This window comes from Dactylosporangium sp. NPDC051485 (assembly GCF_040682015.1).
Classification (GTDB): Bacteria; Actinomycetota; Actinomycetes; order Mycobacteriales; family Micromonosporaceae; genus Dactylosporangium.
The window spans coordinates 1-57,381 of sequence record NZ_JBFAZW010000031.1; the positions used below are offsets into that span (position 1 = coordinate 1).

The following is a 57,381-nucleotide window of genomic DNA, read 5'->3' on the forward strand; positions in this document are numbered from 1 at the left end:
GCGGAGGCGGCCCGCCTGCTCGGCGTCGCCGCCGGACTTCGCGGGACCGCCGTGGCCGGGGACCCCGACGTCGCCCGGGCCGCCGCGGCCGCCCGCGAACTGGTGGGCCCGGACGCCTTCGCCGCCGCCTACTCGGCCGGACTGACAGGACTGTCAGCCGATCGGTCGTGAACTGTCAGCGGGCCCCGCGACGGTGTCGGCATGAAGAACACCACGGTCCTCATCTCCGGCGCGAGCATCGCCGGTCCCGCCCTCGCCTTCTGGCTGGCCCGGTACGGCTGCACCGTCACCGTCGTCGAGCGCGCGCCCGGGCTGCGCAGCGGCGGCCAGGCCGTCGACTTCAAGGGCGAGACCCACCGTACGGTGCTGGCCCACATGGGCATCCTCGACGACATCCGCGCGCTGCAGACCGGCGGGCAGGATCAGACGATCGTCGACGCGGCCGGGCGCCCGCTCGCCGTCATCCCCGGCGAGTTCACCGGCGGCGAGATCGAGATCCGGCGGGGCGAGCTGTCCCGGCTGCTGTACGAGCGGACCGCGGGCGACTGCGAGTACCGCTTCGGCGACACCGTCACGTCGCTGACCGACACCCCCGGCGGCGTGCACGTCACCTTCGCCAACGCCGCCCCGCGCACCTTCGACCTCGTCATCGGCGCCGACGGGATCCACTCCAACGTCCGGCGGCTCGCCTTCGGGCCGGAGGGCGACTTCGTGCGCCACCTCGGCCACTACTACGCCCTGGTCGAGCTCGGTGCCGACGGCGACCCGGTGATGTACAACGAGCCGGGCCGCATGGTCGCGCTCGGCGGCCCGAAGGCGCCCGCGTTCTTCGTCTTCGCCTCGCCCCAGCTGCAGTACGACCGCTACGACCCGCAGGCCCAGAAGGACATCCTCCGCAGGGCGTACCGCGGGGCGAAGTGGCGCGTGCCGGAGCTGCTGGCCCGCCTGGACGACGCCACCGACGTGTACCTCGACTCGATCAGCCGCGCCGAGGTCCCCGCCTACGCCAGGGGCCGCGTCGCCCTTCTCGGCGACGCGGCGTACGGCAACACCCTCGGCGGCTTCGGCACCGGCCTGGCCGTCGTCGGCGCGTACGTCCTCGCCGGCGAGCTGCGCGCGGCCGGCGGCGAGCACCGCACCGCGTTCGCCCGCTACGAGTCGCTCTTCCGCGGCTACGCGAGCATCTCCCGCAAGGGCAGCGCGGGGCCGTTCCTGGCCCCGGGCAACCGTGCGCGTATGGCGATGCGCAACTGGATGTTCCGCTCGCCGTGGATGCTGCGCCAGTTGCTCAAGGCGACCGACAAGTTCGCCACGAGCATCGATCTGCCGCAGTACCCCTGACCGGCGCTGCATGACCTCGGCTGGCAGGACGGTTTACAGCCCTTCTCCTACGCCCCGGGTGAGGAGGGGCGAAATCCCGGAAAGGACCGGCGCACTCGCGACCCGGTCGGCCGAGTGGGTAACGCAGCGCCAACACGCAGGCGCGGCATGAAGGGCTGGGGAGCGATGGGCATCATCACGGAGGACATGCGGAAGATCGTCGACAGTGCGAGGCTCGCGTTCGTGGCGACGGTCTGCGAGGACGGCTCCCCGAACCTCTCTCCGAAAGGTTCCCTGCGCGTCTACGACGATGACCATCTGGTGTTCATGAACATGGCCTCGCCGACGACGGTGGCGAACCTGCGGCGCGACCCTCGGCTCGAGGTGAATGTGATCGACTTTCTCCTCAGGCGTGGCTATCGCTTCAAGGGAAACGCCGAGCTGCGCGGCGAGGGCGACCCCGTGTACGCATGGTCCCGCCAGTGGGTACTGGACACCCACGGCCCCGGCTATCCGTGTCACGAGGCCGTGCTGATCGAGGTCGAACGGGCGCTGCCGGTGGACTCGCCCGCCTACACATTCGGACACTGGAGTGAGGACGACCTGAAACGGGCATGGTCCGACACGTACGGTCTGACGCATGCGCCATCGTGACACCGCCGGATAGGCCGCACCGTCGATCACGTTGAGAAGAAGTCCGGGGCGCAGCCCGGCTGCCGGTCCTCAGCGCCGTCGTGCTCGTCACGGCCCCTCGATCAGCGTGGCGTCGAGCCCGATCAGCGTGATGAGCTGCCGCAGGTGGGGCCCGGCGCCGGTGACGACGAGCCGCCGGCCGTGCACCCGCGCGGCGAGGTGCAGCCGGGCCAGGGCCTCGACCGTGACCGCGTCCGGGCGCGCGACGGCGGCCACGTCGCAGTGCACGAGGCCGGGGCCCGTGCCGCGCAGCAGCCGTGCGAGGTCACCGCACAGGACCGGGATGTCCGCGCGGGTGACCGCCGCGCCGAGCCTGAACCTCGTCTCGGTGCCCATCCCGGTAGGACCGCCCGCGGTCGTGGAACTCATCGGTGCGCGGCGCCCCCGCCACAGAGTTGAGGATCAAGCAAGCGCTTGGTAGATTGATCCATGCGATTCGGCATCATCAGTCCCGTCGTCCTCCGCCCGCCGGGCCAGCACAACGCCTGGGAGGCCGACGCCGGCACGGCCGAACTCGCCGCGGTCGCCGAGGCGGCGGACCGGCTCGGCTACCACCACCTCACCTGCAGTGAGCACGTCGGCGTGCCGGCCAGGATCGCCGCGCGGGCCGGCGGCACCTACTGGGACCCGCTGGCCACCCTGGGCTTCCTCGCGGCGCGCACGACGGGCATCCGGCTGGCCACCCACGTCCTCGTGCTCGGCTACCACCACCCGCTGGAGATCGCGAAGCGCTACGGAACCCTCGACCGGCTCAGCGGCGGCCGGGTGGTCCTCGGACTCGGGGTGGGCAGCCTGAAAGACGAGTTCGCCCTGCTCGGGGCCGACTTCGACGGCCGCGGCGCCGCCGCCGACGACGCGATCCGGGCACTTCGCGCCGCCTGGGGACAGCCGCTGCCCGAGTACGAGGGCACCCACTACCGGTTCCGGGACTTCCTCATCGACCCGCACGCGCCCCGGCAACACGTACCGCTGTGGATCGGCGGATACACCCGCCGCTCGCTGCGGCGGGCCGTCGAGCTGGGCGACGCCTGGGTCCCGTTCGGCCTGTCGCCCGAGCAGATCAGCACCATGCTCGCCGCGGTCGACCGGCCGGACGGCTTCGACGTGATCCTCACGCCGCCGCCGCTGGACCCGATCGCCGACCCGGACGGCACCCGCCACCACGTCGAGCGGATGCACGCGGCCGGGGCCACGATGATGAACATCGTCCTGCGCCATCACAGCGCGGAGCACTGCGTCGAACAGCTGACGGCCTTCCGGCAGCTCTTCGCGCAGGCGGACTGGCCGGCCGGTACCGCCTGATACCGGCACACCGGAACGCCGCGGCCTCACGTAACAAGCGCTTGGTACAGTTCGCCGGGCCTACCGCACCGCCGGTCCGTTCACGCCCATCGCACGGGGAGGAACACGTTGACGCGAGCGCTGAAAGACCGACGCGAGGCGATTCTCGACAGCGCCGCGGCGCTGTTCGCCAGGAAGGGCGTGGCGGCGACCACGGTGCGCCAGATCGCCGACGAGGTCGGCATCCTCTCCGGCAGCCTGTACCACCACTTCGACTCGAAGGAGGCGATGGTCGACGAGATCGTCTCGTCGTACCTGACGGACCTCCAGGCCAGGTACGAGGCCGTGCTGGCCCGCGAGGCCGGGTCCCGCGAGCGGCTGCACGACCTGGTCGTGGCGTCGCTCGAAGTCGTCGAGGAGCACCCCCACGCCACCGAGATCTACCAGAACGACCTCAACTACCTGCTGCAGTTCGCACGGTTCGGCTACCTGCGCGACGCCGGCCGCGCGGTCCAGGACGCCTGGCTGCGGGTGATCGAGGCAGGTATCGCCGAGGGCACGTTCCGCAACGACGTCGGCCCGAAGATCCTCTACCGGTTCATGCGGGACGCCGTGTGGCTGTCGGTGCGCTGGTTCAAGCCGAGCAAGGCATACCCGATCGCCGAACTGGCCGCGAACTGCACCTCGCTGTTCCTCGACGGTCTCACCGTCCGCGGCTGAGCGCGACGGATCTCGTCCGGCGCCGGTCACGGGACACCGGACGCGAGCATCGGATCAGGCGGGGTGGCTCCGCGCCTGCCGCGGCACGAAACTGTCCGCGTCCCCGCACCTGAGGTCGCCGTTTTCGATTGGGATCTCGACCGTCAGGGCGGTTCCCCGCCCGGGCGGGCTGAGCACGGTCAGGCGGCCGCCCAGCGCCTCGACCCGGTCCTGCAGTCCGACGAGCCCGGTGCCCCGGCTCCCGTCGGCGCCCCCGATCCCGTCGTCCCGGATCGACAACCGGATCCTCGTGGTGTCCGCCGTCGCGACGACGAGGACGACCGACGCGTGCGAATGCTTGACGGCGTTGGCCAGCGTCTCCGACACGACGAAGTACGAGGCCACCTCCACCCGCTCCGGCAGGCGCCGCCCGATGTCGAGGGTCAGCTCGACCGGCACGGTGCTGCGGCGGGCGAGCGTCTTGAGCGCCGGAGCCAGACCTCCCTGCGACGACAACGCCGGGTGAATGCCCCGGCCCAGCTCGCGGAGGCTCTTGTGCATCTCGTTCAGGCCCTGCACGCCCTGGGACAGCAGGCTCCTGACCGCCGGCAGCTCGGCCGGCACCGAGTCCGCGGCCATGCGCAGCTCCAGCGCCAGCGAGACGAGCCGCTGCTGCGCGCCGTCGTGCAGGTCCCGCTCGATCTTGCGGCGCACCTCGTCAGCGGTGGTGACCAGGCGGGCGCGGGACGCGATGAGCTGCGCCCGGTTGTCGGCGTTGGCGATGGCGGTGGCGAGGAGGTCGGTGAAGTCGACCAAGCGCTGCTCGGCGTCGGCCGGTATCGGTCCCGGCTGCCACGACATGATCATGGTGATGCCCCACAGCTTGCCCTCGACGACAACGGGCACGCCGATGCTGGCGCGGACGCCCAGAGCGCGCACGGCCACCGCGATCGGGCCGGTCGCCGCGTCGTAGTCGTCCACTCGGGCGCTCCGCCTCGTGCGCGCGATGGTGCTGGCGAGGTTGTCGCCTTCGATCCCGACGTTCAACGCCGGCGGCAGCGGGTGTCCGGACTCGTCGTAGCCGGACACCCGGCTGACGGTGCCGTCGGGCTCGTATCGGGTCAGCGCCGCGCCGAAGCCCTTGAAGAGCCGGCCCAGCTCCAGCGCTACCGCGGCGAACACCTCCGCCGGCGGGGCACCGGCGGCGACGAGCGTCGCCACGCGGCGCAGGGCGGCCTGCTGCAACAGCAGCGCCGTGGACTCCCGCTCACTCGCCCGCAGCGAGGTCATGATCTGCCCGCGGTCCCGCGCGGCCCGCAGGACGGCCTCCAGCGCCGGCACCATCCGCGCCCGGACCCGCGCCAGCGTCGCCGCCGGGGTGCCGGCCGGCAGCCGCAGCACCCCCAGCCCGGTGCCCTGATCGCGCAGGCGCAGGACGGCGTCGGGCCCGTCTTGCGGTGCGTCGCCGACCTCGATCGAGGCATACGGCAGGTGGAGCAGTTCCGCCAGGCGGCGCGAAGCCACCGCCAGCGCGCCCGGCACGTCGTCGCTGCTGAGCGTGCTGCGCGCCAGCTCCGCGGCGAAGTCGGCCTCGTCCCTGCGCTGGGATGCCTCGATCGCGCGCGACCGGGCCAGGTTGGCGATGCCGCTGACGAGGAGCGCGGCGATCATGAAGATGAGCGCCTGCTCCACGTCACGACGCAGCGTGAGATGGAGTCCCGCTGGCGCGATCAGGAAGTAGTTGAACGCGATGGTGCTGGCCGCCGCCGTCGCGACACCCGCCGCCACGCCCCAGACGCTCGCCATGATGAGGACGCCGAGCAGATAGATCTCGCCGCTCTGGCCGTTGTGGGAAACACCACGGATCGCGTACAGCAGCGCCGTCTCCGCCGCGATGAGCAGCGCCGCGACACCGACCGCCAACGCGGCCGGTGGCGGGACGGCCGGCAACAGCCGCGCCAGCGATGACCGCGCACCTCGGGCCAGATCGGACATCCGGCGCCACGGCGTCGACGCCGAAGCACGCTTGTCGCGGTCCACATCGTCCCGCCGCTGGCCTGATACTCGAAACACCCGCATCGATCCCTTGCTAAGCCCCGTCCAGCTTACCCGCGCACATCAGCGCCCGGTCCCTGCCAAGACGCGGTGCCGGCGGCCCCCGCCAGGGGCCGGCGCACCGTGTCCATATGGCGTTCAGCACGCACCGCACGGGAGGCGGCGGAGCCGTGGCGGCTCGCGCAGGCCGCTACAACGCCGCGCTGGCCTGCGCCTTCTCCCCGACAGCGACGCGGACTCCGGGCCGGCCCATGTAGCCGCTGTGTTAAATACTTCAGCACGGAACGTCGCGCCGATGCCCGCCTCAGTGCGATCATGAACGGGCATGGAACGTCACAACGTCGTTCTGCCCCCACGAACAGCTGACGCCGCCGCACATAACGGTATTGATGGTCCACAACGGTGTGGATGTCTCGCTACTCGGCATGGCCGATGCTCGGACGAACCACACCGGAAGGGTACCCATGTCGACACGGGAGAAATTGGACTCAATCTTCACCGCGGTCATACAACGCAACCCGGGTGAGCACGAGTTCCACCAGGCGGTGCGCGAGGTGCTCGACAGCGTCGCGCCCGCCCTAGACAAAAACCCCGAGTATGCGCAGGCCAAGATCATTGAGCGGATCTGCGAGCCGGAGCGGCAGATCATCTTCCGGGTGCCGTGGGAGGACGACAGCGGCGAGGTACACATCAACCGCGGGTTCCGGGTGGAGTTCAACTCCGCGTTGGGCCCGTACAAGGGCGGCCTGCGGTTCCACCCGTCGGTCTACCTCGGGATCGTGAAGTTCCTCGGATTCGAACAGCTGTTCAAGAACGCCCTGACCGGTATGCCGATCGGTGGTGGCAAGGGCGGGTCGGACTTCGACCCGAAGGGCCGCTCCGATCGTGAGGTGATGCGGTTCTGCCAGTCGTTCATGACGGAGCTGTACCGCCACATCGGCGAGTACACCGACGTGCCCGCCGGTGACATCGGCGTCGGCGGCCGCGAGATCGGCTACCTGTTCGGGCAGTACAAGCGCATCACGAACCGGTACGAGTCCGGGGTGCTCACCGGCAAGGGTCTCGCCTACGGCGGTGCTCAGGTGCGGCGGGAGGCCACCGGCTACGGTGCGGTGTTCTTCGCCGAGGAGATGTTGCGCGCCGCCGGTGACAGCATCGACGGCAAGCGGGTGGTGGTGTCCGGCTCCGGCAACGTGGCGATCTACGCGATCGAGAAGGTCCACCAGCTCGGCGGCGTCGTGGTGGCCTGCTCCGACTCGTCCGGCTACGTGCTCGACGAGAAGGGGATCGACGTGGCGGTCCTCAAGGAGGTCAAGGAGGTACGGCGGGAACGCCTCAGCCAGTACGTCCAGCACCGCCCGCACGCGACGTTCACGCCCGGACGAGGGTTGTGGCGCGATGTGGCGTGCGAGATCGCCATCCCGTCCGCCACGCAGAACGAGATCGACGCCGACGATGCGGCCGCTCTGGTGGCCGGCGGATGCATCGCCGTGGTCGAGGGCGCCAACATGCCGACGACGCCGGAGGCGGTGCGCCTGTTCGCCGAGGCCGGTGTGCGCTTCGCCCCCGGAAAGGCCGCGAACGCGGGCGGGGTCGCCGCCAGCGCGCTGGAGATGCAGCAGAACGCCAGCCGCGACTCGTGGACGTTCGAGTACTCCGAGCAGCGGCTCCAGGGCATCATGCGCGACATCCACGCCCGCTGCCATGACACCGCGGAGGAGTACGGCATGCCGGGCAACTACGTCGCCGGCGCCAACATCGACGGGTTCCGGATGGTCGCCGAAGCGATGCTCGCCCAGGGCCTGATCTGAGCACTACCCCACTCGGCGATGAGGCCGCCGGTCACACGGTGATCGGCGGCCTCTCCGCCGGCCAGTTGAGGACCTTCGCGCCGAGCACCGCGGCCTGCAGGGTGAACCGGTGCGCCGGGTCGGTCGCGTCGTAGCCGGTCAAGGTCTTGATCCGGTCCAGGCGGTAGGTCACCGTCCGCACGGACACGTGCAGCCGTTTGGCCGATTCGGTGGCCACCCCGCCGGTGGCGAAGTAGGCGTCCAGCGTGTCGAGCAGCGGTGCGGCGCCGCCGCGGGCCTGCATCAGCGGGGTGAGCACCGCGGACACGAGATCGACGATGGCGGGCTGGTCACGCAGCAGCACCCGGTAGACCAGCAGGTCGTGGGCGGTGATGACGGTCTTGTCGGTCTGCAGCCGTCCCGCCATGGTCAGGGCCTCGCGGGCCTCTTCGTAGGAGCGGGCGATGCCGTACAGGCCGGGGTGGGGGCGCCCGACCGCGACCCGCCAGGGTCGTCCGTGCCGGAGGCGGTTGAGTTCGCCGTGCATCAGCCGGCCGAGGTCGTCATCCTGGCCGGCGGGCGCGGTCCTGCTGGCCGCGGCGGCCTCGGCCGGGACGAGGACGACGAGCAGGCCCTCTTTCGTGGCGACGAGGACATCACGGTCGCCGAGCCGGTCGAAGATGACCGCCTCGAGGGCGCTGATCGCCGTGTCGGTGTCCGGCAGCCGCCGGCTCGGCGCGGCCAGCGCCACCTGGTGCACCCGGGCGAGGTCGAGCCCGAAGGGTTCCGCCCGCTCGACGAGGCTGCCGAGGTCGGAGTCCCCGCGCAGCAGGTCGTCGATGAGTTCCCGGCGCAGCGCCTCTTCCCGGCGGACCAGGTCGCGGCGGGCGACCGCGTAGCCTTCGGCGAGGGTGGCGACCGCGTCGTCGATGACGTGCAGCACCGCCTCCGCCGCGGCGCGCACGACCTCGCTGTCACGGGAACGCACCACCATGGGCAGGTCCTGCCACAGCCGCCGCGCCGACGACAGGTACAGCTGCACCACGCGCCCGGCCGAGATGCCCTGTTCGGCGGCCTGCCGGCCGAGCCGGCCCACCGCGTCGAGTTCGGCGCGCCTGGGGCGGCGTCCGCTGACCGCCGCGTCGGCCAGCATCGGCAGGTAGTCACCGAGCAGACCCACCGGGACACCGCCGGCGTCGGCGGCGGCGGCAGTGGCGACGTCGGCGAGCCACGCCTGCTGCGCCTGCGGCGGCTCGGGCGCGGCGGCACGTCGCCGCCGGCTGCTGTCGGCCACGCCCGGCCACCTCCTGCCTGTAGTGCTGCGCGATGACCGTCTCCGTCGCCGCCACGCGCCCGTCGGCGCCGCTCCTCGACCGTAGCCGACGCTCGGGCCGCTGTTTGCCGGTCACCGGCAGTTTAGACCGGCGCCGTCTGCGCGCCGTGGCACTGTCCGCGGCCGGGGTATCCGGCGAGCATGTCCATGCGAGCAGGGGCCGCGCCGCACCGACACGGCCGGCAACCAGCGGCGCGGCAGAAGGGGTTTCGGAGTTTTTTCATGGACATCGAACGCACGTCGCTGCCCGGCATCGGAACCCGCCGGACCTTCACCAGCGCCGCCGGGTCCCGGATTGGCGTCATCGCGCACGACGCCAACGGCTGCCGGGTGCTGATCCACAGCGCTGACGGTGATGCCGACGCCTGCTGCAGCCTCACCCTGACCCCGGCCGAGGCGATCGCGCTGGCGGGTCTGCTGGGCATCTTCGACCTCGGCGGCCGTGACGACCGGCCGCCGGCGACCGACGCACGTCGCTGAGCGGCCGCGGAGCCCGCCGGGCCGGCGGCCCGCACCTGTCGATGCGGCCGCCGGCCCGGCGGTTGCCGTCAACCGTTGTGGTTGCGCTGGCAGGGCATGCAGAACCGGGCGTACGGCACGATCTCGAGCCGTTCGGCCGGGATCGGGGCGTCGCACTTCTCGCATCGGCCGTAGCTGCCCTCGGCGATGCGGCGCAGCGCGCCGGTGATCCGCTCGACGTTCTGCCGGGTGGCGGCCACCAGCGCCGCCCGGTTGTGCGCCTCGCCGGGATCGCCGGTGTCGGCCGAGAGCTCCGTGAGTTCCCTGAGCCGGGCTGTCTGCGCCGTGAGGTCGTCGCTCAGCGACGCCCGCACTCCGGCAATCCAATCCCGATCCGATACATCGATGTCGACGCTCATGTCCCGTCCTGTGCTCGTAGTCGTTGTACAACAAGGAGGGCCGAAGCCCGGATGGCTTCGCCCCTGGGCGTTGGCGCCCCTTGCGCTACCCGCCGAGCCGGTGTTCGACCGGTGCCGGCGGTCGGGCACTGCTGCATACGGGACAGCGGTTCGCTGCCGGATGCCGTGCCAGGTGATCGATGGGAATGTCGCTCACGCATCCCGTGCAGACGCCGTAGCGACCACCTTCCAGGGCGTGCAGCGCATGTTCGATGTCGTCGAGCCGACGCCACGTGGCCGCCGCCAACGTCGACCGATCGATGGTGCCGGGACGCTGCCGCGACTGCGGTTCGTCGAGCAGGCGAAGTTGCGTGCGGTACCGGCAGCGATGCTCTTGCAGCAGGACGCGCAGGACATCGAGCTCTCGCTGCCTGCTCAGGGTGTACACGGTCGAATCTCCTCGTAGCTTGTTGCCGGACCCCGGTCGGGTGGCCCCGGTCAGCGCCCGCTGCGCGATCGTGTCGCGGTCATCGCGGTGCACGACCGCACCGCCGACAGGCGCGGGCGGTGGAGGGCGGGCGCAGCGTCGTCTCGGTCAGGGCCGCATGGCGCCGCGACGCAGCGCGGCGAGTGCGGCCAGGCCCGCGCCGCGCACCGCGGCCAGATGTGGTGCGGCAGGACGGCGTACCGGGACGCCCGCGTCGCAGGCGGTGCGGGCGGCCAGCCGCGGGCGGGTCGCGCCGCCACCGACGAGGAGCAGGCCGCCGCGTACCGCCGCCGCGATCGCTTGGCGGTGGCGGGAGTGCCGACGCACGTGGCCGATGAGGTCGGTGACGGCGGCGACGACCGCCGCATCCGCGTCCAGTCCACCGGCGTGGTCGTGCAATCCGACGTTGCGCCGCTGGGCCGCGACGACCAGACCGCCCGAGAGCACGGCGACCTCGGTCACGTGCGCGCCCACGTCGGCGATCAGCAACGGGCCGGGCGCCGCGCCGGCACCGATCGCGGCGGCGCGCACGGTGTCGATGAACATGAGCCGGGCCGGCTCGAACACGGTCATCATCACATCGCGCAAGGCCATTTCCGCCCGTGCGTCGGTGCCCACCGGCCGGCATGCCACGAGCACGACACCGGGGGGCAGCGGGCGCCGCTGGCCGTACAGGAGACCGGACAGCAACGTCCGCATCGCCTCCGGGTCGGCGATCCGGCCCCGGACGACCGCGCCGGGCCGTTGCGCCGCGGCGGGGGTCGGGTTGGCGGCGTGCACGGTACCGCGACCGGATGCCCAGACCCGGGTGTGGGCGCTGCCGAGGTCGACCCCCACGGCCGCGGGCTCGGGTGGCATGGCCGGCTGCGCGGGACGAGCCATCCCGGCATGTTCGATCGACTCGGTGAGCACTGGTTCTCCTCTCGGGTACCCGGACGCGGTCCGTGACGGTGGCCGGAAGTATCGGGCTGCCGATCCGAGCACAAGGCGGACAAACGGCGGGCAGCTGGACAGTCGACGGTCGGGCCTGCCGGGCCCCGGTCGGCGAGTGCGCCGACGGTCAGCGAACCGTGGTCGGCTGTCCGCTGCGGCCGGGCGGCGACGGCTGCCGGCACACGCGCGTGAACCCGGCCCGTGCCCCGGCGGCACCCGGCCATGCCGGTCCGGGATCGGGCGAACCGCTGCGCACGGGGCAGACTGCGACCGGGGCGGCAGGTCGCCTGCCAGCAAACACGCCAGTCGTCATCGTCACCACCCCAGCACGCGCGCCGAAAGGAATTTCCAGCTTCGACGACCGGCCACCGACACACACCGGCATCGGTCGGCAACCTCACGGCGGCCCCGTTGCCGATGACCGGCAATGTCCGGTGGCCGAGCCCGCACCGCCGATGACGGCCGCGGCCACGGCGCCCGGGGACCGGAAGGGCTGCGGCCGCCCGTGCCGGGCGGCCGCAGCCGTCGGGTTACTCAGACGGTGACCGCCTGGCGGTGCAGGCGGAGCTGCCACACGTCGGGACCGTCCTGCAGCCACTGGATGTCGATCTGCCCCGGGTAGCGGGCATCGATCTCGGCCAGCAGCGGCCGCGGCGCGTGCGGGGCGACGAGCACCAGGGCCGCGTCGGCGGGCAGGGCGCCGACCGCGGCCAGGACCCGGGCGTGGCGCTGGTCGTGGGGCAGCCGGCGGACGTCGATGCGGGCATCGACGCTGAGCACCGGCGCGGCCACGTCGGCCCCTCCCCCGTCGCCGCCGCATCCGCAGCCGCCACCACCGCAGCCGCCGGGGGCGTCCGCGGCGCCCAGCAGGGCGTGCAGGCCGCCAAGCAGGCCGGCCAGGTCGACCTGCGGGGCGTCGAGCAGCAGCGGCAGGATGAGGTTGTTCTCCTTGGCCAGGTGCACCTCGAACACCGCGGCCAGCGCGCGGGCGGCCGCCGCGGCGTCGACCGCCGTGCCGGCGGTGTCCAGTTCCGCCACCAGCGCGGTGATGGCCTTGTGCTCGGCGAGCATCCCCTCGACCAGCGGCCGCCCGCCGGGCCGATCGGCGGCGGCCGGGTACAGGGCCGTCTCCTCCGCGGTGGCGTGGGGCAGCAGCTCGGCGCGCAGCCAGTCCAGCAGTGCCTGGCGTTCGCGCCGCCACGCCGGGCTGGTCCCCGGGCCGGCGGCTTCACGGAGGGCCGCGACGTGACGGGTCAGGTCGGCGGCGAGTTGCGTGTGGTGAGCCACGACCGCGGTGGCGGCGGCGCGGTCGGCGTCCGATTGTGACATGGCACCCTCTTCCGGGTTTTCTTGTCGTTTGGCGTTATAACGTTAGACCTTGTGAAAACCTCGCGCCCAGGCCCTTCGGGGGAGACGATCGACACGCCCCAGCACCGCGCCCTCGGCTCGGTGAGCCGGGTGGGCATCCTGCGGCTGGTCCGCGCCGCCGACACCGGCCTGACCGGCGCCGAGGTGGTGGAGCGCACCGGCCTGCATCCCTCGACGGTGCGTGCCCACCTCGAACGGCTGGTCGAGGCGGGGCTGCTGGTCAAGGCACGGGCCAGCGACGGCGCACCCGGACGGCCGGCCTGGCGCTACCGGGGCGCCGCGCCGGAGCCGGCCCCGGCCCCCTACCGGGCACTCGCCGCCGCGTTGCTGGACCACCTCGCGGACACCGGGGGCGGCACCCCGGCGGCCGCCGCGGCGGGCCAGGCGTGGGGCCGCCGCCTGGCCGCGACGGCGTCCCCCGGTGAGCCGGTGGCAACGGCGGTCGACGTGCTGACGCAGCTGGGGTTCGATCCACAGCCGGCACCTCACCCGGGCGACGCGGCGCCGCCCGGGGATGCCGCCGTGGAGGTCCACCTGCGGACCTGCCCGTTCCTGGACCTGGTCGGCCAGCATCCGGACGTCATGTGCGGCCTGCACGCCGGGATGATCCGCGGGGTGCTGCACGCGGCCGGTGCCCCGGACGGACAGGCCGTGCTGGAACCGTTCGCCGCGCCGGACGCCTGCGTCGTGCGGCTGCGCGTCCCGGACCGACGCGTGCCGGACCGACGGCCGTGACACGCCCCGGCCCGGTCGGTGCCGGCTGGCGGCTGCCGCTGCTGGCCGCCGGCGGTCTCGCGCTGCTCGCCGGGCTGTATGCCGCGCTGCTGCTGCTCGGCTTCGGCCTGCCGGTCCCCCGTCCGGCGCTGGCCGACGTGCACGGTCCGGTGATGGTCCTGGGCTTCGTCGGCACCCTCATCGCCCTGGAGCGGGCCGTCGCGCTCGGCGCCCGCTGGGCCCTGGCCGCGCCCGGCTGCGCCGGTGCCGGCGGCCTCACCCTGATCCTGGCGGGGCCGGGCCTGCCCGGCAAGCTGCTGCTGGCCACGGGTGGGGTGCTGCTGCTGGCCGTCTACCGGGTGTTGTGGCGCCGCCAGCCCGGCCCGGCGCTGCTGGCCCAGGCCGCCGGCGCGTTCGCCTGGTACGCCGCCACCCTGCTCTGGCTGGCCGGCCTGCCGATCCCCGACCTGGTGCCGTGGCTGGCCACGTTCCTCATCGCGACCATCGCCGGGGAGCGCCTCGAACTGGCCCACGTCGCCCTCGCCGGCCCCGGCCCGCAGCGCTGGTTCCTCGCCTCGCTCGCCGCCCTGATCGCCGGTGCCGCGGCGGTGACCCTGTGGCCCGCCGCCGGGGCGCACCTGTTCGGCGTGGGTGTGCTCGCCGTCGTGGCCTGGCTGGCCGTGTTCGACGTGGCCCGGCGCACCGTCCACGCCCGCGGCCTGCCCCGCTACGTCGCCGCCGGGCTGCTCACCGGCTACGCCTGGCTGGCCCTCGCCGGGCTCCTGTGGGCCGGCGCCGGTCGGACGGCGGCCGGTGCCCGCTACGACGCCACCGCGCACGCGGTGTTTCTCGGGTTCACCATGTCGATGGTCTTCGTCCACGCGCCGGTGATCCTGCCCGCGGTGCTGCGCCGGCCGTTGCCGTACCGGCCCGTGCTGTACGCCCCCCTCGTGCTGTTGCACGGGACCTTGCTGGTCCGCGTCGGGATCGGTGACGGCGCCGGCTGGGCGGCGGTGTGGCGGTGGGCCGGCGCCGGCAACGTCGCCGCGGTGCTCGGCTTCGTCGCCTGCGCCGCCACCCTCACCGTGCGGTCGGGCCGGTATGCGGTGCGACCCCGCCCTCCGGGGCTGGTCGCGGCCGGCGTGAGCGGGTCACGGTGAGCGCCGCACCGGCGCTGAACCCGCCGACCGGGCGGGCCCGCTGGCACCGCCGCAGCACCCTGCTGCCGCTGGGGTACCTCGCCGGCATCGTCGCGGTCGGGTTCGCCCACCCGCTGCTGGCGCAGTGGCGGTGGCTGGCGATCCACCTGCTGCTGCTCGGCGCGGTCAGCAACGCCATCGTCATCTGGAGCGCCCACTTCACCGCCGCCCTGCTGCGGGCCGCGGTGCCGGCCGGCCGGCGCGGCGACGCCGTCCGCCTGGTCGTGCTCAACGCCGGGGTCCTGGCGGTGCTGACCGGCGCCACCGTCGGCCCGGCATGGGTCGGTGTCGGCGGTGCCGCCGCGGTGTTCGCCGCGATCTGCGCCCACCTGCACTGGCTGTACGCGCGGATCCGGGCGGCGCTGCCGGCCCGGTTCGCGGTCACCGCGCACTATTACGTCGCCGCCACGGTCGCCCTCCTGGCCGGCATCCCGGCCGGCGCATGGATGCTGGTCACCGACGACACCGCCCGGCCCCGGCTGATCCTCTTCCACGCCCACGTCAACCTGCTCGGCTGGGTCACCCTCACCGTGCTGGGCACGGTGCTGACCCTGTGGCCGGCCGTCCTGCGCACCCGGATGGCCGACGGCGCGGTCACCGCCGCCCGCACCGCCCTGCCGGTAGCCGTCGCCGGGCTGGTCGTGCTCGCGGTCGGGGTCCTGACCTGGTGGCCGGTCCTCGCCCTCGGGGGCCTCGTGCTCACCGCCGTCGCCGCGGCGATCGTGATCCGCCCGGCAATGCAGGTGGCCCGGCACAAACCCCCTGCGACCTTCGCGGCCTGGTCACTCGCGGCCGCCGGGGGCTGGCTGCTCGGCGCGCTCGCCGTCGACGCCACCGCGCTGGCCGGCGCCGCCGGACCGGCCGATGCGGCCGACCGGTTCGGCGGTGTGCTCGTGCCGCTGCTGGTCGGCTTCGCGGCCCAGACCCTGCTCGGCGCCCTGACCCACCTGCTGCCCATGGCCCTCGGCGGCGGCCCCGCCCGCGTGCGCGCCGCCATCGCCGTGCTCGAACGGCGCGGCCCGCAGCGGGTGAGCATGGCCAACCTCGCCCTGCTCGTGTTCCTGCTGCCGGTTCCGGCCTACGTACGGATCACCACCGCGCTGCTCGTCCTCGCCGCCCTGGTGCAGTTCCTGCTCCCCGCCGCCCGACTCGTCCTCACCAGGAGACCACCCGTGGCCACTGAACCGGACCCCGCGCCAGACCTCCCACCACATGCCCGGGCCACCATCGCGCCGGCCGCCGCACCACCGGCGGCGGCACCGGCCCGGCCGCTCGGCGGCGTCGCGGCCGGCACCGCCCTGGTCCTGCTCGCCGTCCTGATCGGCGTCGCCGCCCAGCGCACGACCGACCCCGCCGCGTCACCGGCGGCAGCCGCGGCCGACGTGCCGGCAACCGGGCACACCACCACCGTCCAGATCACCGCCGACGGCATGCGTTTCCACCCCGACCGCGTCACCGTCCCGGCCGGGGACCGCCTCGTCATCGAGCTGACCAACCGCGACAGCCGCCGCCACGACCTCGTCCTGGCCACCGGCCCCAAGACCGGCACCGTCGGCCGCGACGCGACCGCCCGCCTGGACGCCGGCGTCATCGGCGGCACCGTCGACGGCTGGTGCTCCCTGCCCGGCCACCGGCAGGCCGGCATGACCCTCACCATCACCGCCACCGGCGCCCAGGCCGCCGGCCACGACCACAACGCCGCCGGCGCACCGGGTCCGACCGCGCCGCGCCTCGACCCGATGGCCGACCCCGGTCCCGCGTTCACCGCCCGCGACGCCACCGCCCCCACCACCGGCACCGAGCCGGTCCACCGGCTCGAACTGCGCGTGCAGGAGACGGTCCGGGAAGTCGCGCCCGGCGTGCGGCAGCAACTGTGGACGTTCAACGGCACCGCCCCCGGCCCCACCCTGCGCGGCAGGATCGGCGACACCTTCGAGATCACCTTGATCAACGACGGCAGCATCGAGCACGGCATCGACCTGCACGCCGACGCGCTCGCCCCCGACACCCCGATGCGCCCCGTCGACCCCGGCCAGCGGCTCACCTACCGGTTCACCGCCACGAAGGCCGGCATCTGGATGTACCACTGCTCGACCATGCCGATGCTGCTGCACATCGGCAACGGCATGTACGGCGCCGTCATCATCGACCCACCCGACCTGGCCCCCGTCGACCGCGAATACGTCCTCGTGCAGTCCGAGCTCTACCTCGGCCCGGACGGCCAGCCCGGCGACATGACCAAGATGCAGGCCGAGCGGCCCGACGCCGTCGTGTTCAACGGCTACGCCGGCCAGTACGCCCATCGGCCGCTGAGCGCCACCGCGGGGCAGCGGGTCCGCTTCTGGGTCCTCGACGCCGGACCCAACCGCCCCACCGCCTTCCACGTCGTCGGTGCCCAGTTCGACACCGTCTTCCGGGAAGGCCACTACCAGCTGCGGCCCGGCGACCCCGGCGGCGCCCAGGTCCTCGACCTGCCCCCGGCCGGTGGCGGATTCGTGGAAACCGTCCCGCCGGAGGCCGGCCACTACCCGTTCGTGTCCCACGTCATGGTCGACGCCGAGCGCGGCGCCCGCGGCGTCCTCGACGTCCAGGGAGGCAAGAAATGACCCCGGAAACGGACGCCGGACCACGGCCCGCACCGGCCACCGGTGTGCCGGGCAGGCGGCCGGCGTCGCCACGCCGGCGCGCCGTGCGCCGGTTCGTCCCGCCCCAGCACGGGGCCTGGGCGATGCTGCTGCTCCCCTGGCTCGCCGGAGTCCTCACCACCGGGTTCCGCTGGCCGCACCTGCCCCTGCTGGTCGCCTGGATCAGCGGCTACCTGCTCAGCTACTACCTGCTGCTGGCGGTCAAGACCCGCCGGCCAGGCCGGGTCCGCGCCCAGCTGACGGTCTACGCGATACCGGCCGTCCTGCTCGGCGGGCTCGTCGTCGCGGCTGTGCCGAGCCTGCTGTGGTACGCGCCCGGCTACGCGCTGCTCTTGGCGGTCAACGCCGGCTACGCGGCCCGCCGCGACGAGCGGGCGCTGCTCAACGACCTCGCCTCCGTCGTGCAGAGCTGCCTGATGGTGTTCGTCTGCGCCACCATCGCCCACGTCCCACCCGCCGGCGTCACGGCCGTCTTCGCCGTCCTGCTGGCCTATTTCACCGGCACCGTCCTGTACGTCAAAACCATGATCCGGGAGCGCGGCAGCGTCGCCTACCGGCGGGCATCCGTCGTGTTCCACCTGTTCGCCGCCGTGGGGCTGCTCGTGCTGAAGCCCATCGTCGGCGCGGTGTTCCTGCTGCTGCTCGCCCGCGCCTGGGCACTGCCGGGACGCCGGCTCAAGCCGCTGCACGTCGGCGTCATCGAGATCGGCGCCTCGCTGCTCGTGCTCCTTGCCGCAACGGTCGGCTGACGTCCGGTGGCCGGGAGCCACCGGACGTCGACCGCTGCTCAGTGGAGAATGCTCAGTTGGTTGTTGGTGTCGTCGACGAAGTAGACGCCGCGGTTGTCCGGGGCGACAGCGAGACCGAACAGGGCGCCCGCGCCGAGGCCGTCGAGGGTGCGGAACGCGACCTGCTTGCCCAGCAACGGGTTGGTCTCGACGATGTTGCCGTCGCCGCCGTTGACGGTGAGCACGTTGCCGTTGGGCGCGATCGCCAGGCCGAGCGGCCCGTTCAGGTGATCGCCCTCGGTGACGGTACGGCCGGTGCCCGCGCTCGTCCAGCGCACGCCCGCGAACGGGATGGCGGCGATGCGGTTGGCGACGGTGTCGGCGACGTACAGTGTGCCGTCCTTGCCCAGGCCGACCCCGGTCGGGCCGATGATCAACGCATCCGGGTCGGTCTGCTCCGTGAAGCCCGAGGCGATGGTGGTGCTCTTGCGCAGGACCGGCGGCTTGCTGCCCTCGATCGTCAGCTCGAGGCGCAGCACGGTTCCCTGCTTGGTGGTGGGGGGCTGGCCGCCGACGATCCCGTTGAGGACGTTCGTGACGAACAGATTGACCGACCCTCCCCAGTCGTCAGCGGTCATGTCCCACGGGCCGTTGATGCCGTCCCCCGAGAACGTCTCGCGGACGGTGCCCGTGCTGTCGAGGACGATCAGGCAGCCCGGCTGGGCCGTCGCGGAGGTACCGTCCGCCGTGGGCAGGCTGCCCACGATCACCCAGCCGCTGCGCAGGGCCACGAGCGCGGTGGTCAGCCCGACGCCGCCCGGACACGCGCCCGGCAGGCTGCCGGCATCGATCTGCGCGAACAGGCTGACGTTGCCCCCGGGGCTGATCTGCACGATCGTCGTGCCCTTGCCTTGCTTGTTGCCGGCGTTGTTGAAGTTGCTGACGAGAACGTCACCCTTGTGCAGCTTGTCCTTGCTGCGTGGCACCACCGCGACGCCGTACGGGTTGACGTCCCCGTTGTCCGGCACCGTCGACGCGACGGTGTCGACCTTGTGGAACTGATTGATGAACGGCGCCCCGAAATTCCATTCGCCCGTCGAATGGGCGCCCGCGCTCGGGGCGAATGCTCCGACCGCCAGCGCGGTCACCGCCGCGCAGATGACGGCCTTTGCTGTGAACCTCACGACTTGTGTTTGCCTTCCTACGCTCACGGATCAGGCAACCGGGCCAGCCGGAGTCCGCGATCGCACGGCTCTCCGGTCGCCGGGTCGGCCAGGAATGCGCCCGCCCCCGCTCGCACACGCAGCAGCTGAGGTTCATGGGTCGCGGTGCCGTGTGCTTCCCGGATTCCGCCGACGGAAACGCCCAATCCTTGGCGTGGATGCAAAATCAGTGGATAGGTCAGGGAACACGCGGGATAGACAAAATGTACGTTTTGCGATCGCGCGGCTCGGACGTGGTGTTCGTCGGGTTGCGGGGCGGTCCAGCCTGCGAGCAGGGGCGGTCAGCGCAGGGTGGCGAGGTCCAGCAGGTGCCAGGTCATGGTCTCGTTGTCGCCGGTGGCCCACCACAGCCAGCTGCCGTGCAACCCTTCGGCGGTGGAGACGGCGATGCCGGCGCGCCGGCCGGTGGCAAGGTCATAGAGGCTGAGGCGTTCGCTGGTGGTGCCGGCCTGGGTGGAGATCGGCGCGGTGAAGAACTCGAAGCGGTCCAGGGCGGCGATGTCGACGAAGACCGGCACCTCGCCGTCGGTGTTGATCCGGCCGGTCTGTCCGGTGCCGTCGGTGCGGTGCAGCGTGACGACCGCCGACTGCTCGGTCCGCACGACGGTGCGGCACCAGACCACGGCGCAGTACACGTCCTGGCCGGGTGGTTCGGTGAAGGTGCGTTGCGCGCCGGTGACGAGGTCGAGCTGGACGACGGGCCGACCGCCGATGCCGTTGTCGCCGGCCCAGGGCCAGCCGGTGAGGTGATAGGTGCCCTCCAGCGGGCGGACGGTGACGGCGCCGCCGCCGACCGGGACGGATCGCAGGTCGGTGGTCGGCACGGTGGTACCGCGGGTGGCCGTCCACCAGATCCGGCCGTCGGCGACCTGCAGGTCGTGCATGCTCCCGGCGAAGGTCGGGTGGCCGGTGTCGGTGGTGAGCACCGTGGCGTGGCCGGCGGTGTCCGCGCGGTGCAGCGTGCCGGTGCTGCCGCCCTGGTCGTCGGCGACGCTGGACATCCAGTACACGTGGCCGGCGTCGGCGGTGACGGCGTCGAACGCACCGCCCCCGGCGATCGGGATCGTGTCCAGGCGACGCGGGTGGGCGAGGTCGGCCGGGTCGAGCAGGGCCAGGGAGGCGGTCGCCGGGTCGGCGTCGGCGATCTGGACCACGATCGTGTCCCGGTCCACCACCGCCGCCGGGGTGAAGGTCGTCCCGTCGGGCAGGGTGGCCGGCAGGTCGACGGTGCGCACGTCCGGCCAGATCCCGGCCAGGGTGGCCGGCGCGGCACCGCCGCCAGAGGTGCTCGCACCGGGGTGGGCAGGGCCAGCAGCACCGCGGTCGCCGCGACGGCGGCCGCGGCGGCCACCCGGACCAGGCTGACCGCGGCGACGGCGACGAGGACGGCGCCCGCGGCAATGAGGTACCCCTGCAGGCCGGGCTTGACGTAGCGGACGTAGGTGCCGGTCCACGCGGTGCGGATCAGCGCGCCGCCGATGAGGAGCAACACCACCGACTGGATGCCGGCCCGGCCGTTCATAGCAGCACCGCCCTGCATCGGGCACAGGTTACGCCTCCGGCCGATGCGCCGGGCGCCGGTGTCGTGCCCGCGACACCGGTGGGTGCACGCGTGAAAGTATTGCTACGTCTGCATTTCAGCGCGTCGGCAGGCGGTCCGCGGCGGGCGGCCGGGGTTGGCGGGGCGGGGCGCCGTCGTAGTCCGCGCGCAGCTGCGCGATCTCGACTCGTAGCGCACGGACCTCGTCGAGGAGCAGCGAGTCGACGCTCTCGTCCACCTGCTTCTCCGACTCCATGGCGCTGACCACCACGGCGGTGAAGAGGTTCAGCACGACGAACGTCGAGACGAGGATGTACAGCACGAAGAATATCCATGCGGTTGGATGGTGTTGCAGCAGCTCGCGGGCGATGTCGGGCCACGCCTCGCCGGTCATCACCTGAAACAGCGTGAAGAGGGTTGTGCCGAGGTCACCGAAGTACTGGGGCGCGGTGGCACCGTAGAGCTCGGTGGCCAGCACGGCGCTGACGTACAGCACCAGGCACAGCAGCATGACGATCGACAGCATGCCGGGGATCGCGGTGAACAGTCCCCGGACGACCCTCCGCATGCTGGGAACGGCCGTGATCAGCCGAAGTGCCCGGAAGATTCGCAGCGCACGCAGGATCGCCAGGCTGCCGGTGGCCGGCACCAGTGCGATGCCGACGATCAGCAGGTCGAAGACGTTCCACGGGTCACGGAAGAATCGCCAGCCGTGTGCGTAGAGGCGAAGTGCCAGCTCGATGACGAATACGCCGAGCAGGACCGTATTGAGGACGTCGATGAACCCCGCGTCGGTCCGATCCGAGGTCATCAGGCCGAGCAGGACCGCGTTGAGCACGATCGCGCCGATGACGACGCGATGGAACGGCGCGGACTCCACCAGGGCCTTCACCCGTTCGCGCTGGGTCATAGAGGCAAGCACGAGGTGACAGGGTAGGTCGTGCTCCGCGCCGCTGGCACGTCGAGGTGGCGGCGGCCACACCGCGTCGCGGTCCGGGTCGGGCTTGGGGGCGCCGGCTCGGGCAGTCCTCCGGCCGGCAGGTGGGGCTGCCGAGCTCGGCGGCGCATCAAGCCCTGGCGCTCCCGGCGGCGGTCAGCCACTCGGTGAGGACGGCGGCCTGGCTGTGGTCGACGTCGTGGGTCGCGGTCAGCAGCGTCACCTTGTCGTGGTTGGCGATGTCGCGCAGATGGTCCGCGGCCTGCTGCCGCTCAGGATCGCGCAGTTCGGTGAGGTAGCGGCGGCGGAACTCGTCGAAGCGGCTGGGTTTGTGTCCGTACCAGCGGCGTAGTTCGGTGGACGGGGCGACGTCACGCAGCCACTCGTCGAGATGTGCGTCCGCCTTGCGCATCCCCCGCGGCCAGACGCGATCGACGAGCACCCGCTTGCCGTCCTCGGGCGAGGACTCCTCATAGATCCTGCGGTATGTGACGTCTTTGGTCATGGCAGCACTCCCCAACTGACCGCACTCGTGTGCGCCAGTGGACGTCTTCTTCCCATCATGCGCCTGCGCGATGGGATCGTGTCGCAATCGGGCCGGGGACCGGGTGCGCCACGACGGCCCGCGAGCAAGGCTGCAGGCACGCCATCGGTCTCGCCTCACAGCCCACCGCCACGCACCCCTGCGACGGGATGCATGCTCCGCGACGTCCTGCGCCGTGGCGCCGGCATCGCCGGTCTGCCGGCACCGCCGGACCGGATCTGACGATCCCGCACAGCCGCTCGAAGCGTCGCGCCGGCGGACGTGTCGAACCCGTGGACCCGGGTAGGCCAGCAGTGCTAGGGGCAGTCATGCGCGAGCAGAAGAGGATGGACCATGAAGAAATCCTTTGATGTCGTCGTGATCGGAACAGGCGAAGCCGGCTCGACGGTGGCCACACGATGCCAGGCCGCGGGCCGGAACGTGGCGATCGTCGACTCGCGGCCCTTTGGTGGCACCTGTGGGCTGCGCGGCTGCGACCCCAAGAAGGTGCTGGTGGGAGCGGCCGAGATCATCGATCGGAGGCGTCGCATGGAGGGCCGGGGCATTGCGGGGGACGTGCGCATCGACTGGCCCGAGCTGATCCGTTTCAAGGCCACGTTCACGGACCCGTATCCCCGGCAGCAAGAGGAAGTCCTCGTCAAGGAGGGGGTGGAGACCTTCCACGGGCGTGCACGCTTCCTTGACGAGCGTTCGATCGAGGTTGGCGAGGACGTGCTCGACGGCGATCGCCTCGTCGTAGCGGCCGGCGCCTGGCCGAGAACGCTGGGCATCCCGGGCGAGCACCACCTCACCCGCAGCGACCAGTTCCTCGACCTGCCGGAGTTGCCTCGACGGATCGTCTTTGTCGGGGGCGGCTACATCGCCTTCGAGTTCGGCCACATCGCGGCCAGGGCCGGGGCGACAGTGACCATCCTGCAACGAGCGGATCGGCCGCTCAAACACTTCGACCAGGACCTCGTGGCGCGGCTGCTGGAGCGCACCCACGACGTGGGCATCGACGTTCGGGCCCGTACGATCGTCACGGGCGTCGAAGGCGCACCGGGAAACCTCCGGGTCACGGCCTCGACGGGTTCGGGAACCGAGGTGTTCGAGGCGGACATGGTCGTCCATGCGGCCGGTCGCGCACCCGAGATCGACGATCTCGACCTGTCCACCGCCGGGGTCGAGTTCGATCGCCATGGGGTCAGGGTCGACGACCACCTGCAGAGCGTCTCGAACCCGGCGGTGTACGCGGCGGGCGACGCGGCCAACAGCGGAGGCCTGCCCGAGACGCCGCTCGCCCAGTACGAGGGCAGCGTCGTTGCCGACAACCTCCTGAACAGCAACCAGCACACGGCGGACTACCGCGGCATGGCGAGCGTGGTCTACTCGATTCCCGCGCTGGGCGCGGTGGGCCTGACCGAGCAGGAGGCCCGCGCCAAGGGCCTGAACTTCACCATGAAGCAGGCGGACACCTCCAGTTGGTACTCAGCGCGGCGGGTCGCCGAGCCGGCGTCGATGTTCAAGACCCTGGTCGAGAAGGGCAGCGGCAAGATCCTCGGCGCTCACCTCCTGGGCCCGGAGGCCGACGAGTTCGCGAACGTCTTCGCGCTCGCCATCCGGGCGGACATCCGCGCCGACGCGTTGAAGAACACGCTGTTCGTCTACCCGACCCAGGCCTCGAACATGGCATGGATGGTGTAGCGCGCCCTACTCGCCGCCTACGCGGAACCGGGCCGGGCAGCCGTGTCCGGCCCGGCCGTGCGTCTGTCATCCCGACGAATTCAACAAGTAACTTGGTAAAGTTACTTGTTGGGTTTACGCTAAGGTCGTGACCACGGACCCCAGCCCGCAGCAGTCCGCTGCGACCGCACAGCGCCTCAGCGAGGCGATCAAGCGGATCCGCGCACGCTTACGCGCGGAATCGGGACAGCATTCGATCGGCCTGACCGTGACGCAGCTCGCCGTGCTGAGCACCGTCATGCAGGAGGGGCCGATCACCGCGGCCCGGCTCGCCTCGCTCGAGCACGTCAGCCCGCAGTCCATTGCACAGAGCCTGGCGGTGCTCAAGGCCGCCGGGCTCGTCCACAGCGAGCCCGACCCGCAGGACGGCCGCAGGAAGCTGATCCACGCCGACCCCTCCGCGACCGAACTGGTCGACAAGCTGCTCGCGGGGCGTGCCTCCTTCCTGGCGCGGGCCATCGACCAGGTCGTGGCCGCGGAGGAGCGCAAGGACCTGGAGAAGGCCGTCGAGCTGCTGGAACGTCTTGCTGCGGCCGACCTGAGGGACGGCGGAATGTGACCACCACCGCCACGCAGGCCGCCCCTGCGACGCACCTCCCGCGCAAGCCTTTTGCGTGGACCTTCACCACCCCGCTCTACGTGGGCGCCAGTCTCAACCCGATCAACAGCTCCATCATTGCGACCGCTCTGGTCCCCATCGCCACGGCGTTGCACGTCTCGGTGGGCAGCACCAGCGCGCTGATCTCCTCGCTCTACCTGGCCAGCGCCGTTGCGCAGCCCACGGCGGGCAAACTGGCGGAGGTCCTCGGCGCGCGCCGGATCTTCCTGTCCGGGATCGTGCTGGTACTGCTCGGGGGCCTGGTCGGCGGTTTCGGCCAGAGCCTGGCGATGCTGACCGTCGCCCGGGTGCTGATCGGCGTCGGCACCTCGGCCGCCTTCCCGTGCGCCATGGTGCTGATTCGGCGCCGCGCCGAGGCGGCCAGGCTTGACGCTCCGCCGGGCGGAGTGCTCGGCGGCATCGCGATCGCGGGCATGGCCACCATGGCCGTCGGCCCGCCGATCGGCGGACTGCTGGTGGGCGCCGCGGGTTGGCGCTGGGCGTTCCTGATCAACGTCCCGGTCGCCGCGATCGCGCTGGTCATGGCCATGCGCTGGCTGCCCGGCGATCCCGTGCTCAGCCACGGGCATCGCGGCTTTCGGCAGGTCGCCGACCGGATCGACCTGCCCGGCATCCTCGGCTTCGCCATCTCGATGAGCGCGCTGGTCATCTTCCTGATGAGCCTGCCGCATGCAGCGTGGCTCGCGCTCGCCGTCTTCGTAGTCGTCGCCGCGCCGACGGTCGTGTGGGAGCTGCGCAAGACCGCGCCGTTCTTCGACCTGCGCAGTCTCGCCGCCAACGGCCCCCTGGCCCGCACCTACCTGCGCCAGGCGCTCACCCTGCTCGGTGTCTATTCGGTGTTGTACGGCATGACCCAGTGGATGCAGGCCGGATACGGGATGTCAGCCGTGACGGCGGGACTCCTGCTGCTGCCGATGGGCGCCGTCTCCGCGCTGCTCTCGCGCCCGCTCGCCAGCCGCAACCTGGTGCGCGGACCGGTGATCGTCTCGGCGGTGACCATGCTGCTCGGCGCCGCCGGCACCATGTTGCTCACCTCGCACAGTCCGGTGATCGCCATCGTGCTGGTCTCCCTGATCTTCGGCGTCACCTCCGCCACCAGCACGATCGCCAACCAGACCGCCCTCTACCGCGCGGCGCCGCCCGACCAGATCGGCACCGCTTCCGGGCTGTTCCGGACCTTCGGATACCTCGGCAGCGTCACATCCGCCGTGATCGGCAGCATCGTCTTCCGCGACGGCGCGAGCGACCACGGTCTGCACACCCTCGGCACCGTGCTGGTCGGGGCGGGCCTCGCGGTCCTGCTGATGACGGTCCTCGACCGCCGTCTGACGAGCCGCGTGCCGAACCAGCCGACCGGCACCGACGACCAACCCCCGCACGACAACCGCGAACACCGAGCGACCACCAAGGAGAACACCGCGTGAGCACCACCACCCTCCCCCCGATCGACCCCGAGCGTACCGCCCTGCTGGCCATGGACTTCCAGCACGGGATCGTCGCCTACGCCCCCGACGCCGACGCGCTCGTGGAGCGGGTCAGGGGCGCCATCGCCGACGTTCGCGCCGCCGGCGGCACCATTGGCTACGTCCGCGTCGCCTTCACCGAGGACGACTGGACCGCGGTCCCCGAGACCAACAAAGCCTTCACCGCCGTCGCCGGCGCGAAGATGCTGCACCACGAGGACGCCAGCACACAGATCGACGAGCGGCTCACGCCCGAGGAAGGCGACATCGTCGTACGCAAGATCCGCTTCGGTGCGGCTTCCACCACCGATCTCCACCAACGGCTGGGCGAGCTGGGCATCGACACCCTGGTACTCACCGGGATCAGCACCAGCGGCGTCGTGCTGTCCACGCTCATCGACCTGGCCGACCGCGACTATCGCGTCTTCGTGCTGTCCGACGGCGTCGCCGACCCCGACCCCGAGACCCACGAGGTACTGCTGAGCAAGGTGTTCCCGACCCGCGCCCATCTCATCGACACCACCCGGCTGCGCGAGTTGCTGCGGCCCGCCTGACGCCTCCCAGTCAGGACGCCGGGCCGGGCCGGCGCCGGACGGGTGCACGGCCCGGTGGCTGGCTGGGCCGTGGACCTGGTTCGGCCGGCGGGATGGGGTGGTCGTCCCCGCCGCGCGCCGCGCGCTGGCGCAGGAAGTCGTCGAAGGTCTCCTGCCACGCCGCCGCGTGCACCGCCGCCGTCGGGGTCAGGACGCCGTCGAGATCGAACAGACAGGCGCGCACGCCTGCGGGCAGGCTCAGCACCTCTCTCACGCTACCTGGGATGGTCCGGCAGCAACCATCCCAAGGTGAAGTTCCTCAGTCCACCGGCGCGGTCATCGGTGTATGACCGCGCGAGCCGGGTATGGGCTCAGAAAATCCACATCACACCCGGAACCAACAGGACCAGGGATCATGAGCGTTCAATATGCAGCACCTGGTACCAGGGAGTCCGTTACGCCGCAGCGGGAGGACGCACCCCGCGACGATCACGTGATCGTGCTGTTCGGCGCCACCGGGGACCTCGCCAGACGCAAGTTGCTACCCGGGCTGTTCAGCCTGGCGAAGGCCGGCCTGCTGCCGGCCAGATATCGGATCGTCGGCTCGGCCCGGTCCGCACACACCGACGAGCAGTTCCGCCAGCACGCCAGGGACGCCGTGGCCGAGTTCGGGCTGGCGGAGCCGACCGGCGAGGCCTGGCACGAGTTCGCCGAGTCGCTGTCCTTCGGCGCGGCCGCGCCCGCGGACCCGCAACCGCTGCTCGACGCGGTGGCGGCGGCCGACAAATCGATCGGCGGGCACCCACGCCGGCTGATCCACCTGGCCGTGCCGCCGCAGGGCTTCACACCCACCCTCGGCATGCTCGACGGCACCGGGCTGGCCAGCAGCAACACGCGCGTCATCATCGAAAAGCCCTTCGGCACGGACCTGGCGTCCGCCCGCGCGCTCGACGACACCATCCACGCCACCTTCGACGAGTCCCAGGTCTTCCGCATCGACCACTTCCTGGGCAAGGAGTCCGTCGACAACATCCTCGCCCTGCGCTTCGCCAACGGCCTGTTCGAGCCGATCTGGAACCGCGACCACATCAGCCACGTCCAGATCGACGTGCCCGAGACGATCGGCATCGAGGGCCGCGCCGGGTTCTTCGAGCAAACCGGCACCTTCCGCGACATGATCGTCACCCACCTGCTCCAGGTGCTGGGCTTCGTGGCGATGGAACCACCCACCGCCCTGGCCGCCAAACAGCTGCGCGACGAGACCAGCAAGGTCTTCGCGGCCGTGCTGCCCCTGGACGCCACGCGCGTGGTCCGCGGCCAGTACCGCGGCTACCGCGACGAGCCCGGCATCGACCCCGGCTCGCAGACCGAGACCTTCATCGCCGCACGCTTCGAGGTGGACAACTGGCGCTGGTCGGGAGTGCCGTTCTACCTGCGCTCCGGCAAGTCGCTCGGACAACAGCGGCAGGTCGTCACGCTCGGCCTCAAACGACCGGCGCTGCGGATGTTCGCCCTCGATCCGGACACGAACGTCACGCCCACCAACAAGCTGGTGATCGACTTCGACGATCCCGGCTGGATCGCGGCCCGCTTCCTGGCCAAGGAGCCCGGCGCCACCATGCGCCTGGGCGAGGCCACCATGACCTTCCGGTACGCCGACTCGTTCTGCAACCGGCACGCACTGGCCGGCTACGAACGGCTCCTCCTCGACGCGATGCTGGGCAACCAGTCGCTGTTCACCCGCGCCGACGGCATCGAACGGCTCTGGGAGCTGTCCGCCCCGCTGCTGGACAACCCACCACCCGTGCAGCCGTACGACCCCGGATCCTGGGGCCCGGACTCCATCCACGAACTCATCTCGCCGCACCACTGGTACCTGCCAGACAGCCCATGACACCGCCCGTCCGCCCGATGCTCGCCGACGTCGGGCGGTCCAGCGGTACGTCCTGCCCCGCGGTTGAGCTGGGTCAGCCCCGCTTCTCCGCGTGGCCGCCGAACTCGCTGCGCATCGCGGAGAGCACCTTGTCGGTGAACTCGCCGAGCCCTCGCGACTCGAAGCGGTCCATGAGGGCCGTGCTGATCACCGGGGCGGGCACGCTCTCGTCGATCGCCGCCTGCACGGTCCAGCGGCCCTCGCCGGAGTCCGAGACACGCCCGGTGAAGTCCTCCAGCTGGGGTGAGCGGGCCAGCGCGTCGGCGGTGAGATCGACCAGCCACGACTCGACGACGGAACCGCGCCGCCACACCTCGGCGACCTCGGCCACGTCGATGTCGTACTGGTATCCCTCCGCGTCACGCAGCGGCGCGGTCTCGGCGTCGACGATCCGGGTGGACTTGCCCGCGTTGGCGTGCCGGATGATCGAAAGCCCCTCGCCGATGGCGGCCATCATCCCGTACTCGACGCCGTTGTGGACCATCTTCACGAAGTGGCCGGCGCCGTTGGGCCCGCAGTGCAGGTACCCCTCGGGGGCGGTCCCGTCCCTGGTCCGGCTCGGCGTGAGCTCCGCGCTGCCGTGGCCCGGGGCGATGGTCCGGAAGATCGGGTCGAGCCGCCTGACCGGCGCCTCCTCGCCGCCGATCATCAGGCAGTAGCCGCGTTCCAGGCCCCACACCCCGCCCGACGTACCGCAGTCCAAATAGTGGATGCGATGCGCGGCGAGCTGCCGGGCGCGGGCGAGGTCGTCGTGGTAGTAGGAGTTCCCGCCGTCGATCACGACGTCGTCCGGGTCGAGCAGCGTGACGAGCTCGTCGAGTGTGGGCTGCACGGCCGCGGCCGGCACCATCAGCCAGACCGCGCGCGGCCGGTCGAGCTTGGCGACCAGATCCGCGAGCGAGTTCGCGCCGGTCATACCCTCACCGGCGAGCTGCCGCACGGTTTTCTCCGTGCGGGCGTACCCGACGCACCGGTGGCCGTCCCGCATGAGCCGGCGGACCAGGTTCGCGCCCATCCTGCCCAGCCCGACCATGCCGATCTGCATGGGCTTCTGCGTCGTCATGATGATGCTCCCCTCGAGCAGCGCCTCAGCTCTTCCACGAAGAGCGCTCCCACAACGGCGGTCGGTGTGATGCGCGGGTCGCCGCGGCACACGTCAGGCGACCGCGGCGCGTTGCGTGGCGATCCTCGCCACGAGGTCGTTCCAGGCGGTGACGAACGTTTTCGCCCCGTCGGACTGCAGTTTCGCGGCGAGGCCGTCCGCGTCGATGCCGGCGTCACGGAACCGGGCCAGCATCGCGTCGCAGTCGCCGCCGTCGGCCGGCATCGACTCCCCGATCTCGCCGTGGTCGTAGAACGCCTGCAGCGTGGTGTCGGGCATCGTGTTGATCGTGAACGGCGCGGCGAGCCCGTGGACGTAGAGCGTGTCGGAGGCCGCGGGATCCTTGGTCCTCGTGCTGGCCCACAGCAGCCGCTGGATCCGCCCGCCGGAGTTCTGCACGCGTTGCACCCGGTCGGAGTCCATGAGCCGCCGATATGTCCGGTAGGCGGCGAGGCCGACGGCGAGCCCGAGCTCGTCCTTCAGCTCCTCCGGGACGAGGGTGGCGACCGCGGCATCCCAGCGGGACATGAAGACGGAGGCGACCGACCCCACGGCGGGATCGAGCTGGCGCTCGAGCCGGCGTTCGACGCCGGTCAGGTACGCGTCCGCGGCGGCCTCGTACTGCTCCGGCGAGAACAGCAGGGTGACGTTCACGGGCACCCCGGACGCGACGCACTCGGTGATCGCCGGCAGGCCCTCGGCCGTTCCGGGGATCTTGATCAGGAGGTTGGGTCGCGCGGCCCACACGTGCAGCGCCTTGACGGCCGCGATCGTCCCCGCCGTGTCGAAGGCGAGCAGCGGCGACACCTCCAGCGACACCCACCCGTCCACGCCGTCGGTGCGCTCGTGCACCGGCAGGAACTCGTCCGCGGCCCGCCGCAGGTCCTCGACCGCCAGCTCGTAGAACAACGCCTCGTCGGAGCACCCGGTCGCGGACTTCGCCCGGATCGCGTCGTCGTAGTAGCCGGACTCGATCGCCTTGTCGAAGATCGACGGATTCGACGTGAGCCCGGTGACCGAGTACGTGTCGATGTAGTGCTGGATCTGGCCGGAGTCGAGCATGCTCCGGGTGATGTTGTCGAGCCAGAGGCTCTGCCCGCGCTCGTGCAGGATCTGGGTTGCCTTCACGTCCCCTCCTTGCCGGCTCCGGGTGCGGCCGCCCCGGCGGTCAGGTGTTCGCGGCCACTTGCTCCCGGGCGACCTGTGTGACCCGTTCGGGCGTGAACCCGAACTTGGACAGCAGCTGTTTGAGTGGCGCGGACGCGCCGAACGTGTGCATGCCGACGATCGCGCCGGCGTCCCCCACGTACCGTTCCCAGCCGAGCGTGGACGCCTGCTCGATCGCGACGCGGGCGCGGACCGCCGGGGGCAGCACCTCGTCGCGGTACCGGCGCGGCTGCCGGTCGAACAGCTCCCAGCACGGCATGCTCACCACCCGGGCGCCGATCCCGTCGACGGCGAGCTCGTCGCGTGCCGCGAGCGCCAGCGCCACCTCCGAGCCGGTCGCCAGCAGGATCACGTCCGGCTCGCCGGAGGGCGGGTCGGCCAGCACGTACGCCCCCTTCGCGACCCCGGCCGCGGCGGCCAGCCGGGTGCGGTCGAAGGTGGGCACCCGCTGCCGGGTGAGCACGAGCGCCGCCGGTTCGCGCCGCAGTCCGGCGACGACCCGCCAGGATTCGACCACCTCGTTGGCGTCGGCCGGGCGGAACACCAGCAGTCCCGGCGTGGCCCGCAGCGCGGCGAGCTGCTCGACGGGCTGATGGGTCGGCCCGTCCTCGCCGACCCCGATCGAGTCGTGGCTGAAGATGTGCACCGTCGGGATCTCCATCAACGCCGACAGCCGGATCGCGGCACGGGCGTAGTCGGAGAAGATCAGGAAGGTCGACCAGTACGGGCGGAGCTTGGTCAGTGCCATCCCGTTGGCGATCGCCGCCCCCGCGTGCTCGCGGATGCCGAGGTGGAAGTTGCGTCCGGACTGGCCAGCCTGGAAGTCGCCGGCGCCGGCGAACGTGAGGCGGGTCCCGGTGGACGGGGCGAGGTCGGCCGATCCGCCCAGCAGCCACGGCACCGCCTGCGCCAGCGCGTTGAGCACCTGACCGGAGGACTCGCGGGTGGCGATACCCTTCGCATCGGCCGGGAAGGTGGGCAGCGCATCCTGCCATCCGTCCGGCAGTTCCCGTCGCTGCATCCGCTCGATCTCGTCGGCCAGCTCCGGGTAGCGCGCCCGGTACCCGGCGAAGCTCGACCGCCAGGCCGAGCGTGCCGCCCCGCCCCGGGCGCCGATGCCCTGCGCGAACCACTCGGACACCTGGTCCGGGATGTAGAAGTCGACGTCGTCGGGCATGCCGAAGAACCGTTTGGTCTCCCGTACGGCCTGCGAGCCGAGCGGCTTGCCGTGCGCCTGCGCGGTGTCCTCGACCGGGGAGCCGTACCCGATGTGGCTGTGCACCACGATCAGCGTCGGCCGCTCGTGTTCGGCCTTGAAGTTGTGCAGCGCCCGCTCCACCGAGTCGAGGTCGTTGGCGTCCGCGACGGTCGTCACGTTCCAGCCGTACGCCAGGAAACGCTCGGCCACGTCCTCGGTGAACGCGAGGTCGGTCGAGCCCTCGATCGTCACCCGGTTCGAGTCGTAGATCCAGCACAGGTTGGCCAGCCGCAGGTGGCCGGCGAGCGAGGCCGCCTCCGACGAGATGCCTTCCATCAGGTCGCCGTCGCCGGTGATCGAGTACACGTCGAAGTCGAACAGCTTGAAGCCGTCCCGGTTGTACCGCGACGCCAGCCACCGGCCGGCGATGGCCATCCCCACCGAGTTCGCGTCCCCCTGGCCGAGCGGTCCGGTGGTGGCCTCGACCCCGCTCGTCCACCGGTACTCGGGGTGGCCGGGCGCGCGCGAGTCGAGCTGCCGGAACGTCTTGAGGTCTTCGAGGGTGACCGAGGGACGGCCGAGCACCTCGTAGTCCGGGTCAACCGCCCGCACCCCCGTGAGGTGCAGCAGCGACCACAGCAGGGCCGAGGCGTGACCCTCGGACAGCACGAACCGGTCCCGGTTCGGCCAGATCGGATCGGCCGGGTCGAACCGCAGGAACCGCTGCCACAGCGTGTACGCGACCGGCGCGATCCCCATCGGCGTACCCGGATGTCCTGACTCCGCCCGCTGGACCGCGTCCATGCACAGGCCGCGGATGGTGTTGACGGAAAGGGTGTCCAGATCAAGGGCCGTGGTAGTCAACATGACCTCCGTGGATCGTGGATCTTGGCGTAGATCTTGCGCCACGGTTCTTGCGCCACGGTCGGCGCGTCGGCGCCCAAGCCGTACCGTACAAACCAATATCCGCAGGGTCCCGCCAGACTCACCCGGACCGAGCGATTGTCCTGATCTTCGCCGCTGGCCGTCTGTACGGGTCGCATAGCGACGTGGGCGGGTGCTGGTGGGCGCGCTGGCTCGCTGATGCACCCGATGCAGCAATGCTCTGGGGCTACCCGACAGCGCGCTGGGCGCGGCTCGGCACGTGCCGATGCCGCGGCTGGTCACCCGCTGTGTTGGCGGTCGTAGGCGGCCTGGGCGGCGGCGACGGTGCTGCGATGTCGCTTGGCCCAGGCCGTGAGTTCCAGCAGCGACGTGTGGAGTTCCTGGGCCATCTCCGTCAGCGTGTACTCGACCCTGGGCGGAACGACCGGATGGACGATGCGCACGAGCAGGCCGTCCCGCTCCAGCTTGCGCAGCTTGAGCGTGAGCATGCGCCGGCTGATCCCGGTGATCGAACGTTGCAGCTGCGTGAATCGAACCGGACCCTGCGCAGCGGCTACCAGGATGCCGATGCTCCACTTCCCCGAGACGCGATCGAGGACCTCCGAGACCGGGCATGCCTCGCTGGCCAGGGCTGACACATCGATGTGACTCTGGGACATGAAAGTGCCTTCTTCCGATGGGCTCGACCGGCACCAATCATGGACTCCGACTCAACTCGTGCACCAACCCGGAAGGCGGCTCAATGCTTCAGGAACTCGCAGACCGCGCCGCGATCGTGGACGCCGTCATCGCGTACGCGACGGCCCTGGACACCAGGGACTGGGCGAAGCTGGGCGCGCTGTTCACCGACGACGCTTGGTGGGAGTACAGCAGTTCGGGAGAACGGCTCTGCGGGCCCGACGCGATCGTTGCCAGGATCAGCACGAGCCTGGCGCGATTCGACGCCACCCACCACCTGAACAGCAACCACGTCGCCGTGGTGGACGGCGACGAGGCCCAGCACACGTGTTACTACCAGGCCCAGCATGTCCGCCTTGGCCTGCCCGACGGCGAGAAGTTCCTCGGCGCGGGCCGCTACGACGACCGGCTGCGCCGCACCCCGGATGGCTGGCGGTTCACGCAGCGCACGATCACTAGCGTCTGGAGCGAGGGAAACCCCGCTGTGATCACGTCCTGACGACAGGTCACGGCTCGCGCCGCCAACCATGTTGTGGCGGTGGTCCACCGCCACAACATGGGCTGCACGCGCTCAGGCGCCGCCGGGGCTGACGACGATGCGGACGGGTTCGCAGTAGGCGATCCGGCCGAAGGCACAGATCTTGGGCTGGGCCCAGAACTCCCCCGGTGGCGTCCCGACCGGGACGGCGACGGGGAACTCGACGCACTGCGTGGACCCGGGCGCGATGGTGAAGCCCCGGGTCGGCTCGCTTGTCAGCGGCCAGATGTAGTGCGGGGTGATGAGCTGGGCGTGCCCCTGCAGCGGCGTGCGCAGGTCGTGGCTCACCCGCACGCGGACGTGGCCACGCGTCCCGGGGGCCAGCGTGAGCTCCCGGGCCTCGGCGCGCGCGTGCAGCAGCGGCCCGGGCGCCGGCCGGCCCACGGGCACGACGAGGGCGTCCTGCAGCTCCTGGCCCCGGTGGGCGATGCTCGCCGCGACCGCGTACCAGCCGGGTTCGGCGTCGTCGGGAGCCGTGACGGTGACGGGCACGCCGAGGTGGCCGCCCGCGGCGACGGTCACGGACGCCGACCCGGGGGTGGTGACCCAGCCCTCCGGCGCCCTGACGAGCAGGTCCCCGTCGTAGCCGGCGTCGGTGTCGTCGCAGACGATCTGAGCGCGCAGCCGCACGCCGGCCGCGGCGCCGTCGTCCCGCGGCTGGTCGTCCGGCCGGAGGGTGAGCGCGACCGGCAGGTTGCCCATGGGGGCGGGGCCGCAGTTGTGCAGCCAGTAGCGGGTGAACACGGGCTGCACGGGTTCGGTGCGCGCCGCGAGGGCCGTCCCGCCCCGCTCGGCGCGGGCCGGTGACAGGGCCAGCGACGTGATCCGGTACCCCTCGACGTCGAGCCGCACTTCCCGGCCGTCGTGCTCGAGGGACGCGCCGGGGCGGTCGAGCAGGTCTGCGGCCGTGGCCGAGGCGATGCCGCCGGCGAGGCGGATCGTGACGCTGCCGGACCGGCCGTGTGGCTCGTAGCCGCGGACGATCAGGCTGTCGCACGGGTCCGCGGGCGCCGCGGAGCCGGTGGCCAGCGGCTCCCCCTGCGGCTTGACCGCGGTGACGACGAAGTTCCCGGCGGGCTCGACGCTCAGCAGGGATCCGGTGGCCGGCAGTGCCCCGTCGCCGGCCGGCGCGGCGGTCGCGGCGAGCGGATGGTTGACGGACTGCCCGGCGGCGACGAAGCCGGCGGCGCGCCATCCGCCGGGGCCGCTCACCAGGTGGTACGCGAAGCGCCTGCTGGTGAGGTGCTGGAAGCTGCGCCCGCCCGGTGCGTTGAGGTCCGGGAAGTTGATCGCGGTTCCGGTGGGCCAGCCGGTGCACGCGCGGGCCAGCGACATGTTCAGCGTGCCGTCGGGCTCGACCGCGAAGCCGGGGGTACCGCGGTTGAGCAGCGCGACGGCGTAGTCCTCGACGGCCGTCTCGCCGTGGTGCAGCGCGGAGGGCTGCGTGACGTGCACGTTCGCGTCACGGAGGTCGTCGAGCAGCTCGGTGAGGGCGTGCTGCTCGGCCTCCGCGTCGCTGCCGGCGATCAGCAGGACGGGCAGGTCCCGGATCGGGCGCACGTCGGCGCCCGGCCGCCAGACCTCGCCGAGCGGCCGGGCGGCGGGGATCCAGAGGCGGGCCGTGCCGGTGGCCTCGAGCTGGGCGGCCAGTTCGGCGGCATACGGCGCCGGCGCCCGGCCGAGAAGCTCGGCGACGAACCCGTTGCGCTGAGGGGTGCCGACCGCGACGCGGCAGTCGGGGAGGTTGGAGTCGGTGTCCAGCGCGCCGTAGCGGTGTCCCGTCGCGCGCGTCACGGTGGCGGTGACGCCCGCCCGGGCCAGCCCGATGGCGAGCCGCCGGGTCGAGCGCAGGCCCTCGTCGCCGTCGGCGACCACGATCTCGGCGATGGACACCGCGCGCGAGCGCGCGGAGCGCTCCTGTGGATCGTGGAGGTGGACGGTCAGTGCCGCCCCGAGGCCGAACCACTGGTGCGCCGTGTTGTCCAGGGTCCGGGGGTGCTCCGCCGCGTCGGCGTCGAGCAGGGCGTAGCCGCGGCCGATGACGGCGGCCGCGGTCTCGCTGACGGGCATGCCGCCGGGGACGTCGCAGGGTATGCGTACCCGCAGGAGCCGGTCGGTGGCGGCGAACCCGTCGATGTCCGTGGCGAAGTCGATCCGGTCGATGCCATACCACAGGGTGGTCTGCTGGGTGTAGCGGCATCCGTCGACCGTCGCGGTGGCCGTGACGCGCTCGCCGATCGGGCAGCGTTCGACGGTGACGTCGGCCGTGGTGTCCGCGCTGCGCCAGGCGATGGCATGGGGCAGCAGGTGCCACGGGCCCTCGCCGAACTCGGGGTGGTCGCGGTGCTCGGCGACGCAGACCAGCTCGTTGCCCACCCGGCCGCGCGGGAGGATGTCCCGGCCGGCGGTGAGGTCGGTGATCTCGGTCAGGGCGCCGCCCCGCGCGGGGTCCGCACGCACCCGGTAGCGGTCGTTGGCGATGCTCGTCGCCTCGACGGGTTGCCACGCGGACGCCGATGGCTGCGCGGTGCCGGGCAGCAGGCGGTAGGTGCGGTAGCCCAGCGACGGTACGTCGCGCGCGACCCACCGCAGCAGCGCCCGGCCCGGGCGGCCGGCGGCGGCGTGCGCGAGGGTCTCGGTGAGGTACGGGACCGGGACCCCGGCGTCGTCGGTGAGCGTGACGCCCACGGCCGGGTCGAGGTCGATCTCCAGGCCGACGGTGTCCGTCCGGGGGTGTGCCAGGGGGTTGAACACGACGACCGCGGTGCCCTCTCCGCGGGTGTCGACGTGCCGGGTCAGGTGCCGGCGGGCCGAGGAGTCCACGTCGGCGGCCAGGTCGTGCGCCTCCCGCCAGCCGGCGACCAGGTCGAGATAGACCTGGTCGGACTGGGTGCCGGTGACCGCGTCGTGGTGCGCGCCGAACAGCAGCAGCCGCCACGCCTTGTCCACGGCCGCGGCGGGGTAGGCCGCGCCGTGCAGCGCGGCGAAGGTGGCCCACTTCTCGGCGTCCAGCAGCAGCGTCTCCACCTGGCGGTGGGCCTGCTTGGTGTCGATCGCGGTGACGTCCTTGCCGGTGTAGATCGGGTTCATGTCGCGGGTCTGCGGCGTGGCGTGCACGCCCCTCGCGGCGAGCTCGTCCCGCACGGCGGTGAAGAAGTCGCGCGGCAGGCCGTAGCGCAGCCGCACGCCGGGGTACCGCTCGTCCCAGGCCGCGCGCAGCTCGGTGACCCAGCGCATGGGAGGGCTGAAGTCGCTGCCCATCGGGATCAGGACGTTGCGGGTCGCGGCGGCCGGGCTCAGCTCGGTGAACAGCTCGTGCAGCTGCGCCGCCGCGGCCTGCGGGTCCTGGGCGGCGTCGAGGCTGAAGCCGGCCGAGTAGTGCCCGGCCATGTAGTGGGTGAGCAGGCCGTCCCCGCCGGGCGACACCCACTCGAACTCGGTGGGGAACTGGGTCGGCGCGAACGGCTTGCGATGCTCGCGGATGTTCCAGCTGGTCAGCATGGGCCCCCACTGGTGGTAGGGGCCGCGGGCGAAGGCGATCGAGCTCAGCCCGGCGCCGGCCATCACCTGCGCGAACTGCGGATCGTGGCCGAACACGTCCAGCTGCCACGCGGTGGACGGGATGCCCCCGACGACGTGGCGCTGAAACCCGGCGCCGTGCACGGCGTTGCGGATCGTCGTCTCGATGCCGGTGAGGTTGGTGTTGGGCTCGTTGTAGGTGCCGCCGACCAGCTCCAGGCGGCCGTCCGCGATCAGTCGCCGGATGAGCTCGCGGTCCTCGGGGTACGTGTCCCAGTACGGCTTGAGGTAGTCGACCTCGGCGAGGACCACGCTGTACTGCGGATCCTCGCGGATCTTCGCCAGGTGCGCCTTGACGAGGCTGAACGCGCTGTGCCCGGGCCAGGCGAAGTGTGCCTCGCCCGCGTCGGGGACCTGTGGCTGGTCCCAGGTCTCGGTGTACGCGGACTGGGTGTTCCACCACACCGGGTCGTAGTGGAAGTGCGGGATGAGCCAGACGGTCCAGTTCACGCCTTCACGGCCCCCTGCATGATCCCGCCGATGATCTGCTTGCCGAGGAAGAGGAACACCAGCAGTACGGGCGCGGTGCTGATCAACGTTCCCGCGAGCACGAGCGAGTAGTCCATGTAGTAGCCACCGGCCAGTGTGGACAGTGCGACCTGGGTGGTCGGGTTGCCCTGGCCCAGGGCCAGCAGCGGCCAGAAGAAGTCGTTCCAGGTGTTCATGAAGGTGAACAGCGCGAGCACCGCGGCGACGGGCCGCGCCGCCGGCAGCACCACGTGCCAGTACAGCCGGTGCGTCGAGCATCCGTCCATCCGGCCGGCCTCCAGCAGCGCGTCGGGCAGCGCCTCGGAGAGGTACTGGCGCACCAGGAAGACGCCGAACGCGGAGGTGGCCGCCGGGACGATGACCGCCTGGAGGTGCCCCGTCCAGCCCAGCCACTGCGACATCATGATGTATAGCGGGATGATGCCCAGCTGGGCCGGCACCATCATCGTCACGAGCAGGAACCCGAGCAGGGGGTTGCGGCCGCGGAACTTGAGCTTCGCGAAGGCGAAACCGGCCAGCGTGCTGGTGAGCACCACGGAGAGCGTGACCACGGTCGAGACGATCATCGAGTTGGCCAGGGCGAGGCCGAAGTTCGCCTGGGTGTACGCCCGCTGCAGGTTCTCCCACAGGTGACCGCCGGGCAGCAGCCGGGGCGGCCAGCTCCCCGCCGCGGAGTTGTCGTTGGACGCCGCGACCAGCGACCAGTACAGCGGGAACGCCGACACCGCGGCGATGAGCCCCACCAGCAGGTAGGTCCTGGGTCCGGCGCGGCGCTGGCTGGGCGACGCGGACCGCCCGCGGACCCGGCGAGCGCCGGTCATGGCCCGGGAGACCGGTATCAGGGTCGTCATGTGGAGCTCCGAATGCGTCGGGACAGCAGGTAGTTCCCACCCACCGCCAGCACGATGATCATGAACATGGCCCAGGAGACCGTGGCGGCGTAGGAGTACTTGCCGTGGGTCCAGAACTGCTCGTACACGTACATGGCGAGGGTCTGGAACTGGCGGGAGTCCCCGCCGGTCGGGCTCATCCCCGGGTTGAACATCAGTGGTTCGGTGAACAGCTGGATCGTGCCGATGGTCGACATGATCACGCTGAAGATGATGGTCGGGCGCAGCGCCGGGACGGTGATGGTCCGGAACTTGCGGAACTGCCCGGCGCCGTCGAGGTCCGCCGCCTCGTAGAGGTCGTCCGAGACGGCCTGCAGCGCGGCGAGGTAGATCAGGGAGTTGTAGCCGGTCCAGCGCCAGGTCAGGATGACGGCCAGCGCCACCCACGACTGCCAGGTGCCCGACTGCCAGTCGACCTTGCCCAGGCCGACCAGGCTGAGCACCCAGTTGATCAGGCCCAAGTCCCGCCCGAACAGCTGGGCGAAGATCAGCCCGACGGCGGCCACCGAGGTGATGTTGGGCAGCAGGACGCCCATCCGCAGCAGGGTGCGGGCGCGCATCCGGCGGTGCAGCAGGTGGGCGATCCACATCGCGAGCAGCAACTGCGGCACGGTGCCCAGCACGCCGATCGCGGCGGTGTTGATCAGCGCGTTCCAGAAGTAGTCGTCGTGCAAGAGCCGCGTGAAGTTGCCCAGCCCCACGAAGGTGCGCTGGCTACCGGGGATGTCGCGGTTCCACTGGGTGAGGGCCATCCAGCCGGTGTAAAGCAGCGGGAACAGCCCGAACGCCGCGAACACCACGAAGAACGGGGCGATGTAGAGGTACGGCGTGCCGCTCACGTCGAACTTGCGGCGCAGTTGGGACCACCGCTCAACCTTTGCCGGCTTTGCCGGTGCGGCATCCCGATGCTCGGGCAACACCGGCGGAGGTGCGATCACTGCCATCAGGCTCGTCCTTTCTACGGCTCGGTGGCGTTCGCGACGTCTTTGAGAACCTGTTGCCACGCCTGGGCGGGTCGCTGCTTGCCCTTGTCGACCCGGGTGATCCCGAGGCCGATCAGCGGTCCGATGTCGCCGTCCTTGGGGCCCTGGTACTGCGGCCGCAGGGTTCTCGCCGCCTCTGTGAAGATCCGGCCGGTGGGCGCGTTGTTGAAGAAGGCGTTGGTGTTGCCGAGCACGGCCGGGTCGTCGTAGAGCGCGGCCTGGCTGGGCAGGTGGCCCTGGGTGCGGAAGATCCAGCTCGCCTGCTCGGGTGCGGTCAGCCACCTGGCGAGTTCGGCGGCCTCCTTGCGGTGCTTGCTCTGCTTCGGCACGGTCAGGAACGAGCCGCCCCAGTTGCCGCTGCCGCCGGGGATGGTGGCGATGTCCCACTTGCCGCTGGTCTGCGGCGCGTTCTGCTTGATGGTGTCGGTCATCCACGCCGGGCAGGCCACGGTGGCGAACGATCCCCGCTGGAACCCGGCGTTCCACTGCTGGCTGAACGTCGCCAGCTTCGCCGACTCGCCGGCCTGCACGGCCTCGACCGCGAGGTTGAACGCGTTCTTGACGGCCGGATTGTCCGCCACCACGACCTTGTTGCCGGGGGCGGTGTAGCCGACCGGCGCCTGGCCGACGATGGCGTTGAAGATGTTGGAACCGGAGTCGAACCAGGCCACGCCGTCGGGCGCGTTGGCCTTGAACCGCTTGCCGGTCGCGATGTACGACTCCCAGTCCGGCCACAGCGCGGCCACCTGGTCGCGGTCGGTCGGCAGGCCGGCCTGTGCGAACAGGTCCCGGCGGTAGCACATCGCCAGGCCGCCGACGTCCGCTCCCAGCCCCATCAGGCTGCCGTCGGCGCCGGTCGCCTGCTGCGACTTCCACGGCAGCCACGTGCCCGGGTCGGCGCCGTAGTCCCTGAAGTCGACGAACTTGTCGGACATGACCTTGAACTGCGAGATGTAGCCGCCGTCGATGGCCTCGATGTCGCCGGTTCCCGATCCGCCCAGCAGGTGCGCCTGCAGGTTCTTGTGGTGGTCGTCGTACGAGACGATGTGCTCGACGATCTTGACCCCGGGATGGCTCTGCTCGTACTTGGTGTACAGGTCGCGGTATCCCAGGTCGCCGAAGATCTCGACCACGAGCTGCGTCTGGCCCGGCTTGGCGGTACCGCACGCGCCGAGCGTCGTGGCGACGAGCGCCAAGCAGCCCAGCATCAGCGCGGTCAACGCTGCGGGCCTGCGGGTGCGCATCGAATCTCCTTCAGGGTTTCGGGGGTGCTCGGACGAGTGGCGGGATCGGGTTCGCAGGAACGAGAGCGCGGCATCGCCGCACGACGAGTGCGTCACCGAATCCGAGGGTCGGCCCGAAAGGCCGTCGCCGGCCCGGTCGACCGGGCACGAACGCGAGGCCGCGGCGGAGGCGCTAGCAGGACGACGGCTTCGTGCAATGCGGTCAACAGCGCAGTGCACCCGGTCTCCGCGGTGGCGGTCGGCGCCGGCCCGCAGCGCGAACCTCGCGGGAGCGGCCCCAACTGCCGCAGACTTTAACCCGATTGTTTTGATCCTGTAAAGCCCGAATTGCGGAGAACGTTCGTATTATCCGCTCGGCAACTATTGAACGTTCAGGCGCCGTGGTCCATCATGTCGACCACGGTCACGGCGTCGAGGTGGCCTTCGGCCCCGGGCCGCCCAGACGTCCGGACCTGCCGTTGGACGGCCGCCCGCCGTTACGCCACGCTGAGCCGCTCGGCCGCGAGCGCGATGGTGCCCACGTGGCGGCTCGGCGTGTAGGCCCCCGTCAACCCGGTCAGGCCGACCACGGCCACGACCGTCCCGCCGGCGTCGCGCACCGGCGCGGCGACGCAGCTCCAGCCGAGCCGGAACTGCTGCTCCTCCGTCGCCACGCCGTTGTCGCGGATCCGCCGCAGCTCCGCGTCCAGCTGCCGGCGCGACGACGGGGCGTGCGGGGTCGCCGGTCGCAGCGGCAGCCGCTCGAAGCGCTCCGCGATGTCCGGCCGGTGGGCGAGCACGACCCGTCCGGTCGCGGTCCCGATGTACCCCTGGAGCTTCTCGGTCATCGGCCACGGAAAGTTGACGCTCGGCACCGGCCGGGGCCCGTGCGCCATGTCGAACATGAGGACGTCGTCGCCGTCGATGAGGCTGAGCCAGGCCGACTGCCCGGTGCGCCGGTTGAGCTCCCGCAGTTGCGGCCCGGCGGTGCGGCGCAGCGCGTCGGCGCGCTCGTCGTCGCCGGGCTCAATCGCGTCCTGGGCGACGGCTGGTACCGCGACCTTCCGGGCGGCAACGGCGTCGACCAGGCCGACCCCACCGGCGCAGGCGGCCAGGGCGGCGGCGGGTCGAAGTGCCGCCAGCCGAGCGCGGAGACCACCGGGAAGCTGCCGAAGCTCGGGGGCGGCTACACGGCCACCATCAACCCGTGCCTGTCGTTCGTGGACGTGCTGGCAAACCTGAACGACATGGTGCCCGAACGCGGCGAGAAGGTCCCCGGCAGCGAGGCCAAGAACGGGTCGCCCGACAAGGTCCGGGCCCAGCGGGAGAGGTTCCACCGAGGCGTGGCCGCGGCCCGCAAACGCATCGGCACGCTGGTGACGGCGAAGGACGCGGTGCAGTGCGGGTACGCCACCGACCACCTCGCGATCGGGCTCTACCAGGCCAAGAGCCCCAAGTGGTCGGCCGGCGTCGTCGCGGTGCTCAAGGGCGACATCGACGCGGTGACCGAAACGGCGGTCTGCACGCTGCTGCGCCAGATCCCCGGCCTCGGCGACACCGAGTCGGACGAGCAGCCCGCCCCGCGGGTGTCGTTCTGCTTCGACCACCGCCGGCAGGGGGACTACACCTGGATGTGGCTCGGCTCCAGCGATGTCGTCTGCACGTTGTTCGCCGACAAACTGGGCGGCGGCTCGGCCGAACACCCGCAATGGCCGCTCGTCTGGGCTGACCCGCTCACCAAGCGGGACGGCCCGCACCCCGGCGCCAAGGAGCGGGGCAAGCTGCCGTTCGGCACTCCCGTCGACCCGGATTGCCAGGTCACGGGCAAGAAGGGCGACGAGGTCGTAGGCCTGTCCGGCCAGCCGGACAACATCTGGGTCAAGCTCCGCGACGGCTCCTACGTCTCCCACGCCTGGCTGATCCGGCGCGACCGCCAGGAGCTGAACATCCCCGACTGCGATCCCCAGTAGCCGGCCAGGCAGGCCGGGTCCAGGCAAGCGACGCATGGAGCTGGCCGACGCGGCGTGGTGTTGTCGTCGGTGGCTTTCCGTACGCCGACGATATGTGCCCGCTCCTAGCATGGAGTGCATGCGTGTGCTGGTCGTCGAGGACGAGCCCTACATGGCCGAGGCCATCCGCGATGGGCTGCGCCTGGAGGCGATCGCGGCCGACATCGCCGGTGACGGCGACACGGCGCTGGAGTTGCTGAGCGTCAACGCCTACGACATCGCCGTCCTCGACCGCGACATTCCCGGGCCCTCCGGTGACGAGATCGCCGAAAGCATCGTCGCCTCCGGCAGCGGCATGCCGATCCTGATGCTCACCGCCGCGGACCGGCTCGACGACAAGGCCTCCGGCTTCGAGCTCGGCGCCGACGACTACCTCACCAAGCCGTTCGAACTGCAAGAGCTCGTGCTCCGTCTCAGAGCACTCGACCGCAGGCGCGCGCACAACAGGCCGCCCGTGCGGGAGATCGCCGGCCTGCGTCTGGACCCGTTCCGCCGCGAGGTCTACCGGGACGGCCGGTACGTCGCACTGACCAGGAAGCAGTTCGCCGTGCTCGAGGTTCTCGTCGCCGCCGAGGGCGGTGTCGTCAGCGCCGAAGAGCTCCTGCAACGGGCATGGGACCACAACGCCGACCCGTTCACCAACGCCGTGCGCATCACGGTCTCGGCACTGCGCAAACGGCTGGGCGAACCCTGGATCATCGCCACCGTGGCCGGCGTCGGCTACCGCATCGACACAGGCACCCGGCACGGGACGTGAGGGAGGAGACCGTGGAGAGAGCTCCTGTCATGAGCGCGCGCCTCAAGCTCACCCTCAGCTACGCCGGCTTCCTCATGCTCGCGGGTGCCCTGCTCCTCGCGGTCGTGTGGGTGTTCCTCCTGCGGTACGTGCCCGACGTGCCACACGAGGACCGCCGTCAGGCGCTGCACCTTCCGGGCCCCACCCGCGAAGACCTCCTGCGCGCGTTCGCCCCGCGGGCAGCCGAAGTGATGGCGTTTGGCATACAACGCGACGGTCCGACCCACGGAGGTACGGAACAACACAGCGTCAGGCTGTAGCGGCGGCGGGATCACGGCATCATTGTGCGGCCCTCGGTCCACTCGTGCTCAAAAGCGGAACTGCGATACGAGCTGCTGGAGGTGGGTCGCCGTGCGGGCCAGATTCTGGCTGGCGGCCTGGGTCTCGGTGATGCTGGCCGCGGCCGTCTGGGAGGCCTCGGCGACGCCGTTGATGTTGTCGGCGATCTCGTTGGTACCGCTCGCGGCCTGGGTGACGTTCCGGCTCATCTCGCCCGTGGTGGCGGTCTGCTCCTCCACGGCGGCCGCGATGGTCGACTGGTACTGGTTGACCCGCTCGATGACCTCCGCGATGCCGGAGATGGACACCCTGGCGGCCTGCGCGTCCGTCTGGATCGCGGCGACCCGGGCCGAGATGTCCTCGGTCGCCTTCGCCGTTTCCTGGGCCAGATCCTTGACCTCGCTGGCCACCACCGCGAAGCCCTTGCCCGCGTCGCCGGCCCGGGCCGCCTCGATGGTGGCGTTCAGGGCCAGCAGGTTGGTCTGCTCCGCGATCGAGGTGATCAGGTTCAGCACGTTGCCGATCTCCGTCGAGGAGGAGCCCAGCTTTCCCACGGTCTCGTTGGCGCTGCGGGCGTCGCGCACGGCCTGCCCGGCGACCGCGGCGGCCTCGGCGGCGCTCTGCGCGATCTCCTTGATGGAGGCGGCCATCTGCTCGGCGCCGGTCACCACGCTGTGCACGCTGCTGGACACGTGCGTCGCCGACGCCGCCACCACGCCCGCCTGGGCGCTGGTCTCCTCCGCCGTCGCGGCGATCTGCTCGCTGGTGACCGACAGCTCCTCCGAGGATGCGGCAACGCTGCCCGCCGTCTCGGCGACCGCCGCGATCGTCTGCCGCGTGCGGGTGGTCGCGGCGTCGAGGGCCTTCGCCATCTGCCCCACCTCGTCGCGCGAGTCGACCTCGGCCAGCCGGGTCAGGTCGCCGGCGGCCACCGCCGACAGCACCTCCTGCACCCGTCGCAGCGGCCTGGTGAGCATGCGGCTGACCCACCAGGCCAGCAGCAGCGCGACCGCGATGCCGGCGCCCAGCACGGTAAACAGCAGGGTCCGGCCCTGCTGGTAGGTGGAGCGGGCGGCGGCGACGGTGCGCTCGGCCTGCCTCACCTCCGCCTTGGTCGCGGTGTCCAGCTCGGCCAGGGCCTTCGCGGACAGCGGCGCCGTCACCTGGGCGCTGACTTTGACGAAGGTGGCGAAGTCGTTCGCCCGCGCCGCCGGGAGCAGCTGATTGTTCAGCACCTCACGGTACTGCTGCCACAGGTCCATGAACCGCCGCACGGCCGCAGGGTCGGCAGCGGTCGGACGGTACGCGTTGATGTTCGTATCCACCGCGGAGTCGGCGGTGCGTACCCGCTGCTCGGCCGCGTCGACCGCCGCCTGGTCGGCGGCGAGTGCCGCGTCGCGCAGGGCGATGCGGACCGCGTTGGCCTGCACCCGGGCCTCGGCCAGGTACATCGTCGGGACGAGGTTCTTCTCGTTGATGTCCTGCCCGCGCCGGTACGTGCTCGACAGCGCGACGGTGGCGACAACGCCGCCGGCCACCGCCGCGACGGCGACAGCGGCGACGGCCGTGAGGATCTTCGTGCCGACCCTGCGGTCGGCGAACCACCGGACCGGACCAGCGGAACTTGCCATGGACGTACCCTTCGCACGCATGCCCGGGGACGTCACGCTCGCCGCAGGGGCCGGCCGCCATGACGCCTGTGCACGAAGCGGTCCCCGCCTGCGACGAACCGCGATATCGAGACCCCGCATCGACCGTTGCCGGAGGGGTTACTGATCACGACGATACGGCGGCGGGTGACCCGGCGAGGTCGATTCACGCAAGGCCGATCCGCGGTGGTACCGCGGGCCGGCTGACGGCCCGCGGTACCACTGGGGGTCTTACTTGTTGTCCTTCAGGCAGAGGACCGTGCCCTTCTGGCCCTTCTTGCCCTCCCAGTAGGTGGCCGTCGTGGCGTCCCACTGGTCGCACACGCCTTTCGCGTCGACCTCGCTCTCGGTCTTGTCCTCGACCCGGCCGAGCACGGTGAAGTTCGCGTCGGCGGTGTCGCACTTGACGATCGACAGGTCGTTCGCGCCCTTCTGGTGCAGGCAGTCGCCGACCTTGGCGTTCAGCGCGTCGTCGCGGCTGAGGTACCAGCCGACGCCGCCCAGCACGACCAGGACGACGAGCGAGATCACCAGCCGCGGGACCTTGAAGCCCTTCTTGGCCGGCTGCGGCGCGACGGGCTGCTGCAGGGGCGACTGCTCCTGCGGCGGCTGCTGCTGCTGGGGTGTGGTCATAATATTGGTGCCTCCCGTTGAATGCGTACCGGGTACACCTACAGGGTCGGGACCGGTTCGTCGAGGGATTGTCCACTCTCTGACTTGTGATCTTGGTCGCTTTACACGGACCGCAGAGGGCCCATGTGCAAGCGGTAGCGGCGAACGCCTCCGCCGCTACGCCCCGGTCTTGGCGGTACGGGCGATCCACCGTCCGTCGCGATGTTCGACCTCGATGGGGTGATCGAAGGTGGTGGTCACGTGCTCGCTGGTGAGGACCTCGCTCGTCGGGCCCGCCTCGACGATCCGGCCGCCGGCGAGCAGCAGTGCGTGGGTGGTCGTCTCGGGCAGTTCCTCGAGATGGTGGGTGACCAGGACCGAAGTGAGGTCCGGATGGGTACGGGTGAGCAGGTCGATGGTGTCGAGCAGCTGTTCGCGGGCGGCGACGTCGAGGCCGGTGGAAGGCTCGTCGAGCAGCAGCAGTGCCGGTTCGGGGACGAGGGCCCGGGCGATCAGCGTCCGGCCGCGTTCGCCCTGGGACAGGGTCGGCCAGATGTCGTCGGCCTTGCCGTCGAGGCCGAGCAGGCTGATCAGCTCGCGCGCACGGTCGAGCTCGGCGGGACCGGCCTGCCAACGCGCCGGCGTCTCGATGGTGCCGGTGATGCCGGTCAGGACGACCTCGGTGACCGTCAGCGGGGAACGCAGCGGGTGGCGCGGGTTGACGTGGCCGATCTGCCGGCGCAGTGCCTGCAGTTCGACGCGGCCGAGCTGGCGGCCGAGCACGTGGACGCTGCCGGTGGTGGGGTGGGTGACCGCACCGCAGAAGCCGAGGATGGTGCTCTTGCCCGCGCCGTTCGGGCCGAGCATCACCCAGTGCTCGCCGCGGGCGACGGTGAAGGACACGCCGTGCAGGATCTGCTTGCCGTCCCGGCGGAAGGTCACGTCGGCCAGGTCGAGGATCGTCGGCGGGAAGGTGCTGTGCTGCACGGGGGACCTCACGGGGGTCAGGGCCTTTCGGACGGTTCGGCCGCGGCGGATTTGACCGAGGCGCTCAGCGCGTACGCCGCGTCGGCGGCGGCCTGCGGGTCGTGCTGCTGGATCGCGCGCAACAGCCGGGCATGGGCGGCGCCGACCTCGGGGTCCTCCGGCAGCACGGCAGTGTGCTCGATGGACGCCTCGATCAGCTCGGCGACCGCCGCGTGCAGCCGGATGAGCAGCGGGTTGCCGCTGGAGTGGATGACCGCCCGGTGGAAGTCGGCGTCGGCCTGGGAGTAGGCGATCAGGTCGCCGGCGTCGTGCGCGCGGCTCCTGGCGTCGAAGGCCGACGCCAGGCCGGCGAGCGCCGCCGGGGTGGCGTGCCTGGCCGCGAGCCGGGCGCTGGCGGCCTCGAGGCCGGCGCGGGCGTCGAGGACGTGCTCGAGTGACGACAGGTCGTCGCGGGCCAGCAGCCCGGTGATCTCGTTGGTGGCGCGCACGTAGGTGCCGTCGCCGATCCGGGGTTCCAGCAGGCCCGTGATGCTCAGCCCGCGCAGCGCCTCACGCACGGTCGCGCGGCTGACGTCGAGCTCGGCGGCCAGCTCGTGCTCGCCGGGGATCTTCTGCCCGACCGGCCACCGCCCGGAGGCGATCAGGTGCCGGAACTCGTCGCTGACCTGCGTGACCAGCGGCACCTGACGAACCGGCCCGCGCATCAGGAACGCTCCGTTGCCGAACAGGTCATGACGCCACTGTACCGCAAATGCCTGACATTTGTACGGTGGATTTCGCAACGAGGGTGGTAGACGATCTCCAACGAAGTTCCAGCCGATTCCCAACCGTTGCCGCCATCGTGGAGCGGCACACGACGAAAGGGACTTCATGCGCAATATTCTTGTCACTGGCTCGGTCGACGGCATCGGCCTGCGAACCGCGGCCCAACTCGTCGCCGCTGGGCATCGCGTGGTCCTGCACGCCCGCAACGAGGATCGGGCGGCTGTCGCCAAGGCGGCGCTCCCGGAAGCGGCCGGGGTCGCGGTGGGCGATCTGCGCTCGCTCGACGAAACCAAGGCGCTCGCCGGGTCGCTGGCCGCCTTCGGACGCTTCGACACCATCGTGCACAACGCCGGGATCGCCCGGCTGGACAGCCCGCAGCGGGAGCTGACCGGCGACGGGCTGGAGTCGACGTTCCAGGTCAACGTCCTCGCGCCGTACCTGCTGACGGCACTGCTCGCCCAGCCGGAGCGCCTCGTGTTCGTGTCCTCGGCGATGGCCGGGGACGGTGTCGTCGACCTCGCCGACCTGCAGTACGACCGTCGCCCGTGGAACGGGACCGAGGTGTACTCCACCTCCAAGTTGCTGGACCTGATGCTCGCCGTCGCCATCGCCCGTCGCTGGCCCGGGACACTGAGCAACGCGGTCGACCCCGGGTGGGTGCGGACCAGGATGGGCGGCGACGCGGCGCCGACGAGCCCGGACGACGCCGCGTCGGCCCAGGTGCGCCTCGCCGCCGGCACCGACCCCGACGTCCTGGTCAGCGGGCACTACTTCAGCGACCGCGACTGGCGGCCGTCCGAGGCCACGCTGGACCCGGCGCTGCTGGACGCCCTGCTCGCACACTGCGGTGACCTCACCGGCGTCCAGCTGCCCGAGGATGCGTAGGCTGCGCACGCACGTCTGGCACCGTGACCTCGGACGAGATCGCCGGCGACAGCACGCCCTCGAGCCGTTGATCTCCGAACGGTGGGGCTGACCGGAGCCACGCCATCGTCTGCTCCACCGAACGGTCGCGCCCGCGCGCCTCAGCCGCCGCGAACCCCTCCGGCGGGCTGCCCGACGGTATCTCCGCGAGGTAGCCCGCCAGTTCGGCGTCCATCGCCTCGGCCTGGTATCCCACGCGATCACCCAGCGACCGCACCGTGCTGAGCAGTTCCACCGCGTCCTCGGCCCGGCCCGCGCGGGCCATGAGGTGCGCGGACATCGCCACGCTCACCAGCCACCCGGTCGTGTCCGCGCAGCGGTGGGCCTCCTCGAGCATCCGCCGGACCAGCACCGCTGCCGGGCCGGGCCGGTCCAGCGATAGCTCGATCTTGCTCAGCAACCACAACACCGACACCGTCGCCCAGCCGTGACCGCACCGGTCGGCCTCGTGCAGGGCGGCGGCGAGCGTCGCTTGCGCCTGCGCGGCCAGGCCGGACCGGCGCTGCGCCTCGCCGAGACACATCAGTGCCTCCGCCGCCGTGGCATGGTGACCCACCGACCGGGCGAGCGCCAATGCCTTGGTCGCGTGCCGCGCTGCCGCCGGCGCGGCGCCGTCGGCGGCCTCGAAGTACGCGATCGTCGCGAGGACCCGCGCCCGCACCCCCGGGTCCTCGGTGGCGGCGCCGTGCCGCCCGGCCACCGCCAGCGCCTCCGCGACCTGGCCCCGCGCTCCGCTGACATACCGCAGCAGCGCGAGCCCCATGGCGGCGCGGGCGAGCAGCGCATGCTCGAGCATGCGCGGATCCGCCTGCCGCAACGCGGGCTCCAGATAGTGCAGACCGTCGTCGACGCGGCCCTGGCGGAACCAGAACCAGTACAGTCCACCGGCGATCCGCAGCACGGCCGCGGTGTCGCCGGCCGCGCTCGCCCGGCGCAGCGCCGCACGCACGTTGTCGCTCTCGAGGTGCAGCAACCGCATCCACGTGGCGCTGCCGGGCCCGCGTAGCTCGTCGCCGGCGATGTCCGCCAGCTCGCGGATCCAGGCGGTGTGCCGAGCGCCCAGCGCAGCACGACGCTCGACGGGTGTGCGGCGCACCGCGTACTGGCGGATGGTCTCCAGCATCACGTAACGCCGGTCGTCGCTGTTCACCACGGCCGCCACGGTCACCAGCGACTTCTCCACCAGGCTGGTCAGGTCGACCAGGATGTCGCTGCGCCCGGTCACCGCCCGGGCCGCGGACAACGCGAAACCACCCTCGAACACCGCCAACGCCTGCAGCGACTCCCGTTCCGCATCGTTGAGCAGCTCGTACCACGAGTCCATCAGACCCAGCAGCGTTGTGTGCCGCGAGCTGGTGCGCTCCCCCGCCAGCAGCGCGAACCGGTCGTCGAGATGCTCCAGGATCTGTCGCGGTGACAGGACGCGGCACTGCGCGGCGGCGAACTCGATGGCCAGTGGCATACCGTCGAGGGCGGCGCAGAGGCGGGCGATCAGCCGCCGCTCCTGCGCGCCCGGTGACCAACCGCCGCGCACGGCGGCGGCCCGCGCGACGAACAGCGTGACCGCCTCGCCCTCGACGCCGCTCGACAATGGCGGTACCTCGAACAGATGCTCCCCGTCGACGCGCAACGACTGGCGGCTGGTGGTCAGGACCCGGACCTGAGGGCAGGCACTGAGCAGCGCGGAGACGAGCGCACCGACGGCGGCGGCCAGGTGCTCGCAGTTGTCCAGCACGATCAGCATCGCGCGCGAGCGCAGCGCCGCGATCAGGGTGTCGATGCCACCCGTGCCGGTGATCTGCAGCGCCGCGCAGAGCTGCCCGGCCAGCACGGAGGGCTCGTGCAGGCCGGCCAGCTCGACGAACCACGGGCCGTCGGCGTCCCTGCGCGCACCGGCCACCGCCAGGGCGAGCCGCGTCTTGCCCATGCCGCCCGCGCCGGTGAGCGTCACCAGGCGGTGCCGGCTCAGCAGATCGGAGACCGCCTGCCGTTCGCCGACCCGCCCCACCAGTGTCGAGATCGAGTGCGGCAGGTTGCCCGAGCTCCTGGCGGCGTCGCCGCGGTCCGGGAACGGCGCCGGCACCAGCGTGAGCGCCTGGTCCAGGATGTCGTGGTGCACCTCGGCGAGCTCCGGTCCGGGTTCGACGCCGAGCTCGTCCATCAGGCGGGTGCGCGCGTCCCGCAGCGCCGCCAGCGCGTCGCCCTGGCGGCCGGCCCGGTACAGCGCCTGCGCCAGCAGCGCCCAGCCCCGCTCCCGCAGCGGGTGTTCGGCAAGGAACGCCCGCAGCTGAGCGGCGGCCGACTCGTGCGCGCCCAACGCGATCAGTGCGGCCAGGCGGTGTTCCACGGCACCGGTCCGCAGCTCCTGGAGCCGTTGCGACTCCGCGACCACGAACTCGTGGTCCGCGCAGTCCGCATACGCCGGTCCCCGCCAGAGGGCCAGCGCCTCGTCGAACCGGACCAGCGCAGACCTGGCGTCACCGTCGGCCAGCAGGTCGCGTCCCTGGGTCACCGCCGTGCCGAACCGGTCGGCGTCGAGCGTGATCGACCCCAGCCGCAACGCGTACCCGGCGCCGTCTCGTATCAGCACCCGTCCGGGCTGCCGCGGCAGGCGGCCGGGCTCGAGCGCCCGGCGCAGGACCGACAGGTAACCCTGCGCGGTGATCCGTGCACTCGGCGGCGGGTCGTGCGGCCACAGGCAGTCGACCAACGCGTCGATCGACACGAACCGGCCCTTGGCGATGACCAGGCGGCACAGCAACGTACGCGGTGCCGGGCCTCCGACGGCGACGGCTCGGCCGTCGTGCAGCACGACGGTCGGGCCGAGCACACCGAGCGTCAGCTCCACCCGGGCATCGGATGCAGCGGCAATGTTCACGACACCTCACGTGCGGGTCTAGATCGTTTCCATCCAGCCCAAGGGTTGCCAATACACCGTTCGACTGTCAGCCGCATGTATGACAGCTACGGGCGCGACCTACGCCCACGATGGGTAGACGACTGCGTTGCCCGGGCGGCCTCACCCGTCGCTCCGCCCGCCGGGCGCCCACGACGGAACTACGGTGGAAGCATGAAGGCCGCCGTACTCGACGACGTGGGTGTCCCGCCACACTTCGGGGACTTCGCCGAGCCCGAACCCGGCGAGGGTCAGGTCGTGGTGGACGTGGCCGCCGCCGGCGTGAACCACCTGGACCTGGCCAAGGCTTCCGGCTCGTTCTACACCGGGCCGCCGCCGATTCCGTCCGTGGTGGGCTCCGACGGGGTCGGCCGGACGGCCCACGGCCGGCGCGTCTACTTCGACGCCCCGGTGGCGCCATTCGGGTCCTGGGCCCAGCGGACCCTGGTGCCCGAGACGGACCTGCTCGACGTGGCCGCCGGCGTGGACGACGCCACCGCGGCCGCGCTGGGCAACACCGGCCTGACCGCATGGCTCGCCCTGAGCTGGCGCGCCAGGCTGCAGCCCGGCGAGTCGGTGCTCGTCCTCGGCGCGACCGGAGCGGTGGGGTCCGTCGCGGTGCAAGCCGCCAAGGCCCTGGGCGCCTCCCACGTGATCGCCGCCGCCCGTAACCCGGACCGCCTGCGGCGGGCACGACAGCTCGGCGCGGACGCCACGGTGGTCCTCGCCCCCGGCACCGACCTGCGGTCCGCCTTCCGGCAGGCGGCCGGCGACCACGGCATCGACGTCATCATCGACCCGCTGTGGGGCGAACCGGCCCTGGCGGCCATGCAGGCCGCCGCACCCGGGGCACGGCACGTCCAGATCGGCGCCTCCACCGGCCCCACCATCGACCTCCCCTCGACGGTGATCCTCGCCGCCGAACTGGAGATCCTCGGGTTCGTGGTCTTCCGGGTCCCGCTGCAGACGCGGCGCGACGCATACCGGACCCTCACCGAACGCGCCGCCCTCGGCGAGATCGCCGTCGACGTGATCCGGCTGCCACTGGCCGAGGTCGCCAGCGCCTGGGAGCAGGAACGGCACGGCGCGCACGCCAGGCTCGTCCTGACGCCATAGCCACGGGCCCACCAGCCTTCAGCCATACGGCATCAAGCATCTCGGCCCGTTACCCCTAGGATGCGGTAACGGGCCGGGATGGTCAGGGAGTTCGGCGCTTCCGGGGTTCGAGTCCCCGGCGGCCCACGTGCGCGATGTGTCTGTCGGTGGTGTGACGGCGGGTGGCGGCGGCGAGGCCGACGTGGTCGGTCGTGACGACGACCTCCTGGTGCTGCGTTCGTTCGTGGATCGGTCAGGGCGTGCGGGTGGCGCCCTGTTGCTGTTCGGTGAGCCCGGTGTCGGCAAGACGGTGCTGCTGGGGGCGGCGGCCGGGCACGCCACGACGGCGGGGACGCACGTGCTGGTGGCTTCGGGCACACAGTTCGAGGCGGCGTACAGCTTCGCGGCCCTGCACCAGGCCCTGCGCCCGTTGATCGAGGATCTCGCGGGGCTGAGCCCGGCGCACCGGCGCACGCTCGGTATCGCGCTGGGGGTCCGCCACGGGTCACCACCCGGCCTGCTGATGATCGCCAACGCGGCGCTGGCGCTGCTCGACCGGGCGGCGGCGAGCGGTCCGGTGCTGCTGATGCTCGATGACCTGCAGTGGCTGGATCGGGCCAGCGCCATGGTGTTCGCGATCGTCGCGCGTCGCCTGCCGGCCCGGGTGGGGCTGCTGGCGGCGTACCGGATCGGGGAGGAGAGCTTCTTCGACCGGGCGGGGCTGCGGGAGCACGAGGTCCGGCCGCTCGACGAGCGAGCCGCGACGACGCTGGTCGCCCAGCGGTTTCCGGCATTGGCGCCCCGGGTCCGGCGGCGCCTGCTCGCGGACGCCCAGGGCAACCCGCTGGCGCTGCTGGAGCTTCCGCTGGCGCTCACCGATCGCCAGCAGTCCGGCATGGGATCGCTGCCCGAGGTACTCCCGCTGAACCGCCGTCTCCAGGCGGCCTTCGAGTCGCGGGTACGAGGCCTGCCCGAACCGACCCGGCGCCTCCTGCTGCTGGCCGCACTGGACGGCACGGGCAGGCTGGACACCCTCGCCACGGGTGCCGGGGGCCTCGCGGCGCTGGCCCCGGCCGAGCGGGCCGGCCTGGTCCACGTCGACGAGCACGCCGGCACCGTGGCGTTCCACCACCCGCTGACCCGCTCGGCGGTGGTTGACCTGTCCACGGTGGACGAGCGCGTGCGGGCGCACACCGATCTTGCCGGGAGCCTGGCGCACCGCCCGGAGCGGCGCGCCTGGCACCTGGCCCAGGCGACCATCGGCACCGACGAAGGGGTGGCCCGCCTGCTCGAGGACGCCGCGCACACGGCCCGCAGCCGGGGTGACGCCGCCGGGGCGGTCACCGCCTTGCTGTACGCCGCCGACCTCAGCCCGGTGGGCGCCGGCCGCAGCCGCCGGCTCGCCGAAGCGGCGTACCTCGGCGCGGTCGTGACCGGTGATCTGCGCGATGTCCCCCGCCTGCTCGCCGATGCCCGCGAGAGCGACGGCGACCGGCCGCTCGTGTCCGCGGTCGCCGCCGCGCATCACCTGCTGCTCAGCGGCGAGGGCGACGTCGACACCGCACACCGGCTGCTGGTCGGCGCCATCGAGATGCAGCCGACGCCGTACGACGGCGGCAACGCCACGCTGGTCGAGGCGTTCTACACCCTCGGCTGGGTGTGCTACTTCGGCGGACGGGCCGAGCTGTGGGAGCGGTTCCGCACCGCGCTCGCCCGGCTCACCCCTCCGGTGCCCGAGCTGCTCGCGCTGATGGCCGGGACGTTCGCCGACCCGGCCCGCACCGCGCCGGCGTTGCTCGGTCGCATCGACCGGGCGATCGCCGACCTGACCGACCAGGCCGATCCGGTGTGGAGCGTCAGGGTCGGCCTGTCCGCGATGTTCGTCGACCGGCTCACGTTCTGCCGCACCGCGCTGTCCGGCATCCTGCGTGACGACCGCGGCGCGGCCGTCACGCTGTCCCTGCACGCCCGTTCCCTGCTCGGCCTGGACCAGATGATGACCGGCGAGTGGGACGAGATGCGACCACTCGCCGAGGAACACATCGCACTGTGCCGCACCCACAACTACCGGTTGCTGGAATGCATCGGCCTGTACCTGCTGGCGATGCTGGCCGCCGCGCGCGGCGAGCACGACACCGTCAAGCGGCTGACCGACCGGATGACGATGTGGGCGGCCCCGCGCCGCGCCAGCCTCGTCTCGCGTATCGCCGCCCAGGCGATGCTGACGGATGCGCTCGGCCGCGGGGACTTCGAGGAGGCGTACCGGCACGCCGCGGTGATCACCCCCGTCGGCGAGCTGGCCGACCACGTGCCGCACGCACTCTGGGTGATCATGGATGTGGTGGAGGCGGCGGTGCGTACCGGACGAAGCGCCGAGGCGGCGGCGCACGTCGCCGCGGCCCGCACCTCCGGCGTGGCCGGGATGTCCGCGCGGCTGGCCATGACCATCGAAGGGGCGGCCGCCCTGGCCGCGACCGACGAGGAAGCGCCGGCCCGGTTCGCCGCGTCGCTCGCCGTCGCGGGCGGCGAGCGCTGGCCGTTCGATCGCGCCCGGATCGCGCTCGCCTACGGCGAACGGCTGCGGCGCGGCAAGGCCACGACCGAGGCGCGCCGGCACCTGACCGCCGCCCTGGACACCTTCCAGCGGCTGGACGCCCGCCCGTGGGCGGCGCGGGCGGCGGCCGAGCTGCGCGCGACCGGCCAGACCACGGGTCACCTGGCCCCGGCCGGTCCGGGCGCGCTGACGCCGCAGCAGCGCGAGATCGCCGAGCTCGCGGCCGCCGGCCTGACCAACAAACAGATCGGCGAGCGGCTCTTCCTCTCACCCCGGACAGTCGGTACCCACCTGTACCAGATGTTCCCGAAACTGGGGATCACCTCGCGTGCGGCCCTCCGGGATGCGCTGGCGGACACCGACCCGCCGGCGCCGGGCGGTTGACCCGTACCAGTCATTTGACGCAATCGACCGGGGCCACCGGCCGCCTACCGTCACTCGCGTCGCACCGATCCAGTGCATGAGGAGTGATACGTCATGAGCTCTCCAGCAGTATCCAACGTGGTGCTCGTCCACGGCGGCTTCGTCGACGGGTCCGGCTGGCAGCCGGTGTACGACCGGCTCGTGCGGGACGGGTACCGCGTCAGCGTCGTGCAGAACCCCACCTTCTCGCTCGACGGTGACGTCGAGGCGACCCGGCTCGTCCTCGACCGCCAGGACGGTCCCGCGATCCTGGTCGGCCACTCGTACGGCGGAGCCGTGATCAGCGAGGCCGGCAACCACCCGCGGGTGGCCGCGCTGGTGTACATCGCCGCGTTCGCGCCCGACAAGGGCGAGTCGGTGAACTCCCTCATCGCCGACCCGCCCCCGGGTGCCCCGGTCCCGCCGATCCTGCCGCCCGTCGACGGCTTCCTCTTCCTCGACCGGGAGAAGTTCCACGCCTCGTTCGCCGGTGACCTTCCGGCCGACCAGGCCGCGTTCCTCGCCGACTCCCAGGTGCCGTGGGGCGTGGACGCGCTCAGTGGCGCCGTCAACGAACCCGCGTGGCGCACCAAGCCGAGCTGGTACCTGGTCGCCACCGACGACCGCATGATCCCGCCGCCGGCCCAGCGGGCGATGTCCGAACGCACCGGCTCGACCGTCGTCGAGGTCGCCGGCAGCCACGCCATCTACGTCTCCCAGCCCGACGCGGTCGCCGACCTGATCAAGCTGGCGGCAGCGGCCGGCTGAACCAGCCGGGGACCCCTCGCCTCGCCCGGCCCGGTATGACCTGCCACCCCTGTTGCACGCACGATCCGGGGGTGTTGTCGCCGGGCCGGGTGGAGCCGGCGGAGATCGTCAACGCATCTCCCGGAACGCACGGCGCACCTGGTCGACGAACAGGTCCGGCTGTTCGAACGCGGCGAAGTGGCCGCCCCGGTCGAGGAGTTCGTAGAAGCGCAGGTCGGCGTACTGCCCCTCGCACCAGCGCCGCGACGGCCGCATGATCTCCTTCGGGAACACCGAGACGCCGACCGGCACACTCAC

The 57,381-nt window shown here is 71.8% G+C and carries 50 protein-coding genes (1 of these 50 only partly in view); 23 read left to right on the forward strand and 27 right to left on the reverse strand.

Going from position 1 to position 57,381, the window contains the following annotated elements; all coding sequences use genetic code 11:
• Nucleotides 1-201: 201 nt before the first annotated feature.
• Entirely contained in the window at nt 202-1,341 is a 1,140-nt protein-coding gene (locus AB0M46_RS19330) for an FAD-dependent monooxygenase (protein WP_363337722.1), read from the forward strand.
• A gap of 147 nt (nt 1,342-1,488) precedes the next feature.
• Nucleotides 1,489-1,974 (forward strand): pyridoxamine 5'-phosphate oxidase family protein, encoded by a 486-nt coding sequence (locus AB0M46_RS19335; RefSeq protein ID WP_363337723.1) that lies wholly within the window; start codon nt 1,489-1,491, stop codon nt 1,972-1,974.
• A gap of 87 nt (nt 1,975-2,061) precedes the next feature.
• On the opposite strand, the gene AB0M46_RS19340 is transcribed toward AB0M46_RS19335, so the two are convergent.
• Nucleotides 2,062-2,382: an STAS domain-containing protein gene (locus tag AB0M46_RS19340; RefSeq protein WP_363337725.1), complete on the reverse strand. Its 321-nt coding sequence runs from the start codon at nt 2,380-2,382 to the stop codon at nt 2,062-2,064.
• Between the two features lie 60 nt (nt 2,383-2,442).
• On the opposite strand from AB0M46_RS19340, the gene AB0M46_RS19345 reads away from it, so the two are divergent.
• Both AB0M46_RS19345 and AB0M46_RS19350 read left to right on the forward strand, forming a co-directional pair.
• Nucleotides 2,443-3,315, forward strand: a complete 873-nt coding sequence (locus AB0M46_RS19345) for an LLM class F420-dependent oxidoreductase (RefSeq protein ID WP_363337727.1) — start codon at nt 2,443-2,445, stop codon at nt 3,313-3,315.
• A gap of 108 nt (nt 3,316-3,423) precedes the next feature.
• Nucleotides 3,424-4,014: a TetR/AcrR family transcriptional regulator gene (locus AB0M46_RS19350; protein ID WP_363337729.1), complete on the forward strand. Its 591-nt coding sequence runs from the start codon at nt 3,424-3,426 to the stop codon at nt 4,012-4,014.
• 54 nt (nt 4,015-4,068) lie between these two features.
• Here AB0M46_RS19350 and AB0M46_RS19355 read toward each other — a convergent pair whose 3' ends face one another.
• Entirely contained in the window at nt 4,069-6,066 is a 1,998-nt protein-coding gene (locus AB0M46_RS19355) for a DUF4118 domain-containing protein (RefSeq protein ID WP_363337732.1), read from the reverse strand.
• A gap of 446 nt (nt 6,067-6,512) precedes the next feature.
• On the opposite strand from AB0M46_RS19355, the gene gdhA reads away from it, so the two are divergent.
• Nucleotides 6,513-7,859, forward strand: a complete 1,347-nt coding sequence (gene gdhA, locus AB0M46_RS19360) for an NADP-specific glutamate dehydrogenase (RefSeq protein ID WP_363337734.1) — start codon at nt 6,513-6,515, stop codon at nt 7,857-7,859.
• Between the two features lie 31 nt (nt 7,860-7,890).
• On the opposite strand, the gene AB0M46_RS19365 is transcribed toward gdhA, so the two are convergent.
• The gene (locus AB0M46_RS19365) at nt 7,891-9,132 is read right to left on the reverse strand and encodes a helix-turn-helix domain-containing protein (protein ID WP_363337736.1); all 1,242 of its coding nucleotides are present in this window, start codon (nt 9,130-9,132) and stop codon (nt 7,891-7,893) included.
• Between the two features lie 261 nt (nt 9,133-9,393).
• Here AB0M46_RS19365 and AB0M46_RS19370 point away from each other — a divergent pair, with 261 nt between their 5' ends.
• On the forward strand, nt 9,394-9,651 hold the full coding sequence (locus AB0M46_RS19370) for a potassium transporter TrkA (protein ID WP_363337738.1): 258 nt from the start codon (nt 9,394-9,396) through the stop codon (nt 9,649-9,651).
• Nucleotides 9,652-9,719: 68 nt separating this feature from the next.
• Here AB0M46_RS19370 and AB0M46_RS19375 read toward each other — a convergent pair whose 3' ends face one another.
• From AB0M46_RS19375 to AB0M46_RS19390, 4 genes are all read right to left on the reverse strand, one after another.
• Nucleotides 9,720-10,049, reverse strand: coding sequence for a TraR/DksA C4-type zinc finger protein (locus tag AB0M46_RS19375; RefSeq protein WP_363337740.1), 330 nt, complete (start codon nt 10,047-10,049; stop codon nt 9,720-9,722).
• An 85-nt stretch (nt 10,050-10,134) separates the two neighbouring features.
• Complete coding sequence (locus tag AB0M46_RS19380; RefSeq protein ID WP_363337741.1) at nt 10,135-10,569, reverse strand: hypothetical protein; 435 nt, start codon at nt 10,567-10,569, stop codon at nt 10,135-10,137.
• Nucleotides 10,570-10,623: 54 nt separating this feature from the next.
• A complete protein-coding gene (locus AB0M46_RS19385) occupies nt 10,624-11,427 on the reverse strand; it encodes a rod shape-determining protein (RefSeq protein WP_363337743.1) in 804 nt (267 codons plus the stop codon).
• Nucleotides 11,428-11,982: 555 nt separating this feature from the next.
• Nucleotides 11,983-12,777, reverse strand: coding sequence for a DUF2249 domain-containing protein (locus tag AB0M46_RS19390; RefSeq protein WP_363337745.1), 795 nt, complete (start codon nt 12,775-12,777; stop codon nt 11,983-11,985).
• Nucleotides 12,778-12,828: 51 nt separating this feature from the next.
• Here AB0M46_RS19390 and AB0M46_RS19395 point away from each other — a divergent pair, with 51 nt between their 5' ends.
• Genes AB0M46_RS19395 through AB0M46_RS19410 form a run of 4 tightly spaced genes read left to right on the forward strand, consistent with a single transcriptional unit; the run spans nt 12,829 to nt 18,123 of the window.
• Entirely contained in the window at nt 12,829-13,551 is a 723-nt protein-coding gene (locus tag AB0M46_RS19395) for a helix-turn-helix domain-containing protein (protein ID WP_363337747.1), read from the forward strand.
• A complete protein-coding gene (locus tag AB0M46_RS19400) occupies nt 13,548-14,690 on the forward strand; it encodes a hypothetical protein (protein ID WP_363337749.1) in 1,143 nt (380 codons plus the stop codon). The genes AB0M46_RS19395 and AB0M46_RS19400 overlap by 4 nt, the downstream gene beginning before the upstream one ends.
• Complete coding sequence (locus AB0M46_RS19405) at nt 14,687-17,335, forward strand: multicopper oxidase domain-containing protein (protein ID WP_363337751.1); 2,649 nt, start codon at nt 14,687-14,689, stop codon at nt 17,333-17,335. Before AB0M46_RS19400 ends, AB0M46_RS19405 begins: the two co-directional genes overlap by 4 nt.
• On the forward strand, nt 17,332-18,123 hold the full coding sequence (locus AB0M46_RS19410; protein ID WP_363337752.1) for a YwiC-like family protein: 792 nt from the start codon (nt 17,332-17,334) through the stop codon (nt 18,121-18,123). The genes AB0M46_RS19405 and AB0M46_RS19410 overlap by 4 nt, the downstream gene beginning before the upstream one ends.
• Before the next feature lie 38 nt (nt 18,124-18,161).
• Here the strand turns inward: AB0M46_RS19410 and AB0M46_RS19415 are convergent, their stop codons facing one another.
• The 4 genes from AB0M46_RS19415 to AB0M46_RS19430 all read right to left on the reverse strand — a co-directional run bounded on the left by AB0M46_RS19415 (nt 18,162) and on the right by AB0M46_RS19430 (nt 22,307).
• Nucleotides 18,162-19,286: a hypothetical protein gene (locus AB0M46_RS19415; protein WP_363337753.1), complete on the reverse strand. Its 1,125-nt coding sequence runs from the start codon at nt 19,284-19,286 to the stop codon at nt 18,162-18,164.
• Nucleotides 19,287-19,606: 320 nt separating this feature from the next.
• On the reverse strand, nt 19,607-20,560 hold the full coding sequence (locus AB0M46_RS19420) for a hypothetical protein (protein ID WP_363337754.1): 954 nt from the start codon (nt 20,558-20,560) through the stop codon (nt 19,607-19,609).
• Nucleotides 20,561-20,962: 402 nt separating this feature from the next.
• Nucleotides 20,963-21,775 (reverse strand): ion transporter, encoded by an 813-nt coding sequence (locus tag AB0M46_RS19425; RefSeq protein WP_363337756.1) that lies wholly within the window; start codon nt 21,773-21,775, stop codon nt 20,963-20,965.
• A gap of 157 nt (nt 21,776-21,932) precedes the next feature.
• Nucleotides 21,933-22,307: a DUF488 family protein gene (locus AB0M46_RS19430; RefSeq protein ID WP_363337758.1), complete on the reverse strand. Its 375-nt coding sequence runs from the start codon at nt 22,305-22,307 to the stop codon at nt 21,933-21,935.
• Between the two features lie 372 nt (nt 22,308-22,679).
• Here AB0M46_RS19430 and AB0M46_RS19435 point away from each other — a divergent pair, with 372 nt between their 5' ends.
• From AB0M46_RS19435 to AB0M46_RS19450, 4 genes are all read left to right on the forward strand, one after another.
• Entirely contained in the window at nt 22,680-24,029 is a 1,350-nt protein-coding gene (locus AB0M46_RS19435; RefSeq protein WP_363337760.1) for an NAD(P)/FAD-dependent oxidoreductase, read from the forward strand.
• 127 nt (nt 24,030-24,156) lie between these two features.
• Nucleotides 24,157-24,627 (forward strand): MarR family transcriptional regulator, encoded by a 471-nt coding sequence (locus tag AB0M46_RS19440; RefSeq protein ID WP_363337762.1) that lies wholly within the window; start codon nt 24,157-24,159, stop codon nt 24,625-24,627.
• Complete coding sequence (locus AB0M46_RS19445; RefSeq protein ID WP_363337764.1) at nt 24,624-26,111, forward strand: MFS transporter; 1,488 nt, start codon at nt 24,624-24,626, stop codon at nt 26,109-26,111. The genes AB0M46_RS19440 and AB0M46_RS19445 overlap by 4 nt, the downstream gene beginning before the upstream one ends.
• Nucleotides 26,108-26,704: a cysteine hydrolase gene (locus AB0M46_RS19450; RefSeq protein WP_363337766.1), complete on the forward strand. Its 597-nt coding sequence runs from the start codon at nt 26,108-26,110 to the stop codon at nt 26,702-26,704. The genes AB0M46_RS19445 and AB0M46_RS19450 overlap by 4 nt, the downstream gene beginning before the upstream one ends.
• 10 nt (nt 26,705-26,714) lie before the next feature.
• Here the strand turns inward: AB0M46_RS19450 and AB0M46_RS19455 are convergent, their stop codons facing one another.
• Entirely contained in the window at nt 26,715-26,957 is a 243-nt protein-coding gene (locus AB0M46_RS19455; protein WP_363337864.1) for a hypothetical protein, read from the reverse strand.
• Nucleotides 26,958-27,098: 141 nt separating this feature from the next.
• Here AB0M46_RS19455 and zwf point away from each other — a divergent pair, with 141 nt between their 5' ends.
• The gene (gene zwf, locus AB0M46_RS19460) at nt 27,099-28,577 is read left to right on the forward strand and encodes a glucose-6-phosphate dehydrogenase (protein ID WP_363337768.1); all 1,479 of its coding nucleotides are present in this window, start codon (nt 27,099-27,101) and stop codon (nt 28,575-28,577) included.
• A 73-nt stretch (nt 28,578-28,650) separates the two neighbouring features.
• Here the strand turns inward: zwf and gnd are convergent, their stop codons facing one another.
• From gnd to AB0M46_RS19480, 4 genes are all read right to left on the reverse strand, one after another.
• On the reverse strand, nt 28,651-29,679 hold the full coding sequence (gnd, locus tag AB0M46_RS19465; RefSeq protein ID WP_363337770.1) for a phosphogluconate dehydrogenase (NAD(+)-dependent, decarboxylating): 1,029 nt from the start codon (nt 29,677-29,679) through the stop codon (nt 28,651-28,653).
• 93 nt (nt 29,680-29,772) lie between these two features.
• On the reverse strand, nt 29,773-30,846 hold the full coding sequence (gene tal, locus AB0M46_RS19470; RefSeq protein WP_363337772.1) for a transaldolase: 1,074 nt from the start codon (nt 30,844-30,846) through the stop codon (nt 29,773-29,775).
• Between the two features lie 40 nt (nt 30,847-30,886).
• Nucleotides 30,887-32,950: a transketolase gene (gene tkt / locus AB0M46_RS19475; RefSeq protein ID WP_363337774.1), complete on the reverse strand. Its 2,064-nt coding sequence runs from the start codon at nt 32,948-32,950 to the stop codon at nt 30,887-30,889.
• A 296-nt stretch (nt 32,951-33,246) separates the two neighbouring features.
• Nucleotides 33,247-33,627, reverse strand: a complete 381-nt coding sequence (locus AB0M46_RS19480; protein ID WP_363337776.1) for a helix-turn-helix domain-containing protein — start codon at nt 33,625-33,627, stop codon at nt 33,247-33,249.
• An 83-nt stretch (nt 33,628-33,710) separates the two neighbouring features.
• Here AB0M46_RS19480 and AB0M46_RS19485 point away from each other — a divergent pair, with 83 nt between their 5' ends.
• Nucleotides 33,711-34,145 (forward strand): nuclear transport factor 2 family protein, encoded by a 435-nt coding sequence (locus tag AB0M46_RS19485; protein ID WP_363337777.1) that lies wholly within the window; start codon nt 33,711-33,713, stop codon nt 34,143-34,145.
• A 72-nt stretch (nt 34,146-34,217) separates the two neighbouring features.
• On the opposite strand, the gene AB0M46_RS19490 is transcribed toward AB0M46_RS19485, so the two are convergent.
• The 5 genes from AB0M46_RS19490 to AB0M46_RS19510 all read right to left on the reverse strand — a co-directional run bounded on the left by AB0M46_RS19490 (nt 34,218) and on the right by AB0M46_RS19510 (nt 42,196).
• Nucleotides 34,218-38,213, reverse strand: a complete 3,996-nt coding sequence (locus AB0M46_RS19490; protein ID WP_363337779.1) for a glycoside hydrolase family 38 C-terminal domain-containing protein — start codon at nt 38,211-38,213, stop codon at nt 34,218-34,220.
• On the reverse strand, nt 38,210-39,073 hold the full coding sequence (locus AB0M46_RS19495) for a carbohydrate ABC transporter permease (RefSeq protein ID WP_363337862.1): 864 nt from the start codon (nt 39,071-39,073) through the stop codon (nt 38,210-38,212). The genes AB0M46_RS19490 and AB0M46_RS19495 overlap by 4 nt, the downstream gene beginning before the upstream one ends.
• A gap of 26 nt (nt 39,074-39,099) precedes the next feature.
• Nucleotides 39,100-40,086 (reverse strand): sugar ABC transporter permease, encoded by a 987-nt coding sequence (locus tag AB0M46_RS19500; protein ID WP_363337781.1) that lies wholly within the window; start codon nt 40,084-40,086, stop codon nt 39,100-39,102.
• 14 nt (nt 40,087-40,100) lie between these two features.
• Complete coding sequence (locus AB0M46_RS19505; RefSeq protein ID WP_363337783.1) at nt 40,101-41,369, reverse strand: ABC transporter substrate-binding protein; 1,269 nt, start codon at nt 41,367-41,369, stop codon at nt 40,101-40,103.
• Between the two features lie 476 nt (nt 41,370-41,845).
• Nucleotides 41,846-42,196, reverse strand: a complete 351-nt coding sequence (locus AB0M46_RS19510) for an IclR family transcriptional regulator C-terminal domain-containing protein (RefSeq protein WP_363337785.1) — start codon at nt 42,194-42,196, stop codon at nt 41,846-41,848.
• Between the two features lie 126 nt (nt 42,197-42,322).
• Between AB0M46_RS19510 and AB0M46_RS19515 the strand changes: the two genes are divergently transcribed.
• The 3 genes from AB0M46_RS19515 to AB0M46_RS19525 all read left to right on the forward strand — a co-directional run bounded on the left by AB0M46_RS19515 (nt 42,323) and on the right by AB0M46_RS19525 (nt 44,413).
• Nucleotides 42,323-43,318, forward strand: a complete 996-nt coding sequence (locus AB0M46_RS19515; protein ID WP_363337787.1) for a hypothetical protein — start codon at nt 42,323-42,325, stop codon at nt 43,316-43,318.
• 118 nt (nt 43,319-43,436) lie between these two features.
• Entirely contained in the window at nt 43,437-44,114 is a 678-nt protein-coding gene (gene vanR-Sc, locus AB0M46_RS19520; RefSeq protein ID WP_363337789.1) for a VanSc-type vancomycin resistance response regulator transcription factor VanR, read from the forward strand.
• A gap of 11 nt (nt 44,115-44,125) precedes the next feature.
• A complete protein-coding gene (locus AB0M46_RS19525) occupies nt 44,126-44,413 on the forward strand; it encodes a hypothetical protein (protein ID WP_363337790.1) in 288 nt (95 codons plus the stop codon).
• 48 nt (nt 44,414-44,461) lie between these two features.
• On the opposite strand, the gene AB0M46_RS19530 is transcribed toward AB0M46_RS19525, so the two are convergent.
• The 4 genes from AB0M46_RS19530 to AB0M46_RS19545 all read right to left on the reverse strand — a co-directional run bounded on the left by AB0M46_RS19530 (nt 44,462) and on the right by AB0M46_RS19545 (nt 48,384).
• Nucleotides 44,462-46,063 carry a methyl-accepting chemotaxis protein gene (locus AB0M46_RS19530; protein WP_363337791.1) on the reverse strand — a complete coding sequence of 534 codons (1,602 nt, stop codon included), beginning with the start codon at nt 46,061-46,063 and terminating at the stop codon, nt 44,462-44,464.
• A 249-nt stretch (nt 46,064-46,312) separates the two neighbouring features.
• Nucleotides 46,313-46,714 carry a hypothetical protein gene (locus tag AB0M46_RS19535; RefSeq protein WP_363337793.1) on the reverse strand — a complete coding sequence of 134 codons (402 nt, stop codon included), beginning with the start codon at nt 46,712-46,714 and terminating at the stop codon, nt 46,313-46,315.
• Between the two features lie 156 nt (nt 46,715-46,870).
• Nucleotides 46,871-47,692, reverse strand: a complete 822-nt coding sequence (locus tag AB0M46_RS19540) for an ATP-binding cassette domain-containing protein (RefSeq protein ID WP_363337795.1) — start codon at nt 47,690-47,692, stop codon at nt 46,871-46,873.
• 5 nt (nt 47,693-47,697) lie between these two features.
• A complete protein-coding gene (locus tag AB0M46_RS19545; protein ID WP_363337797.1) occupies nt 47,698-48,384 on the reverse strand; it encodes an FCD domain-containing protein in 687 nt (228 codons plus the stop codon).
• Between the two features lie 166 nt (nt 48,385-48,550).
• Here AB0M46_RS19545 and AB0M46_RS19550 point away from each other — a divergent pair, with 166 nt between their 5' ends.
• Entirely contained in the window at nt 48,551-49,330 is a 780-nt protein-coding gene (locus tag AB0M46_RS19550) for an SDR family NAD(P)-dependent oxidoreductase (protein ID WP_363337798.1), read from the forward strand.
• On the opposite strand, the gene AB0M46_RS19555 is transcribed toward AB0M46_RS19550, so the two are convergent.
• Nucleotides 49,299-52,217, reverse strand: a complete 2,919-nt coding sequence (locus AB0M46_RS19555) for a BTAD domain-containing putative transcriptional regulator (RefSeq protein WP_363337800.1) — start codon at nt 52,215-52,217, stop codon at nt 49,299-49,301. The two genes, AB0M46_RS19550 and AB0M46_RS19555, sit on opposite strands and share 32 nt — an antisense overlap.
• A 222-nt stretch (nt 52,218-52,439) precedes the next feature.
• On the opposite strand from AB0M46_RS19555, the gene AB0M46_RS19560 reads away from it, so the two are divergent.
• From AB0M46_RS19560 to AB0M46_RS19570, 3 genes are all read left to right on the forward strand, one after another.
• The gene (locus AB0M46_RS19560; RefSeq protein ID WP_363337801.1) at nt 52,440-53,381 is read left to right on the forward strand and encodes a zinc-binding alcohol dehydrogenase family protein; all 942 of its coding nucleotides are present in this window, start codon (nt 52,440-52,442) and stop codon (nt 53,379-53,381) included.
• 136 nt (nt 53,382-53,517) lie between these two features.
• On the forward strand, nt 53,518-56,298 hold the full coding sequence (locus AB0M46_RS19565) for a LuxR family transcriptional regulator (protein WP_363337803.1): 2,781 nt from the start codon (nt 53,518-53,520) through the stop codon (nt 56,296-56,298).
• Between the two features lie 93 nt (nt 56,299-56,391).
• Nucleotides 56,392-57,084, forward strand: coding sequence for an alpha/beta hydrolase (locus AB0M46_RS19570; protein WP_363337804.1), 693 nt, complete (start codon nt 56,392-56,394; stop codon nt 57,082-57,084).
• A 108-nt stretch (nt 57,085-57,192) separates the two neighbouring features.
• Here the strand turns inward: AB0M46_RS19570 and AB0M46_RS19575 are convergent, their stop codons facing one another.
• A protein-coding gene (locus AB0M46_RS19575; RefSeq protein WP_363337806.1) for an epoxide hydrolase family protein crosses the window boundary here: on the reverse strand, nt 57,193-57,381 show its 3' end. It continues 960 nt past the right edge of the window; only the last 189 of its 1,149 coding nucleotides appear in the window; its start codon lies beyond the right edge, outside the window; it ends in the stop codon at nt 57,193-57,195.

Bases quoted from the DNA above. Each gene is read 5' to 3' on its own strand.
- AB0M46_RS19545 (WP_363337797.1), bottom strand. From the start codon at position 48,384: ATGCGCGGGCCGGTTCGTCAGGTGCCGCTGGTCACGCAGGTCAGCGAC.
- AB0M46_RS19485 (WP_363337777.1), top strand. From the start codon at position 33,711: ATGCTTCAGGAACTCGCAGACCGCGCCGCGATCGTGGACGCCGTCATC.
- gnd (WP_363337770.1), bottom strand. From the start codon at position 29,679: ATGACGACGCAGAAGCCCATGCAGATCGGCATGGTCGGGCTGGGCAGG.
- AB0M46_RS19430 (WP_363337758.1), bottom strand. From the start codon at position 22,307: ATGACCAAAGACGTCACATACCGCAGGATCTATGAGGAGTCCTCGCCC.
- AB0M46_RS19390 (WP_363337745.1), bottom strand. From the start codon at position 12,777: ATGTCACAATCGGACGCCGACCGCGCCGCCGCCACCGCGGTCGTGGCT.
- AB0M46_RS19425 (WP_363337756.1), bottom strand. From the start codon at position 21,775: ATGACCCAGCGCGAACGGGTGAAGGCCCTGGTGGAGTCCGCGCCGTTC.
- AB0M46_RS19510 (WP_363337785.1), bottom strand. From the start codon at position 42,196: ATGACCGAGAAGCTCCAGGGGTACATCGGGACCGCGACCGGACGGGTC.
- AB0M46_RS19505 (WP_363337783.1), bottom strand. From the start codon at position 41,369: ATGCGCACCCGCAGGCCCGCAGCGTTGACCGCGCTGATGCTGGGCTGC.
- AB0M46_RS19345 (WP_363337727.1), top strand. From the start codon at position 2,443: ATGCGATTCGGCATCATCAGTCCCGTCGTCCTCCGCCCGCCGGGCCAG.
- AB0M46_RS19570 (WP_363337804.1), top strand. From the start codon at position 56,392: ATGAGCTCTCCAGCAGTATCCAACGTGGTGCTCGTCCACGGCGGCTTC.
- AB0M46_RS19550 (WP_363337798.1), top strand. From the start codon at position 48,551: ATGCGCAATATTCTTGTCACTGGCTCGGTCGACGGCATCGGCCTGCGA.
- vanR-Sc (WP_363337789.1), top strand. From the start codon at position 43,437: ATGCGTGTGCTGGTCGTCGAGGACGAGCCCTACATGGCCGAGGCCATC.
- AB0M46_RS19375 (WP_363337740.1), bottom strand. From the start codon at position 10,049: ATGAGCGTCGACATCGATGTATCGGATCGGGATTGGATTGCCGGAGTG.
- AB0M46_RS19480 (WP_363337776.1), bottom strand. From the start codon at position 33,627: ATGTCCCAGAGTCACATCGATGTGTCAGCCCTGGCCAGCGAGGCATGC.
- AB0M46_RS19500 (WP_363337781.1), bottom strand. From the start codon at position 40,086: ATGGCAGTGATCGCACCTCCGCCGGTGTTGCCCGAGCATCGGGATGCC.
- AB0M46_RS19535 (WP_363337793.1), bottom strand. From the start codon at position 46,714: ATGACCACACCCCAGCAGCAGCAGCCGCCGCAGGAGCAGTCGCCCCTG.
- tkt (WP_363337774.1), bottom strand. From the start codon at position 32,950: ATGTTGACTACCACGGCCCTTGATCTGGACACCCTTTCCGTCAACACC.
- AB0M46_RS19330 (WP_363337722.1), top strand. From the start codon at position 202: ATGAAGAACACCACGGTCCTCATCTCCGGCGCGAGCATCGCCGGTCCC.
- gdhA (WP_363337734.1), top strand. From the start codon at position 6,513: ATGTCGACACGGGAGAAATTGGACTCAATCTTCACCGCGGTCATACAA.
- AB0M46_RS19560 (WP_363337801.1), top strand. From the start codon at position 52,440: ATGAAGGCCGCCGTACTCGACGACGTGGGTGTCCCGCCACACTTCGGG.
- zwf (WP_363337768.1), top strand. From the start codon at position 27,099: ATGAGCGTTCAATATGCAGCACCTGGTACCAGGGAGTCCGTTACGCCG.
- AB0M46_RS19370 (WP_363337738.1), top strand. From the start codon at position 9,394: ATGGACATCGAACGCACGTCGCTGCCCGGCATCGGAACCCGCCGGACC.
- AB0M46_RS19435 (WP_363337760.1), top strand. From the start codon at position 22,680: ATGAAGAAATCCTTTGATGTCGTCGTGATCGGAACAGGCGAAGCCGGC.
- AB0M46_RS19340 (WP_363337725.1), bottom strand. From the start codon at position 2,382: ATGAGTTCCACGACCGCGGGCGGTCCTACCGGGATGGGCACCGAGACG.
- AB0M46_RS19495 (WP_363337862.1), bottom strand. From the start codon at position 39,073: ATGACCGGCGCTCGCCGGGTCCGCGGGCGGTCCGCGTCGCCCAGCCAG.
- AB0M46_RS19335 (WP_363337723.1), top strand. From the start codon at position 1,489: ATGAAGGGCTGGGGAGCGATGGGCATCATCACGGAGGACATGCGGAAG.
- AB0M46_RS19410 (WP_363337752.1), top strand. From the start codon at position 17,332: ATGACCCCGGAAACGGACGCCGGACCACGGCCCGCACCGGCCACCGGT.
- AB0M46_RS19530 (WP_363337791.1), bottom strand. From the start codon at position 46,063: ATGGCAAGTTCCGCTGGTCCGGTCCGGTGGTTCGCCGACCGCAGGGTC.